Here is a 55785-nt window from a genome sequence, read left to right on the forward strand (position 1 = left end):
CTAAAATGAAAGAAACCAATGCGGTCTTGTTGATGGATAAATTTATCTACTACCTGAAGCAACACCGCTTATATACCCGCACACTTGGAATTATTTGAGTCTCTAAAAATGAGGGGATCTCTGAGGGCATAAACGTGTTAGAAGAGGCAGTGTATCGATGAGTCGATAAATGAAGGCCAGAGAACGATGCTCTGGCCTATCAGTTTTTCTACAGTACGAACGTGTGTAGGTGGGTTTTCTACATTAACCCCTCATAGTAACGAACTCTTCCGTGAAGGTCGGATGGGGAGTGGGAACGCAGTGGCCGGTTTGACCTCTATGCCCCAGCTCCCTCAACGCATGGTGACAAATTCTTCCGCGCTGGTGGGGTGGATGGCGACGCAGTTGTCAAAATCAGCCTTGGTGGCGCCCATCTTCATGGCGACGCCGAAGCCTTGCAGGATCTCGTCCATGGCAAAGCCGATGCCGTGCAGGCCGACCACCTTCTCCTCGGGGCCGACGCAGACCAGCTTCATCCGGGTGGGCTGGCGATGCTGGGTCAGGGCCGAGTACATGGCGGTGAACTGGCTGCGGTAGACCTTCACCTGCGCCTCGCCATATTCGGCGATGGCTTCGGGTTCGGTCAGGCCTATGGTGCCGATGGGGGGGTGGCTGAACACCACGGTCGGCACCAGATCGTAATCGAGGTGCGCGTCCGGCTGGTTGTTGAACAGTCGCTCCGAGAGGCGACGACCGGCGGCGACGGCCACCGGGGTGAGCTGGATGCGGCCGGTGTTGTCACCCACGGCATAGAGGTTGGCGATGGCGGTGTTCTGGAACTTGTCGGTCGGGATAAAGCCCTTCTCGTCCAGGGTGATGCCGGTGGCAGCCAGGTTGAGGCCGTCGGTGGCGGGGGCGCGGCCGATGGCCCAGATCAGGCAGTCCACCGTGAGGTGGCGGCCATCTTCCAGTTGCAGGGTCAGGCTGTCATCGGCGTTCTTGATGACGGCCTTGGGGATGGCGTGGTTGTGCAGCCTGGGCCCTTCGGCGGCCATGATCTCCACCAGGGTCTCCTGGATCATGGGGTCGAAGCTGCGCAGGGGCGCGTGCTTGCGCACCACCAGGTGGGTTTCCGAACCGAGGGCCTGCATCACACCGGCTATCTCGACCGCGATATAGCCGGCGCCGACCACGGCGACCCGTTTGGGCTGGCTCTCCAGCGCGAAGAAGCCGTCGGAGTCGATGCCGAATTCGGCCCCCGGGATGGCAGGCACCTCGGGGCGGCCTCCGGTGGCGATCAGTATGTGATCGGCGCTGTAGCGCTCGCCATTCACCTCGATGGTGTGGCTGTCGACAAAGCGGGCGAAGCCCCTGATGACAGTGATGCCGTTCTTGCCAAGCACGTTCTCGTAGGACTGGTGGATGCGGCCTATATAGGCCTGACGGGACTCCACCAGCCTGGCCCAGCTGAAGTGGTTGAGGGTGGTATCGAAGCCGTAGTCGGGTCCGTATTTGAGGGCATCGGCGATCTGGCCGGCATACCACATGGCCTTCTTGGGGACACAGCCGACGTTGACGCAGGTACCCCCCAGATTTTTGGCTTCAATCAGGGCTACTTTTTTGCCGTGCATGGCGGCGCGGTTGGCGGAGGCGATGCCGCCACTGCCGCCGCCGATGGCGATATAGTCGAAATGCTGTGCCATTGGGTTGGCTCTCCACGGGTTGAGGGTGCAATACCCGATGATGGGGACAAAAGGGCCGTCTCACAAGAGCCGGTGTCCGGCAGCGGGGTCATGGGCGCGCCCTGAACCGTGCGGGGAGGGGCCGATTCACCCCTCCTGCATGGGCACGCGGATGTGGAACTGGGCGCCATGGCCGGGTTCGCTGCTGCAGTGGATGCGTCCGCGCAGCAGCTGCACCACCAGGTTGTAGATGATGTGGGTGCCGAGCCCGCTGCCGCCGTGGCCCCGCTTGGAGGTGACGAAGGGATCGAAGATGCGCGGCAGTATGTGGGGGGGGATGCCTCGGCCATTGTCGGCATAGTCGATGACCAGATCCTCGCCCTGGTGTTCGACCCGGATGCTGATCTTCTTGGGTCTGTCCCACTCGTCGAAGCCGTGATGGATGGAGTTGAGGATCAGGTTGGAATAGATCTGGGTGAAGCTGCCCGGGAAGGAGAAGATACTGAGCTTGGGATCGCACTGGATATCCAGCTCGCACTGGGCCTTCTTGAGCTTGTGGCCGAGGGAGACCACCACCTGATGCAGGTTCTCGGCGACGTTGAAGCTGTAGCGAGCCTCGGAGGATTGATCGACCGCCACCTGCTTGAAGCTGGCGATAAGCTCGGATGCGCGGCGCAGGTTGCCCTGCAGCAGCTGCATGGACTCGTCGAGATTGACCGTGAATTCATTGAGATAGGAGCGGGAGAGCTGTTTGGCCTCCAGGTGCTGCTTGAAGTCGGCGACCTGCTCTTGCAGATAGGAGGAGGCGGTGACGCTGATGCCGATGGGGGTGTTGATCTCGTGGGCCACACCGGCGACCAGGGAACCGAGCGACGCCATCTTCTCCGACTCCACCAGGGTCTGCTGGGCCTGCTTCAGGTCGTGATAGGCCTTGCCCAGCTGATCGTTGGCCTCGCTCAGGCTGCGGGTGCGCTCCTGCACCTTGCCTTCGAGCTGCTCGTTGAATTCGGTGATCTCCCGCTCGATCCGCTTGAGGCGGGTGATGTCATAGCCAAAGCCAATCAGATACTTGAGGTCCTCCCCCTCGTAGAAGGGGGCGAAGGTCCACTGCAGGGTGAGCTCGCCGCCGTCCTGATCGAACATGGTCAGCTCTTCATCCTCGATCTTCTCCTGGCGCGCGATCCGGGCCTGAATGGGGTCGCGCTGCGCCTCCTCCACGAACAGGGTCAGCCAGTTGAGCCCCTGGATCTCCAGTTGGTGATAGCCGGTGAGCAGGACGGCGGCCGGGTTGACACTGGCGATGGTGAGGTCGGGCTCCAGGCAGCAGATGATCATGTTGGCCGAGTTGATCAGGGTGGCGGAGAAGTCGCGCTCCTGTTGCAGCTGCACCGCGGACTGATGGCGGGCCATGAGTTCGTCTTGCAGCCGGCTGCGCATCTCGTTGAGGGTGGCGACCAGGGTATCGAGCTCATCGGGTTTCCTGCGGGGCAGCGGGCGCCCCTCCAGGGTGAGGGGCACGTCCAGCCGCTCCAGATTGAACTGCTCCGCGTAGTGGGCGATGCGGTGCAGATGGCGCACCACCAGATAGTAAATGATGCAGAGTATGCAAAATGACACCACCAGGGTCTTGATGGTCTGGCTGATCAGGATGAGGACGGACTTCTCTATCAGGCGTTGATACACCTGCTCCAGCGACGCGGCCACGAACAGCTTGCCGACCGTCTCTCCCTGATAGCTCAGCATGAATTCGCGAGAGATGTCGTACCTGTCCCGCTCAATCCCCTGGGTCAGCAGCGGCACCTCGGCGCTACCCAGCAGCTCCTTGACCATGACGAACTGCATGTTGGGCAGATTCATGATGCCCTCAATCTGCACCTTGACCTGCTCCTCGTCCAGGTTCCACAGGCTGGCGGAGATGGGTTGCAGGAAGGAGGCTTCGATCTGGCCGATGCTGTCCTCGATGAGGGCCACATCCTTGCGATAGTCCCAGACCAGCTGCAATGCCGTGATGATGAGGGCCAGGGCCGTGCTGCAGATGAGAATGTAGGAGAGCAGGCGATAGGAGAGGCCGTTGAAGCCGATGGCCTTTGCGGTCCTGATGAAGAGTCCTGACATGGCGTCCTTGCGGTCTGGATAGGAAGGGCATCAGTTTAACCGCTTCACTCAGCGCTGTCGTGGGGGTTTGCCGCAAGCTGTGGCTGAGTCGAGGGTGTTGCAGGCAAAGGCTTGATTAATGCGCCCGGAGCCTACATCTTAGGTGGTCCAAGCAAAATGATAAGGCTTCTGGACAGCAGGGGCTGAGAAATGAGGTACGACAGGATGAATAACCCTTTGCTGACAATGGACTCCTTGCCGCTTTTCAGCCGCATTCAGCCTGAACATGTCCAGCCTGCCGTGGTGCAGGCGATCGCCGACAGCAAACAGAAGATCCAGGATGTGCTGGCCCAGAGCGGCCCCCACACCTGGGACAGCCTGATCGCCCCGCTGGAAGAGGTCAACGACAGGTTGGCCCGCATCTGGTCACCGGTCAGCCATCTCAACGCCGTGCAAAACAGCGAGGCGCTGCGCGCCGCCCATGACGCCTGCCTGCCGCTGCTGTCGGAATTCCAGACCTATGTCGGCCAGCATGAGGGCTTGTATGAAGCCTACTCTGAGCTGGCCCAGAGCGATGACTTCCCCCGCCTCGGCGGTGCCCAGCGCAAGGAGATAGAGAACACCCTGCGGGATTTCCGCCTGTCCGGCATCGGCCTGCCTGCGGAGCAGAAGCAGCGGTATGGCGAGATCCAGGCCCGCCTCTCCGAGCTGGCGTCCCGCTTCAGCAACAATGTGCTGGATGCGACCATGAGCTGGAGCAAGCTGGTGACCGACGAGGCCGAGCTGGCCGGTCTGCCCGCGAGTGCGAAGGCGGCCGCCCGTCAGCTGGCCGAACAGAAGGGCAAGGAGGGGTGGCTGTTCACCCTGGACATTCCCTCCTACCTGCCGGTGATGATGTATGCCGACAACCGGGCGCTGCGCGAGGAGCTCTACGGCGCCTACTGCACCCGTGCCTCGGATCAGGGCCCCAACGCCGGCAAGTGGGACAACTCCGCCATCATGACGGAACTGCTCACCCTGCGCCGCGAGCTGGCCCAGCTGCTGGGCTTTGCCAACTATGCAGAGCTCTCCCTGGCCACCAAGATGGCGGAGAAACCGCAGCAGGTGGTGGGCTTCCTCACCGACCTGGCCGAGCGCTCCCTGCCCCAGGGCAAGGCCGAGCTGGCGGAGATCCGCGCCTTCGCCGCCGAGCATTACGACCAGCGCGATCTGGCCGCCTGGGATCTCCCTTACTACGCCGAGAAGCTCAAGCAGCACAAGTTCTCCATCTCCGACGAGCAGCTGCGTCCCTACTTCCCGGCGGGCAAGGTGGTCAACGGCCTGTTCGAGGTGGTGCGTCGGGTGTTCGGCATGAAGGTGCGCGAGCGGTACGGCATCGAGACCTGGCACCCGGACGTGCGCTTCTTCGACATCTTCGATGGTGAAGACGAGCTGCGCGGCAGCTTCTATCTCGACCTCTATGCCCGCGAGCACAAGCAGGGCGGGGCCTGGATGGATGTCTGCCTCGGTCGTCGCTACCGCCAGGATGGCTCCTTGCAAAACCCGGTGGCCTATCTGACCTGCAACTTCAACGGCCCCGTGGATGGCAAGCCCGCCCTGTTCACCCACAACGAGGTGGTGACCCTGTTCCACGAGTTCGGCCACGGCATTCACCACATGCTGACCCAGATCGACGTCGCCGGCGTGGCCGGCATCAACGGCGTGGCCTGGGATGCGGTGGAGCTGCCGAGCCAGTTCCTGGAGAACTGGTGCTGGGAGTCCGAGGCGCTGGCCTTCATCTCCAGTCACCACGAGACGGGAGAGCCGCTGCCTGCGGATCTGCTGGAAAAGATGCTGACCGCCCGCAACTTCCAGGCGGCGATGCAGATGCTGCGTCAGCTGGAGTTCGCCCTGTTCGACTTCCGCCTGCACCAGGAGTTCGATCCGGCCAACCCCGGGCAGATCCCGGCCCTGCTGGCGGAGGTGCGCAGCCAGGTGGCCGTGTTGACGCCGCCGGCGTTCAACCGCTTCCAGCACAGCTTTACCCACATCTTCGCCGGTGGCTACGGGGCGGGCTACTACAGCTACAAGTGGGCCGAGGTGCTCTCCGCCGATGCCTTCTCCCGCTTCGAGGAGGAGGGGATCTTCAACCAGGCCACCGGCCAATCCTTCCTGAAGCACATTCTGGAGAAGGGCGGCTCGAAAGAACCCATGGAGCTGTTTCGTGCCTTCCGGGGCCGGGAACCCCAGGTGGACGCCCTGTTGCGCCACAGCGGGATCGCGGCCTGATGCGGTCGGCACCCCGGGTGCGAGAGGGTCAAGCAGGTACACTTTTGCGCCATAGCGGGATCTCTGCCTGATTTTTACGAGAAAAAGGGACCAATGGTCCCTTTTTTCACGTAATTTGAAGACCTTGCCTCGAGCTCATTTGCACTGTTCGGCTCGCTTGAGTAGAGTCGCAGTCCATACCCACAGGAGAGAATGCATCTTGCCATGAGGCGAGCAGTCACATCTGTCTATCGGATCATGTCAAACCTGTCCCACGCCAGTGGGCTGGGGTACTTTGACAGCTTCGTCACTGAGCTCGCGGCGGCGGTGCAGGCCGATGTGGTGCTGGTGGCAGGGCGAGATCCGAGCGGTGCCTCGTTCGAGCTGCACTCCGCCTTTCCGGCGACCCTGGGCATCCAGGGCTCCCGGGTCCCCATCGCCGCCACTCCGGGGGAGATAGTGCTGCAGCAGGGTGAGGCCTGGTTCTGCGATCGCCTGCCCCAGCTGTTTCCCCAGGCCCCCCTGTTCATCGCCCATCGGGTGCGCGGCTATGCCGGCATCGCCCTGCGGGATGCCCAGGGCCAGACCATCGGCATCTGCAGCCTCTGGTTTCGTCAGGGGATGGACAGCATGGACAGGGTGATGAGCGTGCTGCGCCTGCTGGCGCCGCTGGCGGGTCGCGAGCTGGCGCTGAGCCAGAGCCGGACTGCCGCCCCCGCCACGCTGCCCCTGCCCGCCATGGACAGCATGCTGGCCCACGCCCCGGTGGGCATCGGCAAGCTGGATCTGCAGGGGCGCCTGCTGTGGGCCAACCCGGCCATCGAGAAGATGCTGGGTTACCGCGAGGAGGAGCTGCTGCATAGAACGGCCGCCGAGTTGCATCATCCCAAGGATTGGCTGCGCAGCCTGGCCTGCTATGGCGAGCTGGTGCGCGGCGAGCGCAGCGTGGTGACCCTGGAGAAGCGCTATCGCCACAAGCTGGGCCATGAGCTGTGGGGCAGGGTGACGGTGACCCTGGTACGCAACGCGCGCCACGAGCCCGATCACCTGATGCTGCTGCTGGAGAACATAGACGATGCCCGGCGTCACGCCGAGCAGCTCAAGCTCTCCCACCGGGTCTATGACAACCTGTCGGAAGCCATCCTGGTGTGCGACGCCGACAGCCGCATCATCTCGGTCAACCCGGCCTTCGAGCGCATCACCGGCTACAGCAGCGAGGAGGCGTGCGGCCTGACCCCCAGCATCCTCAAGTCCGGCCTGCACGACAAGGCCTTCTATGCCGACATGTACCATACCCTCTCCCGGGTCGGCATCTGGCGTGGCGAGGTGTGGAACAAGCGCAAGAACGGCAAGCTCTACCCCCAGCAGCTGATGATCAGCGCCCTGCGCGAAGGGGGAAAAATCACCCAGTACATCGCCATCTCCAGCGATATCTCCCAGACCAAGCTCGCCGAGCAGAAGATCGCGACCCAGGCGAACTATGACAACCTCACCGGCCTGCCGAACCGCTGGCTGTTTGGCCGCAGCCTGACCCGCTTCTGCGAGCGGGGCGAGCGCTTCGCCCTCATGGTGCTCGACCTCAACAACTTCAAGGCGGTCAACAACAGCATGGATCACCATGTCGGCGATGCCCTGCTGCGAGAGGTGTCGGATCGATTGGTGAGCCGGGTGCGTACCGAGGATCTGGTGGCCCGCATCGGCGGCGACGAGTTCGCCTTCCTGGTGCCCGGCATCGTCAGCCGTCGTCAGGCGGAGGTATTTGCCAAGCAGGTGCAGGGCAGCTTCGCCCGTCCCTTCATGCTGGCCAATCAGCAGCTCTACATCACTGCCACGGTCGGCGTCACCCTCTGTCCCGCCGATGGCAGCGAGAGCGATGAACTGCTGCGCAATGCCGAGCAGGCGCTGTTTGCCGCCAAGCGGCTCGGCCGTCCCCTCGAGAGCTACTGCGCCTCCATGCGCGAAGAGGTGCGTCAGCGCCATCAGATGCAGCAGGATCTGGCGGAGGCGATCAAGCAGGAGCAGCTGACCATGGCCTATCAGCCCATCTGGGACAACCGCAGCGGCCGGGTCGCCAAGCTGGAGGCCCTGGTGCGCTGGTATCACCCCCACTGGGGTCAGGTCTCCCCGGCCGACTTCATTCCCCTGGCGGAGGAGGCGGGCCTGATCCAGAGCCTGGGGGCCTTGGTGCTGTGGCAGTCGTGCCGGGATCTCGCCCGCTTGCAACAAAACGGCTTCCCCGAGCTGCAGATGTCCATCAACCGCTCCACCCTGGAGTTCCAGACCATAGATCCCCAGGCCTCGGAGTGGCTGAGGGTGATAGAGCACTTCGGTCTGGAGCCGAGCGACATCATCATAGAGATCACCGAATCCCTGCTGATGGAGAGCAGCGACCAGCACAGGATCCGCATCGAATCCCTGCGTCAGGCGGGCTGCAAGCTGGCCATCGACGACTTCGGCACCGGCTATTCGGCGCTCACCTACCTGCGCACCTTCCCGGTGGATCTGGTGAAGATAGATCGCAGCTTCGTGCGCCATATCCCCTTCAACGAGCAGGACAGGCTGCTGCTGGACGGCATCATCAACATAGTGCACAACCTCGGCATGCAGGTGGTGATCGAGGGGGTGGAGACCCGGGAGCAGCTCAGCTTCCTCTGCCAGAAGGGGTGCGCCTTCACCCAGGGTTACCTGCTCAGCCGGCCGCTGGCCTTCGAGGATCTGGTGGCCTATCTGGAGGTCAACCGGGCAGGCATGAGCCTGCCCATCGTGAGCTGATCCCCAGCTTCTGTTATCATGGCCGCCCTGTTCGTTGCCGTGAGTCCACCCATGTTTCCTATTCAGGTGTCCTGTGAAGCCCCCGCCCGCGATGGCGAGCTCGACGCCCTGCGCCAGCGCCTCGCCGACGTGGCGTTTCCCGCCCCCTTTGCCCTGGTGCTGACCGAGACCAGGCTGGAGCTGCGCAAGCTGGATGAGGCCAAGCTGGGCGCCGTCTATGTCGATTTCGTGGAAGGGGCCGTGGCCCACAGGCGCAAGTTTGGCGGGGGCCGGGGTCAGTCCATCGCCAAGGCGGTCGGCCTCAAGGCCGGGGCCAATCCGACCGTGGTGGATGCCACCGCCGGGCTGGGGCGCGACGCCTTCGTGCTCGCCTCCCTGGGTTGCCGGGTGACCCTGATCGAGCGCAGCCCCGTGGTGGCGGCCCTGCTGGCGGATGGCCTGGCGCGTGCGGCCCAGGATCCCGACATAGGTCCCTGGGTGAGGGAGCGGATGCGGCTGATCCAGGGGCCCGCCACCGAGCAGCTGCTGGCCCTGGCCGAGCGGCCCGAGGTGGTGTACCTGGATCCCATGTTCCCCCACAAGCAGAAGTCGGCCCTGGTGAAGAAGGAGATGCGGGTGTTCCAGTCCCTGGTGGGGCCGGATCTCGATGCGGATAGCCTGTTGCCGGCGGCCCTGGAGATGGCGCAACGGCGGGTGGTGGTGAAGCGGCCAGCCTACGCGGGCTGGCTCAACGAGCACAAACCCAGCATGGCCATCGAGACCAAGAACAACCGCTTCGACGTCTATGTGATGGCGGCCCTGGCGGGGAGCTGAGCACGGCGGGCGCCGACGGCATGCAAAAAAGGAGGGCCAACATGATGTTGGCCCTCCTTTTTTTCGTGCGGCTCAGGGCGCGGCGGGGAAGTGTATCTGCCTTGCTTCCCCTTGCCAGACGAGGTCCAGGGCCGCCAGATCGGCGAGGCTGAGGCGCTCGCCGCTCGCCAGCAGCAGATACTCGACCCCCTCTCTGGCTTCTATGGTGCGGATCCTGTCATCCCACTGGTGCCCATCCCGGCGGGTGAGGGTGACCGCCAGTTGCCAGCGGGCGGCGATCTCGAGCCAGTCGTAGAGGTCACAGTTGATGGGTTGGTAATCCGTCATGGTCTGTTGGCTCGAGGGGGTTCAGGCTTCCAGCAGCCTAGTGGGCCAGCCCATCTTCTGCTGGCGCTCCACCTCGAGGCGCAGCTCGCTGGCCCTCAGGTAGTGCTCCTCCATCCATCCCCTGGGCAGGGTGAGGGTGAGGGCATCCTCGTCCGCCTGCAGGGTGAAGCCGGGCACTGTGCCCTGGGTGCGGCGCATGCAGAGGATCAGCGCGATGCGCAGGATGCGGGCCAGGCGGATCGCCTGGCGGGCGGTGACGGCGCCCTGCTTCTCCAGGGTTTCCAGCTTGAATTCGTCCCGCTGGTTGAACAGCAGGGCCGACAGCAGCTTCTTCTGCGCCGGGGTAAAGCCCGGCATGTCGATGTTGTCGATGATGTAGGCGGCGTGCTGCGGCGCCTTCTTGTACTCGATGCACAGCCCTATCTCGTGCAGCAGGGCGGCATAGCGCAGTATGGGGCGACCGTAACGCTTGGAGAGGCGCCAGGCCGGTTGCAGCTGATTGAAGGCCTCTATGGCCGTATCACGCACCCGCTCGGCATGTTCCTTGTCCAGCTGGTAGCGGCTGATCAGGCTGTCGGCGGTTCTGTCCCGGGCATCGCAGTCGTGATTGTTGCCGAGCAGGCCGTAGATGAGCCCTTCCCGCAGCGCCCCGCCCGCCAGGGTCATGCTCTCGACCCCCAGGGTCTCGAAGATGGCGATCAGGATGGCGAGGCCTGAGGGGAACACGGTGAGCCGCTCGGCCGCCAGTCCCTCCAGCTGCAGCCGATCCAGCCTGCCGCAGGCGATGGCCTGACCCATCAGCTCCTGCAACTTGGGCAGGGTGACTCGCTCGCTCTTCCCTTGCGCCAGCATGATCTCCTGCAGCGCCTGCACCGTGCCGGAGGCGCCGACACAGGTACGCCAGCCGAGGGCGCGATAATCCTCCGTCACCTTCTCCAGCACCGCCTTGGCGGCGGCAATGGCCTGCTGGAAACGGGCCTCGGAGAGCTCGCCGTCACCGAAGTGGTTGTTGAGCCAGGTGACGCAGCCCATGTGCAGGCTGTTGAGCAGTTTCGCTTCGCTGTGTTCGCCGATCACCAGCTCTGTGCTGGCGCCGCCGATGTCGATCACCAGGCGATTGCCTTCCCCGGCGGAGGTCCAGGAGACCCCCTCGTAGATGGTCTTGGCCTCTTCCTCGCCCGAGATGATTTCGATGTTGTGATTGAGGACCCGTTCGGCCTCGCTCAGGAACTCATCGACGTTGGTGGCCAGACGCAGGGTGGCGGTGCCCACCACCCGGATGTTATCGGCGGGGATGTCCTGCAACTGTTCGGCGAACAGCCGCAGGCAGTCCCAGCCCCGGGCCATGGCGGTCTGGCTCAGGCGAAATTCCGAATCCAGACCGGCGGCGAGGCGAACCTTGCGTTTGACCTTGGTGACGGTACGCAGAGCACCGGCGACCTCGCGCACCACCAGCATGTGAAAGCTGTTGGAGCCGAGGTCGATGGCGGCGTAGAGCGGCGAGTTGTGCATTTAGTTCTTGCGGGGCGGACGACGACGGTTGTTGCTGTTGCCACCACCTTGGCGATCCCGCATGTTGCGGTTCACCGGCTGACGGTTGCGATGGATGCGCTTGGGCGCCGTCACGTCATCGAGCAGGGCGTCTCTGTCGTACTTGCTGACCGGGATGGCGTGGTGGATGTACTCCTCGATGGCCGGCAGGTTGAAGGCATAGTCTTCACAGGCCAGGCTGATGGAGTGACCGCTCTTGCCGGCGCGGCCGGTACGACCGATGCGGTGTACATAGTCTTCGGCATCGTCGGGCAGGTCGTAGTTGAAGACGTGGGTCACGTCCGGGATATGCAGACCACGGGCGGCCACGTCGGTGGCGACCAGGATGTCGAGCTTGCCCTTGGTGAAGTCGTCCAGGATCTTCATCCGCTTCTTCTGGGGCACGTCACCGGTCAGCAGACCGGCGCGGTGGCCGTCATTTTCCAGCCAGGCCTGCACGTCTTCGCAGACATGCTTGGTGTTGGCGAAGACGATGGCTTTCTCCGGCCACTCCTCTTCCATCAGGGAGAGCAGCAGCAGCATCTTGTCTTCGTTGGAGGGATAGAACAGCTCCTCCTTGATGCGCACGCCCGTCATCTGCTCCGGCTCCACCTGCACATGTTCCGGGTGGTTCATGTGCTCGTAGGCCAGCTCCTGCACCCGCAGGGAGAGGGTGGCGGAGAACAGCATGTTCAGTCGCTCGGTGGCTTCCGGCATGCGGCGGAACAGGAAACGTATGTCCTTGATGAAGCCGAGATCGAACATGCGATCCGCTTCGTCCAGCACCACCACCTGGATGTTGCCCAGATCGATGACGTTGGACTTGAAATAGTCGATGATGCGGCCCGTGGTGCCGATCAGGATGTCGACACCCTGTTCCAGCACGGCCAGCTGCTTGTCATACCCTTCGCCACCGTAGGCGAGGCCGAGCTTGAGCCCGGTCGAGGCAGACATGGTGTCGGCGTCGTTGTAGATCTGGACCGCCAGTTCCCGGGTCGGTGCCATGATGATGGCGCGGGGCTGGTTGACCAGGCGTGGCTTGGTCAGGGGATGGGTCAGCAGATAGTTGAATGTCGCGGCCAGGAAGGCAATGGTCTTGCCGGTACCCGTCTGGGCCTGACCGGCGAGGTCATGGCCTTCAACCAGCAGGGGCAGAGACAGTGCCTGGATGGGCGTACAATAGTGAAATCCCTTTGCTTCCAGACCAGCCAGAACTTCGGGTTCGAGGCCCATTTGGGCGAATTTATCGGTCGTTAAGTGTGTTTTGCTCATGGCGGTAGGTTATCAGGTTAGGCTTGCAATAATAAACAGGATCATTTCAAATAGGGCAACTATTGCCTTTGTTGACGTCTCAATTAAGGGCTTATTGACTGACTGGAGTTGGAGATGAGTGACAAGATTGTTCAGCTGAGCGATGCCAGCTTCGAGGCAGATGTAATCAAAGCAAGCGGCCCCGTTCTGGTCGATTTTTGGGCAGAGTGGTGCGGTCCCTGCAAGATGATTGCCCCGATCCTGGATGAAATCTCTCAAGAATATGAAGGTCGCGTGACCGTGGCCAAACTGAACATCGACCACAATGCCGAGACCGCCCCCAAGTATGGCATCCGTGGTATTCCGACCCTGCTGCTGTTCAAGAACGGCGAAGTGGCAGCCACCAAGGTCGGCGCCCTGTCCAAGACTCAGCTCAAAGAGTTTCTGGACGGCAACCTGTAATTATCAAGTAAGGAGCGCATTGCAATAATGCGCTCCTTGTGTTTTATCACCTAGACGCTCACCCCGATTGGTGCTAATTTATCGCTCGTTTGCTAACCTTTTTGCCTGACGCTTTGCTCCACAACAGCCTGGCAAATTCAATTCTACTCGGCATCAATCCAGCAGACTGTCTCGTCCCCATTCAATCCTTGCTTACAGACTTTCACCACTATGAATCTGACTGAATTAAAGAACACTCCTGTGTCTGAGCTGGTCAAGCTCGGCGAAACCATGGGGTTGGAAAATCTGGCTCGGGCCCACAAGAAAGACATTATTTTCGCGATCCTCAAGGCGCATGCCAAGGGTGGCGAGGATATCTTTGGCGACGGTGTGCTGGAAATCCTGACCGATGGCTTCGGCTTCCTGCGTAGTGCAGATGGTTCCTACCTGGCCGGCCCGGATGACATCTATGTCTCCCCCAGCCAGATCCGCCGTTTCAACCTGCGCACCGGCGATACCATCTCCGGCAAGATCCGGCCGCCGAAAGAGGGCGAGCGCTACTTCGCCCTGCTCAAGGTCAACGACGTCAACTACGACCGTCCGGAAAACTCCCGCAACAAGATCCTGTTCGAAAACCTGACCCCCCTGCACGCCAACGAGCGTCTGCGCATGGAGCGTGGCAACGGTTCGACCGAAGACATCACGGCGCGCGTGCTGGATCTGGCGTCTCCCATCGGCAAGGGTCAGCGTGGTCTGATCGTCGCACCGCCCAAGGCCGGTAAGACCATGTTGCTGCAGAACATCGCCCAGAGCATTGCCTACAACCATCCGGATTGTGAGCTCATCGTGCTGCTGATCGACGAGCGTCCGGAAGAAGTGACCGAGATGCAGCGCATGGTGAGGGGGGAGGTGATCGCCTCCACCTTCGACGAGCCCGCCTCCCGTCACGTCCAGGTCGCCGAGATGGTGATCGAGAAGGCCAAGCGCCTGGTCGAGCACAAGAAGGACGTGGTGATCCTGCTGGACTCCATCACCCGTCTGGCCCGTGCCTACAACACCGTGATCCCGTCCTCCGGCAAGGTACTGACCGGTGGTGTGGATGCCAACGCCCTGCATAGGCCCAAGCGCTTCTTCGGCGCGGCCCGCAACGTCGAGGAAGGCGGCAGCCTGACCATCATCGCGACCGCGCTGGTCGATACCGGCTCCAAGATGGATGAAGTCATCTACGAAGAGTTCAAGGGGACCGGCAACATGGAACTGCACCTCTCGCGCAAGATTGCCGAGAAGCGCGTCTATCCGGCCATCGACATCACCCGTTCCGGCACCCGCAAGGAAGAGCTGCTGACCGCACCGGACGAGCTGCAGAAGATGTGGATCCTGCGCAAGATCATTCACCCCATGGGCGAGATCGACAGCATCGAGTTCCTCATCGACAAGCTGGCAGCTACCAAGACCAACGACGAGTTCTTCGACTCCATGCGTCGTCAGCAGAAATAAGTGCTGTCCGAGTCTTGTATAAACCGCGACCCCTGGTCGCGGTTTTTGTTTATCGGCGCCGATGGGCCCCGAACGGGAGCCGGACATGCCCGCCGACTGGCCTGCGCGGTGGAGATCTTGGCCAGAAGATGCCGCAATCCGTACGGGATCGCGGTTTTTGTTTGAGGATTTGCCTTAGTATGAGGCTTCGATGTCACATGGATGGAGACGTCATGAGAGGAGTGATGTGGTTACTGCTGGCCGGCCTGCTGGCGGGGGAGACCGCCCTGGCCGTCCCCCCGGCCAAGGCGCCGCCCATCAAGAGCGCCCTGGTGGCCGACGAAGGCGTCGGGGAGAGCAGGCATTACCTGCTCGCGCAGCTCAAGGCCGGCCGGTTCGACGCCGTGGATACCCTGCTCGCCTCCCTGAGCGTGGGGCAGCGGGAGTACCTGATCTATCAGCTGATGGCGGACCTGCGCCACATCCCGGCCACGGCGGCATTGCAGTCCTGGGTACAGACCCAGTCCGGCAAGGCGCCCCAATGGCTGGTGGAGGGGGAGGTGGATGGCTTCCTGATGCAGCTGCCCGCCTATGACTTTCCCGCCGAGGCGCGTCTGCTGCTGACCCACTGGCAGCAGCAGAACTGGCAGGCCCAGTATCGCCGGGAGCTGAGCCAGGGCCGTTTCGACTGGAAGCATGTCTATAACAGTCGCAACCCGGACCTGCCCCGGCAGCAGCAGGCCCTGCTGCAGGCGCTGGCCCAGCTGCCCACCAGCCTGCTGCACCAGCAGGCGCAAGTGCTGGGTCAGCTGAACATCTTCCTGCCGGACAACCGCCTGCTGACCCAGTTGCTGCTGCGAACCGGGGAGCCGGCGCTGTATCGCATGCTGTGGCGCCAACCGGTGGACGACGACAGCCTGAGGGCGCTCAAGGCGTTGCCTTCCCTGCTGAAGGGGGAGGCGGCAAGCGACCTGCTCATCGGTGCGACCAAGCACCCCAAGCTGAAACGGCCTGCCCTCAAGGCCCTGAGCCAGCTCTCCCCCCTGCCCGTCAAGGCCCAGGACTTCCTGCTGGCCGAGCTTGGCAACAGCCAGTACGGCAGCCTGGTCGCCAGCCTGCTGCTCGAGGTGGATGAGCCCAGGCTGCTGGTGCGCCTGGCCGACGAGTTGACGCGCATGGAGCGGCGCCCGAACATCTCCCTGCTGCTGGCACCCGATTCGGGTACAACCGGTGCCGCACCGGGGTTATAATGCCCCACCTCCTGAACACAGTCGGTACCCGCATGAAATACAAGGACTTGCGTGATTTTATCGCGCAGCTCGAGAAGAAAGGCCAGCTCAAGCGCATCAGCCAGGAGATCGATCCCTACCTGGAGATGACCGAGATCAGCGACCGCACCCTGCGCGCCGGTGGCCCGGCCCTGCTGTTCGAGAACCCCAAGGGTTACGCCATGCCCGTGCTGACCAACCTGTTCGGTACCCCGGATCGGGTCGCCATGGGCATGGGTCAGCAGGACGTGGGCGCCCTGCGCCAGGTTGGCACCTGGCTCTCCTACCTCAAGGAGCCCGAGCCCCCTCGGGGTCTCAAGGAGCTGATGGAGAAGCTGCCCATCTTCAAACAGGTGCTCAACATGCCGACCAAGCGGGTCTCGTCACCCCCTTGCCAGCAGGTGGTGATGAGCGGGGAGGAGGTGGATCTCGACCAGCTGCCGATCCAGCACTGCTGGCCCGGCGACGTGGCCCCCCTGGTTACCTGGGGTCTGACCATCACCCGCGGTCCCTACAAGAAGCGCCAGAACCTCGGCATCTACCGCCAGCAGAAGATCGGCAGGAACAAGCTGATCATGCGCTGGCTGGATCACAGGGGCGGGGCCATCGATTTTCGCGAGTGGCAGGAGGCCCACCCGGGTGAGCGTTTCCCCGTGGTGGTGGCGCTCGGCGCCGATCCGGCGACCATACTCGGTGCCGTGACCCCGGTGCCTGACTCGCTCTCCGAGTATGCCTTCGCTGGCCTGCTGCGGGGCAGCCGCACCGAAGTAGCCAAGGCACTGAGCTGCGATCTCGAGGTGCCCGCCAGCGCCGAGATCGTGCTGGAAGGCTATCTGGAGCCGGGAGAGATGGCGCCGGAAGGGCCCTATGGCGATCACACCGGCTACTACAACGAGGTGGACGAGTTCCCGGTCTTTACCATCACCCACATCAGCATGCGCCGCGATGCCATCTATCACAGTACCTACACGGGTCGCCCGCCCGATGAGCCGGCCGTGCTCGGCGTGGCGCTCAACGAGGTGTTCGTGCCCATACTGCAAAAGCAGTTTCCGGAGATAGTCGATTTCTATCTGCCGCCGGAGGGCTGCTCCTACCGGATGGCGGTGGTGACCATCAAGAAGCGCTATCCTGGGCACGCCAAGCGGGTGATGCTGGGGGTCTGGTCCTTCCTGCGCCAGTTCATGTACACCAAGTTCGTGATCGTCTGCGACGATGACATCGATGCCCGTAACTGGCAGGATGTGATCTGGGCCATCACCACCCGCATGGATCCCGCGCGGGACACCACCCTGATCGAACATACCCCAATCGACTATCTCGACTTCGCCTCGCCTGTGTCGGGGCTGGGCTCCAAGATGGGGATGGATGCCACCAACAAGTGGCCGGGGGAGAGCAACCGTGAGTGGGGCCAACCCATAGTCCAGGACGAGGCGGTCAAGCAGAAGATTGATGCCATCTGGGCTGAATTGAATATTCTCGACGCTGCGACCCCTGGGTCCCGGGTCTGAATCACTGAACGGAGCGGGCCGGTTGGCCCGTCGCAAGGACAAGAATGCAACGTATCAAGTGCCGCGTAGAGGAACTGCGCGAATATGTCGATACCATCTGGCACGTGGCCCTGACGCCGCTGCAAGAGGTGAATTTCAAGCCGGGCCAGTATCTGCTGGTGGTGATGAGCGATTCGGACAAGCGACCCTTCTCCATCGCCAACTCACCGACCCGCTCCGGGGTGCTGGAGCTGCAGATCGGCGCCACGCCGGAGAATGCCTACGCCGGCCAGGTGCTGGCCCGGATGCGAGAGCAGGGCGAGATCGAGGTGGAGCTGGCGGCGGGCAAGGCCTTCCTGCGTGACAGCTCCCCCCGGCCCCTGATCCTGATGGCGGGGGGCACAGGTTTCTCCTATGCCCGCTCCATCCTGGAGTATCTGGTGGCGACCGGCAGCAAGCGTCCCGTCTTCCTCTATTGGGGGGTGCGCCAGGCGCACTGGCTCTACGAGCAGGCCGAGATGGAGCGCTGGGCCGCCAGTTATGCGCCGCTCACCTTCATTCCCGTGGTGCAGGAACCGGAAGCGGACTGGACCGGCAAGACGGGGCTGGTGCACAAAGCCATCATGGATGACTTCGTCAGCCTGCACGACTACGACATCTATGTGGCGGGCCGCTTCGAGATGGCGGGGGCGGCGCGGGAAGAGTTCAAGCTGCTGGGCGCCGAGCCCGAGCGCATCTTCGGCGACGCCTACGAGTTCATCTGAGCGCCTGCCGCGACGTCGCGAGCTGATTGCGACGGCTCGCCAGGGGGCGCCAGCCCCCAGATGGGCGCAGAAACGACAAACCCCAGCCAGGCTGGGGTTTTTCATGTGCGGGGCGGGGCACTGTCCCGGACTTATTCCCCCTTGGGGCCGAGCTGCTGCTCGAGCTGCTCCAGCTTGGCTTCCAGTGCGGTCAGCTTCTCCCGGGTGCGCAGCAGCACCTTGGTCTGCACGTCGAACTCCTCGCGACTGACCAGATCCAGCTTGCCGAGCTGGGCCTGCAGCACCTGGCGGATCTTCTTCTCCACCTCTTCACCCATGGTACGAATGCCGGGGGGCAGGGCGTTGTGCACCTGTTTGGCAATATCTTCCAGTTTCTTCGGGTCGATCATCACGGCTTCTCCTCATCTGATGGCCGCCATTCTACCGGCTATTTGTCCCCGTTGCCGATGCCGGGGGGCGATTTTTGCGACCTCTCCCGCGGCTGAGGTCTGGTCGGGTCTGGTTCGTTGCCGGCAAATGGTAACCTATCGAGTCCTGCCAGAATGCAATTCCTTGACCTTGTACACAAAAAAAGCAGATCAGATGACTGACCAGATGAGTGATAATTGTTGCCTGCCTGTTAATATGCTGGTGGCGACGGTGAAGCGTCGACTCATATGGACAACAACTAATAAAGAGACATGGATATGAAAAAGAAGCTAGTTTATGTGGCCGTGCTCAGCGCCCTGCTGTCGGGTTGCGGTGGCAGTGACAGCAAGGATGACGACACCTCCAGCTATCTGGACTATCTGATCTCGGGCTCCAATGCCGTTCGTCCCAGCGCCCTGGCGGCGCGGGCCAGCGATGGCACCCTCAAGTTCTCCACCGAGACCAGCGATCTCTCCAACCCCGTCTCCGCCCTGTCCACCCTGGATGGCTGGTCCACCACCCAGGCCATCCAGATAGTGCCGGTCACCGGCTCGGGCACCCAGGTTCCGGCTCCCGCCGCCGCCGAGTTCGGTGCCTCCGTGGCCCCCCTCTATCTGCTGGAGCTGACCTTCGACAGCGAAAATCTGCGCCCGAGCGGCGTGAAGAAGGTGCTGGCCTACGGCAGCGACTACGTGGTCGCCAGTGCGGGGGGCAAGCTCAACCTGGTGCCGCTCAAGCCGCTCAATCCCTCCTCCTATTACATGATTGTCGCCACCGACAGCCTCAAGGACAGCGATGGCGAGGCATTGCAGGCCGGCAGCGATTACAGCAACTTCAAGGGCAACGCCGGCAGCAACACCCAGGAGCAGACCATCCATGGCCTGATCACCCTGCAGGAGGGCCTGTTCAAGGCCGCGACCGGGGTGAGCAGCGATCGCGTCATCTTCTCCGACTGGTTCGGCACCCAGTCCGGCGCCGACGTGCTGGTGGCGGTGAAAGGGGCCGCGGCCTCCATCCTCCAGAGCCCGACCCTGGATGCGGCCGCCCTGTGGCAGCAGGATGCCGCGGGCAATGACAGCCTGCCGCTGACCTATACCATGACGGGCCTCAATGGCGGGGTCGATTTCCTGACCCAGCTGGCGGGGGAGCCCTTCCTGCCGGACGAGCAGAAGTCCCTGCTCGACAGCACCATCACCAACAACCCCAAGCTGAACGGCATCGCTCAGATGACCAAGGTCTACACCGGGGCGGTCAAGCTGCCTTATTTCCTGGCGACCCCGGCCAGCGCCGGCTCCTGGGACGAGGCCAGGACCCAGTCCTGGCATGGCGCCATCCCCAGCCTCTATGCCATCGCCAATGCCCTGAAGGTGCAGGATGCCGAGGTGATCGGCGGCCTGGTGGGCGCCGGTGTGGATCCGGCCCTGCTGGGCGCGCTCATCGCCGATCCGACCCGTCAGGCCGAGCTGCTGGCGGAGGCCAGCAAGCTGATCGGGGTGACCCTCACCTCGGGCGGCAAGGCGCTGGATGCCGAGCGGAACATAGGCCGCTTCAACCCTCTGCCGGCCCTGACCGAGGTGCAGTCGGTGCCGATGCGCATCTTCTCCGCCGCGCCTCTCAGTGCCGTCACCGACGTCATCATCTATCAGCACGGCGTCACCTCGGTGAAGGAGAATGTCTACGCCATCGCCCTGAGCCAGATAGGTGCCGGCGCCCAGGCTTCCCCGGCCAGGAATGTGGCCGTGGTGGTGATCGATCACCCGCTGCACGGCGAGCGCGGCTATGCCCTGACCGGCAGCACGGACTCGGTCACCACGGATGAGAACCCGACCCCCTACCTGAACCTGAGCTACCTGACGGTGGCGCGGGACAACCTCAAGCAGAGCGTGGCCGACTTGCTGGGCCTGCGCCTGGCGGTGGGGCTGGCCAATGCCAAGGGGCTGGGAGTTCAGCTCGGCGGTGCCGGGCTCAAGGTCCACTTCCTCGGTCACTCTCTGGGGGCCATCTCGGGGGCCGATCTGCTCTCCGTCGCCAACCAGGATATCGGCAATGCCCAGGCGAATGCCCTGTTCAAGTTCGACACCGGCGGCCTGGCCATGCCGGGTGGCGGCATAGCCCCGCTGCTGCTGAACTCGCCCACCTTCGGCCCGTCCATCAAGATGGGCGTGCTGACCGCGGGCAGCCCGGCACTCAAGACGGGCTTCACCGCCTATGCTCCCAACTGCAAGACGGCGGTGCCGACCTGCTTCGTCAACGAGTTCCTGCCGAGCCTGGATGAGGCCAGCCAGGCGACGGCGGCCAGCACCCTGCAGAGCTACAGCTTCGCGGCCCAGTCGGTGCTGGATTCCGCCGACCCGGTCAACCTGGTTGCCGGCATCAAGGCGGACTTCCCGCTGTTTGCCACCGAAATCGTCGGCGATGGCGCCACCAGCCTGCCGGACCAGGTGATCCCGAACCGCATCGCCACCGCGCCGCTGGGGGGCACTGAGCCGCTGTTCAGCCTGATGGGCCTGCAAGCCTTGAGCGCCACCGGGGCGGCCAACCACCATGCCGCCCGCTTCGTGGCCGGGGGTCATGGCTCCTTGCTGGCGCCGGACGAGAACTTCGACCCGACCGGCGACGTTACTACCGAGATGCAGACCCAGTTCGCCAGCTTCTTCATGAGCGGCGGCGCTGCGGTCCAGGTCACGGATGCCACCTTGCTCGCGCAATAAGCCGCGCTAGCTGGCAGACGCAAAAACGCCGCCCCTTGGGGCGGCGTTTCTTATGGGGCTGGATATCACCCAGTTCAGCTTGTGGTCTGTCCAGCCAGCCTTGCAGCAAGCCCGCGAGATTGATCATGGTGGTTGCCGAGCGAATGGAACCTCTCAGACCGGTCTGTGGTGCCTGTCCAGCCAGCCTTGCAGCAGGCCGACCAGCAAGCCCATCAGACAGAGGAACCATGTTGGCCATCATGGTGGTTGCCGAGCAGGTTAAACCAGCAGGCAACAGCACCTCAGCCCGGCTTGTGGTGCCTGTCCAGCCAGCCTTGCAGCAGGCCGACCAGCAAGCCCATCAGATGGGCCATGTTGGCCATGCGGGTACCCAGCAGATCGAAGAACCCCAGCGCCAGCCAGAACAACATGAAGCCCATCAGGGCCGGGGGCAGGGTGAAGCCGGACGCTGGCTGCAGACGGCCTCGCACCCAGCAGTAGCCGAGCAGGGCATAGACCACCCCGGAGAGGCCGCCAAAGCGCGGGCCGCTCACCAGGAACTCGGCGATGTTGGGCAGGGCGGCGCCGACCAGCAGCAGGATCAGCAGCTTGCCGCTGCCCAGGCGCTGCTCTATCTGGCCGCCGAGATACCACCACCACAGCAGATTGAACACCAGGTGCAGCACGGAGAAGTGGATGAAGGCCGGGGTGACGTAGCGCCAGGCCTGCCAGTCGCCGAACTGGGCCAGGGTCGGGTGGAACGCCAGCAGATCGAAGATGGGCAGGCCTATGGCTTGCAGGGCGTAGATGGCGAGGCAGGCGACGATGACCAGCAGGGTGAGGGGCCCGGCATGGTGCAGGAAGTCGGTGACGGGATCCGCCATGCCCTTGCTGTAGTCGATGCGGGCGTCGGCCCGGCCCGACTGCCAGGAGGCCTCCAGGTAGCGGGGGTGATTGGGTTCGCTCAGGAAGCGTTTCACCTCCAGCTGGGCCTGGGCCAGGCGCTGCTCGTCGGCGAGCCAGACGCTGACCCCGAGCTCGGACTGGGTCAGCTCGCAGGCAATGCCCAGGGTGGTGAGATAGTCCACCAGGGCCTGGGCCATGCGGGCATCCCCCAGCACCAGCAGCTGGATCATGCCGGCGGGAGCGTCGCTCATTCCTCCCCCGCCTGGATGGGGAATGCCTTGCGCCAGGCTTCGAAGCCGCCATCCAGGCTGTAGACCTCGTCATAGCCCTGTTGCAGCAGGTACTGAGCCGCCCCCTGGCTGCTGTTGCCGTGATAGCAGATCACGATGACGGGGGTGTCGAAGTCCACCTCGTCCATGAAGCGCACCAGGGTGCCATTGGTGAGGTGGAAGGCGCCGACCGGGTGAGCCGCCTCGAAGGATTGAGGATCGCGAATATCCACCAGGCGAGCCTCGCCGGCGAGGAGTTTCTGGTGGGCATCATGGGCACTGATATGGGCAAACTGGTCCATTGACATGTCCTGCGAATAGGTGATTGACGGCCAGTTTACCGCAAGCGTGCGGTTGCGCTAAGCCCGCAATGTGTTCATTCCCTGAAGGGAAGAGATCGCAATTTCCTTCAATATTCCGGCCAGGCCGGCGGTTAGGGTGGAACCTCGATATCCGCAACGAGTGTCATCCATGGAACTGAGTCTGTTGTTATCCATGGCCGGGTTTGCCCTGGCCATGTCCATCTCCCCGGGACCGGTCAATCTGGTCGCCCTCAGCGCCGGGGCGCAGTACGGTTTTCGGGCCAGCCTGCGCCATGTGGTGGGGGCTACCCTGGGCTTCATCCTGTTGCTGCTGCTGATGGGGTTGGGGCTGGGTGGCGCCCTGTCCCGGTGGCCGATGGCGCTTGGCGCCATCCACTGGGGCGGCATCTTCTTTCTCTGCTACATGGCCTGGCTGCTGATACGGGACAAGGGGGAGATCGAGGCCGAGCGAGGCGCGCCCCCCGCCTTCTGGTACGGCGCCCTGATGCAGTGGCTCAATCCCAAGGCCTGGCTGGCCGCCAGCATGGGGATGGGAGCCTACGGGGTGGCGGGCGGGGTTGGGCAGGTGGCCCTGTTCACCAGTCTCTATCTGGTGATCTGCCTGGGCTCCATCGCCTGCTGGGCCTATGCCGGGAGTTTTCTGCAGCAGACCCTGCTCTGTGCGCGTCGGCTGCGCTGGTTCAATCGGGCCATGGCGCTCCTGCTGTTGCTCAGCGCCGCCTATCTGGTGCTGGAGTCCTGAGGGCGGCGCAGGGCGCGATACTGTCCCGGGGTGGCGGCGACCAGCCGCTTGAACTGGCGCTGGAAGTGGGCCTGATCCGAGAAACCCGTCGCCAGGGCCACCTCGGCCAGGGGCTGGCCGCGCGCCAGCAGGTCACGGGCATGGCCGATGCGCCGGTTGAGCAGGTAGGCGTGGGGGGTCATGCCGTAATGGCGGCTGAAGGCGCGCACGAAGTGGGAGGGGGTCAGCCCGGCCACGGTGCTCAGCCGCTCCAGGGTGAGGGGGGAGGCGCACTCATCCTTGATAAGCTCGGCGGCGCGTCTCAGGTGCGGGGGAGGGTGCTGGCCCCACTTGGCTGGGGTCAGCCTGGCCAGCAGCTGGTGGCTGAACTGGTGGCAGGCGACCTCCTTGGCGAGGGGGGCCTGCTCCTCGTCTTGCAGGGTGCGATAGAGGCGCTGCAAGGCGAGATACAGCAGGGGATCCCGGCTGGCTGTCATGTCGAAGGGGCGAAACTCACTTCCGAGCCCAGCCTCCTGCTGCTGGCGCTGCAACCAGAGATTGTCGATGTAGAACATCAGATAGGACCAGGGCTGGTCGGCGATGGGGTTGCAGGCGTGGACCTCTTCCGGGTTCATCAGCACCAGGCTGCCGCCGCCGACCTCCTGCCTGCTGCGCTGGTTGAGGTAGTGGCTGTGGCCGCCGGTGATGGCGCCGATGGAGAAGTGGGCGTGACTGTGCTTGTCGTAGCAGACGCGGCGGCCATCCTGCACCGCCCGCGCCTCGATGAAGGGCAGGGCAGGGTCACGCCAGAACAGGTGGCGATCCGGCGTGGTTCCGGCCCGGCTCATGGCTCGCTCCTCCGGGGAGATGTGACTCCCGGCGGCGATGGCGCCAGCAGGAGGCCGCCCCTGGCCTGGCGCATCTTGTCAGCCACCCAGATAGGCCTGACGCACGGCGGGGTTGGCCAGCAGGGCCGCCCCGGTATCTTGCAGCACCACATGGCCGTTCTCCAGCACATAGCCCCTGTCCGCCAGCTTGAGGGCCTGGTTGGCGTTCTGCTCCACCAGGAAGATGGTCATCCCCTTCTGGCGCAGCTGCTCTATGGTGTCGAAGATCTGCTGGATGATGATGGGGGCCAGCCCCAGGGAGGGTTCATCGAGCAGCAGCAGGCGCGGCTTGCTCATCAGGGCACGGCCGATGGCCAGCATCTGCTGCTCGCCGCCGGACATGGTGCCGGCCCGCTGCTCCAGCCGCTCGTGCAGGCGGGGAAACAGGGTGAACACCTGATCCAGCAGGCCGTGCTGCTCCGCCTTGTCGACGAAGAAGGCCCCCATCCTCAGGTTCTCCTCCACCGTGAGGCGGGCGAAGATGCGGCGCCCCTCCGGCACCACGGCGATGTCCTTGCGCATGATGCGGGCGGTGCTGAGGGAGTCGATTTGCTCCCCCTCGAACCAGATGCTGCCGCTGCTGGGTTTGGGTTCGCCGCACAGCGTCATCAGAAGGGTGGTCTTGCCGGCGCCGTTGGCGCCGATCAGGGTGACGATTTCCCCCTCTTTTACCTCGACGCTGACGTCATGGAGCGCCTGGATCTTGCCGTAGTGGGTCGATACGTTGCGAAGTTCTAACATCTCATGTTCCTTACGACTCGCCCAGATAGGCCTTGATCACGGCCGGGTTGTTGCGGATCTCATCTGGCTTGCCATGGGCCAGCGGCGTGCCCTGATTGACCACGAAGATGCGATCCGAGATCTCCATCACCAGCTTCATATCGTGCTCGATGAGCAGCACCGAGACCCCGAACTCGTCCCGCAGCCCGACGATGAGCGCGTTGAGATCGTCGGTCTCGTTGGGGTTGAGGCCGGCGGCCGGTTCATCCAGCATCAGCAGCTCGGGCCGGGTCGCCATGCAGCGGGCGATCTCGAGGCGGCGCTGCTGACCGTAGGCCAGGTTGCCGGCGGGGCGGTTGGCCAGATCCTTGAGCCCCACCTTCTCCAGCCAGTATGCCGCCTGCTCCAGCCCCTCCTGCTCGGCGCGGCGGAAGGCCGGCGTCTTGAACAGGCCGGCGAGGAAGCCGGTGTTGAGGTGCCTGTGCTGGGCCACCAGCAGGTTTTCCACCGCCGTCATCTCCTTGAACAGCCGCACGTGCTGGAAGGTGCGCACCACCCCTCTGCGGGCGATGAGGTGGCCGGGCAGCCCCTGGATCTCCTCGCCCTTGTAGCGGATGGTGCCGCCGCTCGGGCGGTAGAAGCCGGTCAGGCAGTTGAAGACGGTGGTCTTGCCCGCGCCGTTCGGCCCTATGATGGAGATCACCTCTCCCTTGTTCACATCCAGCTTGACGCCGTTGACCGCGAGCAGGCCGCCGAAACGCATCGACAGATCAGAGACTTCTAACAACGTCTGATTCATTTTTGCAGCTCCAAGTGTGGTCTGGTCATCGGCAGCAGTCCCTGGGGACGCCAGATCATCATGAACACCATCAGCAGGCCGAACATCAGCATGCGGTACTCGTTGAATTCACGGGCCAGCTCCGGCAGCACCGTCATCACGATGGCGGCCAGCACCACCCCGATCTGGGAGCCCATGCCCCCCAGCACCACGATGGCGAGCACGATGGCGGACTCGATGAAGACGAAGGATTCCGGGCTGATGAAGCCCTGGCGCGAGGCGAAGAAGCTGCCGGCAAAGCCTGCGAAGCAGGCGCCTATGGTGAAGGCGGTCAGCTTGATGATGGTGGGGTTGAGCCCGAGGGACTTGCAGGCGATCTCGTCCTCCCGCAGCGCTTCCCAGGCGCGGCCCAGCGGCATGCGCAGCAGGCGGTTGATGACGAACAGGGTGGCAATCACCAGCACCAGCGCCATCAGGTAGAGGAAGATCACCTTGTGGTTGGCGTTGTAGGCGATGCCGAAGAAGTCATGGAAGGTGCCAAAGCCCCCATCCTTGACGGTGCGGTTGAACTCCAGGCCCCCCAGGGTGGGCTTGGGAATGCCGGAGATGCCGTTCGGGCCACCGGTGAGAGAGGTGAGATTGTTGAGCAGAATGCGGATGATCTCGCCAAAGCCCAGGGTGACGATGGCCAGATAGTCCCCCCTCAGCCGCAGCACGGGGAAGCCGAGCAGGAAGCCGAACAGGGCGGCCATGCCACCTGCGATGGGCAGGCACTCCCAGAAGCTCAGGCCGAAATAGGTGTTGAGCAGGGCATAGCTGTAGGCGCCGACCGCGTAGAAGCCGACATAACCGAGATCCAGCAGGCCGGCGAGGCCGACCACCACGTTCAGCCCCAGTCCCAGCATGATGTAGATCAGGGTGAGGGTGGCGAGGTCCACGGCGCCCCGGGAGGCGACGAAGGGCCAGCTGACCGCCAGCAGCAGCACGATCAGGGCCGCGCTGTTGTAGAGGCGAGGCGCCTGCTCGGGACTTGGCAGCACCAGCTTGGCAAAGCCGCTGGTGGAGCCCTTGAACAGCCCCAGGATCTGGCTGCGCAGCAGCTGGAAGCAGAACACCAGGGCGGCGCCCCCCAGCAGCCAGGCCAGCGACACATCGAGGCGGCTCACCACCAGCAAGCGGGTGCCTTCGGTCTCGAGCTTGAAGCCCAGCAGCCAGAAGGAGAGCACCATCAGCACCAGGCTGGCGACACAGGCATGAATAAATTGGCGTTTCATCATACTTTCTCGACCTCCGGGCGGCCCAGGATGCTGCATGTGGACATGAACAGCGGCGCGAGAGCATGCGTAGATTGGATTTTCATACCTTCTCAACCTCCGGGCGACCGAGGATACCTGTCGGCATGAACAGCAACACGAAGATGAGCAGGGCGAAGGCCATCACATCCTTGTATTCGGTACTGAGATAACCGGCGGTGAGGGCTTCGACCACCCCCAGCAGCAGGCCGCCGAGCACGGCGCCCGGAATGCTGCCGATGCCGCCCAGGACGGCCGCGGTAAACGCCTTCAGCCCGGCCATGAAGCCCAGATAGGGGTTGATGACGCCGTAATACATGCCGAGCAGTACCCCAGCGACGGCGGCCAGGGTGGCCCCCAGCACGAAGGTGATGGAGATGACCACATGGGTGTCTATCCCCAGCAGGTTCGCCATCTTGATGTCTTCCGAACAGGCGCGGCAGGCACGCCCCATGCGGGAGCGATTGATGAACTGGGTCAGCGCCAGCATGGTGATGAAGGTGACCACGAAGATGACCAGCTGCATGTAGGAGAGGCTGGCCTGGAAGCCATCCTCGCCACCCAGGGTCCAGCCACCGCTGATCAGGGTCGGCATGGCGATGTCCCGCGAACCCTGCGCCATGCGCATCATGTTCTGCAGGAAGATCGACATGCCGATGGCGGAGATGAGGGGGATGAGACGGTTGCCGCCGCGCAAGGGGCGGTAGGCGACCCGCTCTATGGTCCAGCCATAGGTGCCGGTCACTATGATACTGATGAGGAAGGCGGCGCCCAGCAGGACGGTCGTGGCGTCTATGCCCATCATCATGAGGGCGGCCATGACCATGAAGGCGACATAGGAGCCAATCATGTAGACCTCGCCGTGGGCGAAGTTGATCATGCCGATGATGCCATAGACCATGGTGTAGCCGATGGCGATCAACGCATAGGTGCTACCTATGGTCAATCCGTTCAGCAACTGCTGAACAAAATAGAGTATATGTTCGGACATACTGCGTTCCCTGTACTTGCCCGCAAAGACGTGAGGGGGTGAGCATGCTCACCCCCTCCGGCAGATTTATTATTTGAGCTGGGTAGAGGTGCCGTCGGCGTGCCACTCGAACACACCGAACTCGAAGCCTTTCAAGTCGCCATTCGGCGCCCAGCTGAGGGGGCCCATGACGGTGTCTATGGTGCTGGCCTTGATGGCTTTTTCCACGGCCATCGGGTCTTCACCCGCCTGCGCGATACCGGCTGCCAGGGTCTGGACCGCGGCATAGGTGGTCCAGACGAAGGGACCGGAAGAGTCCTGACCCTTGGCCTTGAAGGCGGCGACGATGGGGGCGTTGGCCGGGACCAGGTCATATTTGTTCGGCAGGGTGACCAGCAGCCCCTCGGAACCCTGGCCACCGATGGCGGAGATATCCTTGTTGCCTACCCCTTCCGGCCCCATGAACTTGGCCTTGAGGCCCTTCTCGTTCGCCTGACGCAGGATCAGGCCCAGCTCGGGGTGATAGCCGCCGTAGTAGACGAAGTCGACGTTCTCTTTCTGCAACTTGGCGATCAGGGCGGAGAAGTCCTTGTCCCCGGCGGTGATGCCTTCAAACGCCACCACCTTGGTGCCGGCCTTGTCCAGGGCGGCTTTCACGCTGGAGGCGATGCCTTCGCCGTACTGCTTCTTGTCGTGGATGACGGCGACGCGCTGGGGCTTGACCTGCTCGATGATGTACTTGGCGGCGGTCGGGCCCTGGTCGCTGTCCAGACCTATGGTACGCAGGGTCAGCTGGTAGCCACGCTCGGTGATCTTGGGGTTGGTGGAGGCGGGGGTGACCATCAGCACCCCTTCATCTTCATAGATGTCGGAGGCGGGCAGGGTGTTGTCGGAGCAGAGGTGACCCACCACGAACTTGACGCCGTCGTTGATCACCTTGTTGGCGATGGCCACCGCCTGCTTGGGATCGCAGGCATCGTCATAGATGACGGCTTCGATCTGCTTGCCCTTGATGCCGCCGGCCTGGTTGATCATCTCGACCGCCATCTTGCCGCCGGTGAACTGCATGTCGCCATATTGAGCGACCGGCCCGGTGACGGGCCCGGCGATGCCAATCTTGATGGTGTCGGCGGCATGTGCCATGGAAACAGAACCAAACAGCGCCATAGAAACCGCTGCCCTGACCGCTACCTTGCTCCAGTTATTCATAGATTCGTCCCTTTAATCAGTGGATTGTTTCACTCCGGACAGACTTCCCGCTTGTCCGGCAATAGTTAAGGTTCTATCACTCCTGCCCCGGTAATAACAAGCTGTTAAAGATATGGCTGGGGGGGGACTTGCAGGGTGTTGAATGAAGCTAATCGCTATGTATAGACATTTAGCTGGTGTTTCCTGCTGAATTGACTCGGCAACATCAAGTTAACATTTGAATCTGTTTGATTTGATAGCGGAAAAAGCTGAGGAGTTTTTACTCTGATGCTGCTCCCATTTCGTTCAAAATCCGTTTGCGCAAATCAGGGGGAGCACCTAGATTAGCCGGCAGCGGTAATTGCTTGACAGTTCCCGTGAATTTCAAGCCTTTATTCGGGAAATCTGCTAAGGTTCCGCTTTTTCATATTCAGGAGACAGAGATGGCCACAATCAAAGATGTCGCCTCCAGGGCGGGCGTATCCATCTCCACCGTCTCACATGTACTCAATCACACCCGTCGGGTCAGCGAAGACGCGACCCAGAAAGTGCTTGAGGCGGTGGCAGAGCTCAACTACGCACCCAATTCGGTGGCACGCAGCCTCAAGATCAATTCGACCAAGACCATAGGCATGCTGGTGACCACCAGCGCCAACCCCTTCTTCGCGGAAGTGGTGCGCGGCGTCGAGGCTTACTGCTTCGAGCAGGGTTACAGCCTGATCCTGTGCAACACCGAGAACCAGCCTCCTCGCCAGCAGCACTACCTCAAGATGCTGATGGAGAAGCGGGTCGATGGCCTGCTGGTGCTGGGGACCGACATAGACACGCCGCTGCGTGACATGCTGCGCATTCACAAGAATGTGCCCCAGGTGGTGCTGGATTGGGGCACAGAGTGCGATTTTGCCAACGTCATCAATGACAACGCCCGCATCGGTGCCCGTATGGCGGTCAACCACCTGCTGGAGCAGGGGCACAGGGAGATCGTCTGCATCACGGGGCACATCGACAAGCCGACCACCCAGCAGCGCCTGGACGGGGTGCGCGATGCCCTGGCCGAGCAGGGCCTCACCCTGAAAGAGGAGCAGATCTTCGAAGGGGATTACGAGAGCCAGAGCGGGTTCGACCAGATGCAGCGCATCCTGGCCCTGACGCCGCGGCCGACCGCGGTGTTCGCCTTCGACGACCCCATGGCGATCGGCGCCATCTGCGCGGCCTGGGAGGCGGGGGTCAAGGTACCCGACGACATCTCCGTCATCGGCTATGACGACGTTGAGATGGCGCGCTTCTCCAGCCCGCCGCTCACCACCATTCGCCACCCCAAGGCCGAGCTCGGCCTGTTGGCGGTGCAGCAGCTGGTGAGCCGGATCCGCAACAAGGAGCTCGAAGTCGAGTCCATGACGGTGCAGCCGGAACTGATCGTGCGTCGCTCGGTCAAGCGTCTGGGCTGAGCCGGCAAGCGCCGGACATGAAAGCGGCCACCCCGGGGTGGCCGCTTTTTATTGGTCCGTCGCCGGACCCTGGATGTGGATGAAGAAGAGGCCCCTCGCGGGGCCTCTTGCGTCAGGGGATCAATGACCCGCCTTCGCCTTGGGAGGGATCGACTCGTCGAACTCCTTGAGCGGCTCATGCTCGGATGCCAGGAAGGTGTAGATGACCGGCAGCACGAACAGGGTGAACAGGGTGCCGATGGCCAGGCCCGCCACGATGACGATGCCGATGCTGAAGCGCTGGGCGGCGCCGGCGCCGGTCGCGTACATCAGCGGGATCAGGCCGGCTATCATGGCCGCCGTGGTCATCAGGATCGGACGCAGTCGTACCTTGGCCGCCTGCATCACGGCTTCCATCCGGTTCATGCCGTGCAGCAGCTGCTCCTCCTTGGCCACCTCGCAGATCAGGATGCCGTGCTTGGTGATCAAGCCGACGAGGGTGATCAGGCCCACCTGGGAGTAGATGTTCATGGTGGCCATGCCCCAGGCCAGGGCGATCAGGGCACCACTGATGGCCAGCGGCACCGACACCATGATCACCAGGGGGTCGCGCACGGATTCGAACTGGATGGCCAGCACCAGGAAGATGATGGCCAGGGCCAGGGCGAAGGTGGCGTAGAGCGCACTGCCCTCGGTGACGAACTGGCGTGCCTCGCCCATGAAGTCATAGCGATAGCCCTGGGGCAGCTTGTCGGCGGCGGCCGTCTCGAACCAGCCGATGGCATCCCCCATGGCCACGCCCGGGGTGGGTACGGCGCCAATGGTGGCCGAGTTGAGCTGGTTGAAGTGGGGCAGGGCGCGGGGCTCGCCAACCACCTCGATGGAGATCAGGCTGCCGAGGGGCACGGCACGGCCATCGGCGGCACGCACATAGTAACCCTTCATGGACTCAGGGTTGAGGCGGTACTTGCGCTCCACCTGGGGGATCACCTCGTAGGAGCGGCCATCCAGATCGATACGGTTGACGTAGCCATCCGCCATCATGGTGCCCATGGTGACGCCAATGTCCTGCATGGTGATGCCATAGGCACCGGCCTTGTCCTTGTCGATGCTGATCTTCATGGTGGCCGAGTCATAGTTCAGATCGAGATCCGAATAGACGAACTGGCCACTGGCCTGGGCCTCGGTCAGCATCTCGCTGGCCACGATGAAGAGGCTTTCGAAGCTGTTGGGGGTGGTGATGACGAACTGGATCGGCAAGCCACTGGAGGCACCTGGCAGTTCGGGGAACTGGAAGGTGGTGATGGACATGCCGGGGATGTGCTGCACCTGCTGACCAACCCTGTCGAGCACCTCTTTCTGGCTGGCTTCCCGTTCGCTCCAGGGCTTGAGGGAGGCGATGCCGAAGGCCTGGTTGGCGTTGAAGACACCGGAGAAGACTTGTGAATAGGCGATCTCCGGCTGGTCATCCAGGATCTTGTTCACGTCTTTCATGGTGTTTTCTATGTAGTCCAGGTTGGCGTTCGAGGGCGCCGTGCCCAGCACCGCCATGACCCCCTTGTCTTCGGACGGCGCCAGTTCGCTCGGGATGAACTTGAACAGCAGCGGCAGGCTGCCAAACACTATGACGGCGAACACGATGACCACGGGACGTTTGTGCATCACGGCGTGCAGCATACGATCGTAGCGATCCGTCATGCGCTCGAGCAGGTGGTGCACCGTGCTCTCGAACTTGCCCGGTTTGGCGTTGGCCTTGAGCATCACGGAGCACATCATGGGGGAGAGGGTCAGGGCTATGATGCCCGACACGAACACGGCCCCCGCCAGGGTCAGGGCGAACTCCTTGAACAGGGAGCCCGTGATGCCACCCATCAGGGCGATGGGGGCGTACACGGCCGCCAGGGTCAGGGTCATGGCGATGACGGGCACGGCTATCTCCCGGGTGCCTATGATGGCGGCCCGGAACGGTTCTTCACCCTCCTTGATGTGCCGGTCGACGTTCTCCAGCACCACGATGGCATCATCCACCACCAGACCGATGGCGAGCACCATGGCCAGCAGGGTCATGAGGTTGATGGAGAAACCGAACATGTCCATCACCATCACCACCCCGATCAGACTCAAGGGGATGGTGATGATGGGGATGATGACAGCACGGAACGAGCCCAGGAACAGGGTGATCACCACCAGTACGATGGCGGCCGCTTCCAGTATGGTCTTGATGACCTCGTTGATGGATTCGTTGATCGCCACGGTCGAGTCATAGAGGATGTTCAGCTCCATGGTGCTCGGCATGTTGCTCTTGAGGCTGGGCAGCAGCGCCAGCACGTCGTGGGCGATGTTGATCGGGTTGGCGGTCGGGGATGCGTTGATGGCCAGGACCACGGCTTCACGACCGTTGGCGGTGGCGCGATAGATGTCGTGGCTCTTCTCCAGACTCACCTTGGCGATGTCGGACAGGCGGATCACCTTGCCTTCCCGGGTCGAGACCACCAGACGCTTGAGCTCTTCGGTATTCGTGACCTGGGTCTTGGCGTCGCCGTTGAACAGCATGAAGTAGCCGGTGGACTGGCCGGTGGCCGACTGATAGTTGTTGCTGTTGAGCACCGTCATCACGTCGCTGGCGGTCAGATCGAATGCCGCCATCTTGGCCGGATCCAGCCAGACCCGCAGGGCGAACTCGGTTCCCCCGTACAGATCCACCTTGGAGACACCGCCCACGGTGAACAGCTGGGGCTTGATGACCCGCTCCAGGTAGTCGGTGATCTGGCTCGAGTTGAGCTCTGGGCTGGTGAAGCCGAGGTAGAGCACCGCGGTGGTGGAGCCGGTCGAGGAGGTGACGGACGGATCCTCAGACTCCTTGGGCAGCTGGGATCGCACCGAGTTGACCTTGGCCAGGATGTCGGACAGGGCGGCGTTGGGATCCGTGTTCAGCTTCATGTAGGCCGTCACGGTCGAGCTGCCAAGCTGACTGGAGGAGGTCATGAAGTCGATGTTGTCTGCCTGGGCTATCGCCTGTTCCAGCGGCTGGGTGATGAACCCCTGGATCAGATCAGAGCTGGCGCCATAGTAGCTGGTATTGACCGTGATGACGGTGTTGATGACCTCGGGATATTCCCGCACCTGCATCTTGAAGATGGCCTGGAAGCCGAGCAAGGCGATCAGGAAACTGATCGAGATCGCCAGCACGGGCCGTTTTATGAATATGTCAGTAAATCGCATTACGGATCTCCGCGCTTACAGCATCGGGGGTTGTGCCGGGGCGGCCAGGGCGTTGTTCTGCTCGACCTTGACCTTGGTGTCGTTACTCAGTCGCACCTGCCCGGACAGCACCACCTCATCGCCGGCCTTGAGGCCGCTCAGAATATGGGCGTCATTGCCGCGGCGCTCGCCAACCTTGACCACCACCTGAGTGGCACGCTTGACGCCGTCCTTCTCCTTGATGACATAGACGTTCTGGCCATACAGGGTGAAGGTGATGGCATTTTGCGGCAGCACTATCTGATCCTTGATGGTCGGCAGAATGATGCTGGCGCGGGCGAACATGCCGGAGCGCAGTTTGCCGCCGTTGTTCGGGATGTCGGCCTGCACCTGGATCAGACCGCTCTGGTAGTTGACGGCGGGCTCGATGGCGCTGATCTTGCCGTTGAACTCGGTCTGCGGATAGGCATCCACGCTGATCTTGATGGTCTGGCCCAGGCTTATCTTGGAGATATCGGTCTGGGGCACGGTGAAGCGCAGGCGCATCACGCTGATGTCTTCCAGGCGCACTATGTCGGTGCCCGGCTCCATGTACTGGCCGAGGAAGACATTGCGCAGGCCGACGACGCCGGCGAACGGCGCATGGACTTCCCGACGGGCTATGGTGGCCCTCAGGCTCTCGATGTCGGCCTCCAGGGAGCGGTAGCTCGCCTCGGCGTCGTCGAGCTGATCCCGGGAGATGGAGTTCTTCTGGTAGAGGTTCTGGTAGCGCTCGAACTTGGCCCGGGCGGCGGGCAATCTGGCGGTGGAGGAGCGCAGATTGGCCTTCTCGACGCTGGAGTCCAGTCCGATCAGCAGCTGGTCAGCCTTGACGGCCATCCCGGATTCGAAGGCGATCTGGTCTATGGTGCCCGCCAGCTCGGTCGACAGTGTGACCCCCTGGTTTGGCTCGATGAAGCCGATTGCCTCTATGGTCGGGGTCCAGTCCTGTGCCTGGGCGACCATGGCGGTTACCGGAAATTCAGGTTCGGGCCGGTTGGCCATGTACTCGGCGATCTTCTTCTGTTTGAACATGTTGAAGCCGATGACGCTGCCAAAGAGGGCGAACGCGATCAACAACATAATGACCATCCACTTTTTCATGAACAGATTCCTGGTAGAGAGGTTGAGGGTTGTAATATGGCTTGCCAGCTGGCGTGTATCACCGCCTCCCGCTGGCTGTCCGTCAGTTCCAGCTCATGCACCCAGCACTGTTGCATCAGCTGGGCTGCGCTATCCAGGCTGAGTGTTTGCAACACCCTGAGCGGCAGATCGATAAACAGTCCCGATGTCCGTCCCCGTTCATAGAAGCGATCCAGGGGTTCCCACAGCGCCAGTATCACGGGGTCCTTCTCCAGCTCGCAGGCCAGCGGCGAACTCTCATACTGCAGCTTGCAGGTGAGGGCATTGGGGTCGGAGGCAAAGATCTGATGAATATTGAGCCACAGTTGTCGATATTGCGTGAATGTTGTCTCTTCTATATCCACGTCACTCATGATCAGATCATGACATTGTTGGATGGTGTGCCGATAAAGCAGGCGGATCAGGTCTTCCTTATCGCTAAAATAGCGATAAATGGTTCCGGTCGCTACCCTTGCTTGCTTGGCGACCAGGGCAATAGAGAGTCCATGGAAGCCCTGTTCGGCGAGAATGTCGTGTGCCGCATCGAAGATGCGTTCTTTCTTGTCCATGGCTCTTGTGGTGATCGCATGAATGAACGTTCATTCATTCTAGAATCATGTGGAGGCAAGTCAAGGAAACAGAAGCAGCATAAACGAGCCATCTTGGTGCCGATCTGGGCCTAACACCGAGTTAGTGATGGAAAATGATGCCAAGTGACTGAAAAAGAAGCAGTTGAATCGATAGAATAAAAAAAGAGTAGACAAGTCGTCCCGGGTAATGAATAATCCGCCCCGTTCGACAGCGTAGCGCCCGTAGCTCAGCTGGATAGAGCGCTGCCCTCCGGAGGCAGAGGTCACAGGTTCGAATCCTGTCGGGCGCACCATCAAACGTGCGCCGAATAGCGGGCGTGTTGTGGAACGAAAAACAGCTGTGGTGGCTGTAGCTCAGTTGGTAGAGTCCCGGATTGTGATTCCGGTTGTCGTGGGTTCGAGCCCCATCAGCCACCCCATTCAAGCTGAAGAAGTGACAGTTGGTTAGGTACGCGAAGGTGGCGGAATTGGTAGACGCGCTAGCTTCAGGTGTTAGTGCCCCCCGGGTGTGAGGGTTCGAGTCCCTCTCTTCGCACCATACTGACTGAATGCGAGAGATGACCGGCAAGGTCATTTTTTGTTTTTGAATGCCAAATATCTCGGTGATTAGCGCAGCCCGGTAGCGCATCTGGTTTGGGACCAGAGGGTCAAAGGTTCGAATCCTTTATCACCGACCATCTTCAGAAAAACCCCGCTTCGGCGGGGTTTTTCGCATTCTGACGCCTGAGCTGCGCCGCAAGGCAACCCCCGATCCGGCCGGGGGCGCCTCTGTTGCGCTTATTCGGTCTGGGGGCAGGGGGAGAGCGAGAACAGCTGCTCCAGGTAGACGGCCACCCCGTCTTCATCCGAACTCAGGGTGCGCTCGTGGCGGGGCAGGGCCAGCTTGAGGCGATCGTGGGCATTGTCCATCACCACGCCACGGCCCACCATGTCCAGCATCTCGAAGTCGTTCATGCCATCGCCGAAGGCCACCGCCTGAGACATCTCCAGCCCATGCTGGGCCAAGACCGCCTGCACCGCATTGCCCTTGTGCACTCCGGCATGCATCACCTCGAGGCAGTCCGGCAGGGAGAAGGTGACATTGAGCCTGTCACCGTATTGGGCGTTGAGCCGGGCTTCAATGGGCAGCAGCTTCTCGTGCTCGCCTATGTAGAACACCTTGCTGATCCCTTCCTTCGATTGGGCCTGGAGATCGACCAGCCGATAGTTGAAGCCGGATTCGTCATGGAAGCTGAGCAGCCAGGGCAGCTCCTCCTCGACCAGCCACTCATCCCCCTGATAGATGTTGAGGTGGATGTCGGGGGCGCGGGGCAGGGCGATCAGTTCGGCGGCAACCTCCGCCGGCAGGGACTGGTTGAACACCAGCTTGTCCTGCTTGTCATGGACCATGGCACCGTTGGAGGTGATGAGGTAGATGTCCAGCCCGAGGGTATCGCGAATGGTGCGAACATCCACGTGATGGCGTCCGGTGGCCACCACGAACTTGATGCCCTTGGCCACCAGCCGGTGCAGGGTGTCGCGGGTGCGGGGGGAGATCTGGTGCTGCTTGTTGAGCAGGGTACCGTCGAGATCGGATACAACTACCTTGAACATCGTTACCTCGGTTTCACAGAAATGCCGGGGCAGTGTACTCCAGCCATTGGGCTCGCCCCATTTATTTAGGGTTACAAAAAATAACCAGCCCGGGCACCGCTGACGATGGGCCAACGGCGGCTAGAAGCGGCCGAAGAAGTCCAGGATGGCGGTGAGGGCGGGTTGGCGCTTGTCATCGGCCTCGATGAAGAGCTCATGCCAGGCGCCGTCGATGCGCAGGGGCTGGCCGCCCTCGCAGGGGGCGCGCTGGCAGAAGTCGGTCTGGGCCTGGTTGTCGACCACACTATCCTCCCCCGCCTGCAGTACCAACAGCGGCGTCTTGATGTTGCCCGCCTCCGCCAGGGCCCGCTCTGCCCCCGTCATCCCCTGGTGGATCCAGTGCGCCGTGGCGCCCCCCAGCTTGACCTGGGGTGTTTGCTCGTATTGCCGACGGAAGGCGGCGTAGCGTGCCTCGCTGTGGGTCAGTTCATTGCCCGCGAAACCCTGATCCTGATAGGCGCCCTGGCCGGGACCGTAGGGGGGCTCGCCCAGCCAGCCACCGACCCTGGCCATGGTGGCGGTGAGCCCCTTGGCAAGCCAGTGGGGCAGGCCGCCGAGGTGAATGCCCATCATGGGGGAGGAGAGGGCGGCGGCGCGGATGTCATCTGGCCAGCGTTCCAGATAGCGTGCCGAGATGGCTCCCCCCATGGAGTGAGCCAGCAGGAACAGCTTGGCGGGCTGGTCTGCCAGGATCACCTGGTCGTGAAACTGCTTCAGATCCGCCACATAGTCCTCGAAGTTGGCCACATAGCCCTTCTCTCTGTCTGCCAGCAGCCGATCCGACATCCCCTGGCCGCGATGGTCTATCAGGTAGAGGCTGTAGCCCTGACGCCACAGATCCCATGCCAGCTCCTGATACTTGAGATAGGTCTCGACCCGGCCGTTGACGATGAGGATGGCGCGGTCCACCTTGGCCTGGCGCAGGGCGGCGTAGCGGATGGTCACCCCATCCTTGCCTTCAAACTCTCCCTCAACGGCATGCTGGCGCCAGAAGTCGGGCAGGGTTTGCTGATGGAGGGCGGGGACCTCGGCTTCGGTGGCGAGCTGATAGGGATTGGTCACGGCAAGGGCTCCGGCAGAGAACAGGGTCAGGGCCAACAGGGGAAGAGAGAGGGATTTCATCAGGCACACTCCTGTTGCCAATGGTGATAAAGGGCGGCGATATCTCCCGAGCAGAGCAGCGCCATGCTGGCTTGCAAACGGGGCAGGGGCCAGTCCCACCACTGCATGGTTTGCAGTTGGGTTATCTGTTCATCGCTGAAGCGGCGCCGGATAGGTTGGGCCGGGTTGCCGCCCACTATGGTGTAAGGGGCCACATCTTTGGTCACCACGGCGCGGGTGGCAATGACAGCACCATCACCGATGGTGATGCCGGGCATGATCATCGCTTCCGAGCCTATCCAGACGTCGTTGCCAATCCGGGTGTCTCCCTTGCGCTGGAAGCCATCGTGTACGCCATCACCGAAGCGGGTGGCGTCGAAGGGGAAGGTAGAGGCCCAATCCAGCCGGTGGCCCTGATTGCCGGCCAGCATGAAGGTGGCACCCGAACCTATGGAGCAGAACTTGCCGATGATCAGGCGATCCACTTCGCCCCAGATGCCGCTCTCCCAAGTATCCCGGGTCGAGCCGTCGCCCAGCAGATAGCGTACGCAGTGATCCTCGAACGGTTTGCCATGGTAGTAGCCGGAATAGTAGCTGTAGTCGCCTGCCTCGATATTGGGGTTGCTGAGATGATCCCGTATGACCTGGGATTCCAGCCAGCTACCGAAGGGATTCTCCATCACTCCTCCTGCCACGCTTGATCTTCCTGTTGTGCGGCCCAGCCCTTGCGGGTCAGCTGCATCCGTTGCCACCAGGCCTCGTCCGCCAGGATCTCGCCGGCCGGACCCAGCTGGGGATATGGCATCTCTTTTTCCTTGCAGAGCTGGGCATAGACGGGGTAGCCCCCCTCGAACAGTATGCTGTTCTGCTCTTCCAGGTCGAGTGGGCAGCCCCGCCGATAGCAGCCGGCCAGCTCGCGCTGGCGCTGAGCCTCATACAGGATGGCGGCGGCGGCCACAGAGACGTTGAGGGACTGCACCATGCCCACCATGGGAATGACGATATGGTGATCGGCCAGGGCCAGCGCCTCTTCGCCGATGCCGTGCTTCTCCTGGCCCACCAGGATGGCGGTCGGCCTGGTGTAGTCGATGGAGCGAAAATCTACTGAATTTTCAGATAGATGTGTCGCCAGGATCTGCATGCCGGAGGCTTTCAGTTCGGCCACGGCACTGCCGATGTCCGGGTGCAGCTTGACGTCGACCCAGTTCTGGCTGCCGCGGGCCGTGCCCTTGCGCTTGTGGATCCAGGTCTTTGGCCAGACGGCGTGAACCCGGTGGATGCCGATGGCATCGGCGGTGCGGACGATGGCGGCCAGGTTATGCGGTTTATGCACCTCTTCCATGCAGACGGTGAGATCGAGCTGGCGCTGGGCCAGCATGTCGGAGATCCGTTTAAAGCGTTCAGGTGTCATATGGGTTTCTATGGCGTGGGGCTGGTGCACGCATCTCTTGCATGCAGACGGTGAGATCGAGCTGGCGCCGGGCCAGCATATCGGAGATCCATTTAAAGCGTTCAAGTGTCATATGGGGTTGCTATGGCGTGGGGCCATGATGGTCTCTTGAAAAGCAACAGGCGGCTTGCGCCGCTTGTGGGATCAGTTCTTCTGTCGGCTCACCCTGAGTACATTGGGCATGACCCGGATCTTGCGCATGATGTTGGCCAGATGGATGCGCCCCTTGGTGGTGATCAGCAGGGTGACCAGATAGACGCGGCCATCCTTCTCCTCGGTACTGATGCCGTGAATGTTGGCACCGGTGGCGGCGATCACGTTGGCCAGCTCCGCCAGGGCGCCCTGGTGGTTGACGATCTCGATATGGATGCCGGTCTTGAACTCCTGCTCCTGATCCGGATCCACTTCCCACTGCACCGGCAGGTATTTGTCCGGCTCGCGGCTGTAGCCCTTGATGTTGCGGCACGACTCCTGGTGGATCACCAGCCCCTTGCCCGGGCTGATGTGGGCGATGATGGCATCCCCCGGGATCGGGCGGCAGCAGTTGGCGAAGGTGACCAGCATGCCGTCGGCACCCTTGATCGGCATCTTCTTGCTGCTGCTCCTGGGTTGATCGTCCTGGGGCAGCTCATCGGCCTGCATGCGGCGGGCGACCATGACGCTCATGGCATTGCCCAGGCCGATATCGGCCAGCAGGCCATGCAGGTTCTCGTGCTTGGTATCGGTCAGCACCTGCTTGATACGGGCTTCCGGGATGTCCTCTATGTTCTTGGCGCCCAGGGCATGATTGAGCAGGCGACGGCCGAGCACCACGGACTCCTCGGTGCGCAGGTTCTTGAGGAATTGGCGGATCTTGGAGCGGGCCTTGGTGGTCACCACGAAGTTGAGCCAGGCCGCATTGGGGCGGGCCCCCGGCGCCGTGATGATCTCCACCGTCTGACCGGATTGCAGCTGGCTGCTGAGGGGATAGGGGTGGCGGTCGACCCTGGCACCGACGCAGGCATGGCCTATGTCCGTGTGGACCGTGTAGGCGAAATCCACCGGGGTGGCACCGGTGGGCAGTTCCATGATGCGCCCCTCCGGGGTGAACACGTAGATCTCGTCCGGGAACAGGTCTGTCTTGACCCCTTCGATGAACTCGAACGAGCTGCCGGCGCTCTGCTGCAGCTCAAGCAGGCTCTGCATCCAGCGCTGGGCGCGGATCTGGGCCGTGGTGCCCGAGCTGTCGCCATCCTGCTTGTAGGCCCAGTGGGCGGCAACCCCCTTGTCGGCCATCTGATCCATGTACTCGGTGCGGATCTGCACCTCGACCGGCACCCCGTGCGGCCCCACCAGGGAGGTGTGCAGGGATTGGTAGCCGTTGGTCTTGGGGATGGCGATGTAATCCTTGAAGCGGCCGGGACGGGGCTTGTAGAGGCTGTGCATCTGCCCCAGCACCCGGTAACAGGTGTCTATGTCCTTCACCTTGACGCGAAAGGCATAGATATCCATTACCTCATGAAATTGCAGCTCTTTTTTCTCCATCTTGTTGTAGATGGAGAACATGTTCTTCTCGCGACCGCTCACCTGGGCCTCGATGCCGGACTCCTGCAGCCTCCCCTGGATTTCGCTCTGGATCGATTCGATGATCTCGCGGCGATTGCCACGGGCACGGCGTACCGACTCCTTCAGCACCCGGGAGCGCATGGGGTAGAGCGCCTCGAAGCCGAGCTCTTCCAGCTCGTTCTTCATGGTATGGATGCCGAGGCGGTTGGCGATGGGGGCGAAGATCTCCAAGGTCTCGCGGGCGATGCGGCGGCGCTTGTCCGGGCGCAACGAGCCCAGGGTGCGCATGTTGTGGGTGCGGTCGGCCAGCTTGATCAGGATGACCCGGATGTCCTGGGTCATGGCCATCATCATCTTGCGGAAGTTCTCGACCTGGGCTTCCTTGCGGTCGCGAAACTTCAGCTTGTCGAGTTTGGAGACGCCGGAGACCAGCTCGGCCACCGCATCGCCAAACAGCTCTGCCAGCTCGGCCTTGGTGACCGGGGTGTCCTCGATGACATCGTGCAGCACGGCGGCCATCAGGGTCTCGTGGTCCAGACGCATGTCCCCCAGGATGCGGGCTACCGCGACCGGGTGGGTAATATAGGGTTCACCACTGGATCGCATCTGACCCTGGTGAGCATCGCGGGCTACCACATAGGCTTGCTTGAGTTTCTCAACCTGCTCTGCTGGCAGATAAGAACTAGCTACTTCTTTAAGATTTTCAAATAGATACAAGACATGCCCCGCTGCGGTAATTCAGCAATCCGTGATATTGAGGGTATAGCCCTGAGTTTGCGAGGTTTTCGAGCGGTTGTAAATGGGGGAGAACAGTCGGCACCCGGGCGGGTGCCGGCTTGGAGGACTTAACCGCGCCCTTCGGCGATAGCGGCAACGGCAGCCAGCTCGGCGGCTTCCTGCTCCTGCTGCTCGTAACGGTCCTGGGTGTCCATTACTTGATTGTTCACCAGACCCAGCTCGATCTCACGCAGGGCGATAACAGTCGGCTTGTCGTTCTCTTCGTCAACCAGGGGATCTTTACCTTGAACCGCGATCTGACGGGCGCGGCGCGCGGCGACCAGCACCAGGTCAAAACGGTTACCTACCTGTTTTACAGCATCTTCTACAGTAACGCGTGCCATGCAGGACTCCAGTGTTTAAAAATGACGCAAAAGTTTACTTGGTTTTAGCTTATTCCGCCAGTAGCTGTTGTAGCAAGTTTTGTTGTGCCTGCTGCTGGCGGCCCGTCGTCAACCTCTGGCTCTCTATGATGGCCTTGAGTTGGCACAGGGCCAGCTCGAACTCTTCGTTGATGATGACATAGTCATACTCGTCGTAGTGCACCATTTCGGCAACGGCTTTCGCCATGCGACCCCGGATCACCTCTTCGCTGTCCTGGCCGCGGCCGATCAGGCGGCGCTCCAGTTCGGGGCGGCTCGGCGGCAGTATGAAGATGGAGCGGGTCTCCATCTGCTCGCGGATCTGGCGGGCGCCTTGCCAGTCGATGTCGAGAAAGACATCGATGCCCTGGGCCAGGCAGGCCTCGATGGCGGCGCGGGAGGTGCCGTAGTAGTTGCCAAATACCTCTGCCCACTCCAGAAAATCGCCGCGTTCGATCAGCGCCTTGAACTCATCTACCGGCACGAAATGGTAGTGCACCCCGTTCTCTTCCCCCGGGCGCATGGCGCGGGTGGTGTGGGAGACGGAGAGTTGCATCCGGCCGGCGGCTTCCGGCTGGCTGAGCAGGGCACTGATCAGACTGGACTTACCCGCTCCGCTCGGGGAGGAGATGATGTAGAGGGTGCCTTGTTGCGCCATGTCCGTACCTTTAAGCGATGATAGTGTTCTGGTTGTAGCAGAGGCCGCCGTCTTGTGCCCGACAGGGCGACAGCCAAGCACAAAACGCGGAAAATTAAGCCACTGGGGCATATGAAGGCGGCAGATGGTAGCAGACGGCGGCAGATAAAAAAACGGCCGGAATCATATTCCAGCCGATCAAAGGATTCGTAGCTTGCTGTGGGAGTCGCCTCCACACGGCCGCCATTCTGGCGAGCAAGCCGCCGGCTGACCATCAGGTTATCTCTCGCTGATCACTCGGGATTTTCGATGGATCCTGCGCTTTGCTGCCAATATTCGTCGAATCGGGCGATCACCCGTGCTATCGGCAGCCTGGCCATGGCGTCCGGATCCTTGAGCCGGGTACGCCAGCTCAACTGATCGAGGGGCTTGCCGGTCTCGGCTTCAATGAGTTCCTGATAGACGCTGACGACTCGGTCCCGCGCCAGGTAGGGACCGGTGCGGGCCGGGTTGTGGTGGGCATAGAGGCCGATGACGGGGGTTCCGACCATGGTTGCCATGTGGGTGGGCCCCGTGTCTGGCGCCAGCACCAGGCTCGCCTCCTTGATCAGGGCCAGCAGCTGCTTGAGGCTGGTCTGTCCCACCAGGTCGGCCGGCTTGCTCTGGCTTAAGCGCCGGATCTCGGCGGCCAGATCCCGCTCCAGCTTGGCCGGTCCGCCGCACAGGTAGACCTGCATCCCCCTGGCCGCGGCATGGTCCGCCAGGGCGGCATAACCGGCCGCGGTCCAGTTCTTGAAGGGCTTGCTGGCGGCGGCGCAGATGAGCAGGGTGGGCTTGCCGTCAATCTGCTCTCTGGCCCAGGCCTGGTGCTCCGGGCTGATGGGCAGTTGCCAGTCCGGGGTCAGATCCTGGATGCCGAGCTCCCTGGCGAAGGCGAGGAAGCCGTCCAGCACATGGGGAGAGGCGGGAGAGGGCACCTGGTGATTGGTGAAAAGCCATTGGCCATCGTTGGCCCGCTCCCGGTCGAAGCCGAGCTTGACCCCGGCCCGGATGCCGAGGGTGGCGATGCTGGCCCGCAGGGCCGCCTGCAGATGGAGCAGGGCATCGAACCTGCGGCCCGCCAGCCGACGCCACAGATCGCGATAACCGCGCCAGCCCTGGCCCTTGTCGAAGGGGATCACCTCGACGCCGGGCAGATCGGCAAACAGCCCGGCCTCCAGCTTGCCGGTGACCCAGGTGATGCGAGTCTCTGGCCATGCCCGCTGAATGACGCGCACCAGGGCCAGCGCATGGCAACAATCCCCGATGGCGGAGAGCCGCAGGATGCAGATGGAAGAGGGTGGCGTTTGGAACGGCAGCATGATGTGGCGCAATGGATGGGAAATCGATGAATGGCATTATGCAAACTCCCTCGTGGATTGTAAAATTGCGGCCAATCACTGCCCGGAACCCGCCAGATGCAAATTCAAACCGACAAGAACCAGGTGTGCTGGTTTGCCGATGATCACTTCCACAACCCCTCGCCCAGGCTGTTCGATCCCGGCTGGTGGCAGGATCAGGGCAAGGTGGTGGGGTCCGCCATCGGTCGCGGTGTGACCTGGTTCGTGAAGGGGGAGTCGTGCCATCTGGTGTTGCGCCACTACTACCGTGGCGGCATGGTGGGCAAGGTGGTGCGGGATCGCTTCTGGTTCGAAGGGGTGGAGTCGAGCCGGGCCATGGCCGAGTACAGCCTGCTGGCCCAGCTGAGCGAACAGGGCTTGCCGGTACCGCGGCCGTTTGCGGCCCGCATGGTCAAGCAGGGCCCCTTCTATCGGGCCGACATCCTGATCGAGCGCATTCGCGGCGCCAAGGACCTGGTGGCCTTGCTCAAGCGAGGCCCCATCGCGGCCGACATCTGGCTGCGGGTCGGCCAGGCGATCCGCCAGTTGCACGATGCCGGCGTCTACCATGCGGATCTCAACAGCCACAACCTGTTGCTCGACAAGGATCAGAAGGTCTGGGTGATCGATTTCGACAAGGGGGAGATCCGCGCCCCGGGCAGCTGGCAGCAAGCCAATCTGGAGCGCCTGCTGCGCTCCTTCAACAAGGAGGCGCAGCTGCACACCAGTTTCCACTTCGTGCCCGAGAATTGGCAGACCCTGATGGAAGGCTACCGCGTGGCCTGATCCCGGCCCTGGCCATGACGTCCCGGTTTTTTGCCCGGACCCGGATTGCCGATCCCTTGCCTCGATGCTACTTATTGGGGTTCATGATAATTTTTACAGTTTCGAGGCGTTTGATGGATGTACTGAAGGCTCCGCTGGCGGATACAGTGACCCAATTGGATTGTTCCTTGATGGCGGATGTCATGGCCATCATGGATGCCGGCGTCTGGCGCTGGCCACTGCATCAGGCGATAGAGCGGGATCCTTCCTGCCTGGCGCTGCTCGGCCTCACCCCGGAGACCCTGGATGAGATGAGCTGGCTGGCCCGGGTTCACCCGGATGACATGGGGCGGGTAGCCGAGGCGTTCGCCGCCTGCCTGCATGGGCATGACTCGCTGCGGCTGGACTACCGCATCCTGCACCATGACGGCCACTACATCCGGCTCGACGAGCGGGCCAGGCGCATGGCGAACGGCGATCTGCTCGGCATGGTGCGCCGCTGTCGCCACGCCCAGGCGGCGGAGCCGCAGGGCACGGATCCACTGACCGGGCTCGAGAGCCGCAGCCACTTCGAGCAGCGGCTCGGTGAGCGGCTAAGCCAGGGCGGTGCCTTCAGCCTGCTGCAGCTGACCGTGGATCACAGGGCCAAGATATTACAGCTGTTTGGCGAGGCGGACTGCGACGCCATGCTGGCCAAGCTGGCGCGCATCGTGCGCCACGAGCTGCGCAAGGACGATCCCTTCGCCCGCTGGGATGATGACACCTTCATCCTGATGCTGCCCGGCATAGAGCGGCTGGATGCGCTGGAGATAGCCGAGCGGCTGCGCCTCGAGATTGCCGATGCCAGCCTGCTGCCGGAGCGCCCGGTCACCATCAGCATCGGCCTGGTGCAGCATCAACCGGGGGAGCAGATCGATCACCTGCTCGCCCGGCTCGCCTCCTGCCATGGTCAGGCCCGTCAGGAACACAACCAGGTCGTCGGCTGATCAGGCCCGGGCCAGTCGCCCTGGCTTGCATACCCAGAGGGAGGCCAGCATCAGCAGGCCGCCGACGGTGAGGCGCAGCAGATCCGTCTCCCGCCCCCACAGCATCAGGTTCACCAGCAGGCCCGCCGGGATCAGGGCGTTGTTCATGATGGCCAGCACGCCGCTGCTGACCAGGGTCGCCCCCTTGTTCCACAGGAAGTAACCCAGGCCGGACGCGCCGACCCCCAGCCACAGCAGTATGCCCCACTGCAAGCCGGTGCTGGGATATTGCGGCTTGCCGAGCAGCCACCAGGCGGGCAGGGCGATCAGCAGGGCCCCCAGATAGAAGCAGCCGAACACGGCATGCTGGGGCGGCTGTTCTTTCTCCCGTGCCAGCAGCACCTTGTAGCCCACCTGCCCCAGGGCGAAGCTGAGGTTGGCCCCCTGTACCACCAGGAATCCCAGCACATAGCTTTCGGTCAGGCCGTCGAAGCGGATGACGGCCGCCCCCAGCACCGCCAGCAGAGCCGCCCACAGATAGATGGGCTTGAAGCGCCGCTCCAGCAGATCGTGGAGCAGGGTGACATAGAGGGGGGTGAAGATGGTGAACACCAGCACCTCCGGCACCGTCAGCAGCAGGAAGGAGTGGTAGTAGAACAGATACATGATGCCGAGCTGGATGGCGCCGAGGGCCATCAGCTTGAGGGCCAGATCCGGGCGCAGCCAGCGTCGGCGCAGGAAGGGCAGAAACACCAGGCTGGCGAGGACGATGCGGGTCAGCACGGAGAAGTAGGCATCCACCTGACCGGCCAGATAGACCCCGATCAGGCTGAAGGAGAAGGACCAGAGCAGGGTAACCCCTATCAAGTAGTTCATGTGTTTGATTTATCGTCAGTTGTCAATTTGGAGGTGGCTATGATGGCCGAGTTGGAAGGCGCGATCCAGCGTTTATGGGAGCGGTTGCCACAGATCGGATCTTTCGCCTTCGAGGCGAGCAACGGGGCTGGCTCCGCGACCGACTGGTGCGGCCGTGGGGAGGGAGAGGTGCGGGTGACCGATCATCAGGGGGGCTGGCTGTTCGACGAGCAGGGCCGCTACACCACGCCCCATGGCAAGGTGCTGGCCATGCACAACCGCTTCTGGTGGCGGCACAGCGATAGGGGGATCCGTCTCGCCCATCTGCGTTATGGGCAGCCGGTCGAACTGTTCGAGCTGTTGCCGCAAGGGGAGGATCGCTGGCTGACCGCCGAGCCCCACCTCTGTGGCCAGGATCACTACAGCGCCGAGCTGATCCTGAGGGAGGACGGCTTTCTGCTCGCCTGGCAGATCCGGGGGCCGCGCAAGAACGAACGTCTGGGTTATCGCTATCGGGCCCGGTAACGGATCCCGGCTATAAAAAACCGGTGCAGGGCACCGGTTGCAACAGAGCGGGTTCGTCGATGGGCCCCACCGGCAGGAGAGGACTCTCCTGCCGGGCCGGGTGCCCGTCAGGCACGGAAGGCATACCCCAGCATGACCTGCAGCCTGCCGTCGAACAGCCAGGGCAGCAGCACCATCAGCAGGCCGAGCAGGCCCGCCACCCTGTGGCGGTACTGCCAGCCGGCGATCAGCACCAGGCCGCCACACAGGGAGGTCAGGATGCCTGACACAGGTTCTCCCGACGGCTGCGTCTCTGCTGGGCCCACTGGTTCATGGCGACCGAGCCCAGGATCAGGGCCAGCGCCACCCCGGTGGTGGAGTGGATCTGCTCGCCGAGGAAGAGGGCGCCCAGCACCACCCCGAACAGGGGCACCAGATAGTTGCTGAAGGAGGCGAAGGTGGGGCCCGCCTTCTGGATCAGCGCCATGTAGAGGAAATAGACCAGGCCGGTACAGAAGATGCCCAGCATGACCACGGCGCCGATGGCGCGCTGGCCCGGCAGGGTGAGTCGGTCGAAGTCGATCAGGAAGGGGGCGGCGATCAGCAGCTGGATGGCCGAGGAGATGAGGATGTTGCGCGCCACCACCACGGGGTGATCCTTGGCGAAGCGCTTGATCATCAGCAGGCCGATGGCGAAGCAGCTGGCACCGAACAGGATCGCCATGGCGCCCAGCAGGCCGGCATTCATGCCGCCGGCCAGCTCGGGCCAGAACAGCACCAGCACGCCGACGAAGCCGATGACCACGGAGAGCAGGCTGCTCTTGGTGATCTTCTCCCCCGAGATGAACAGCGGCGCCATCAGTATGGTGACGAAGGGGATACAGCCCATTACCACGGCGGCGATGGCGCTATCCACGTACTGTTGACCCCAGGCCACCATGATGAAGGGGATGGTGGCATCGAGCAGGGCGATCAGCATGTAGGTGCGCCAGGGGGTATGTTCGCTCTTGAGGCGCATGAACAGGCAGAGCAGACCCAGGGTCAGGCTGCCGCACAGGGCTCGTCCGGCGGCCACCAGTATGGGGGGCAGCTCGGCCACGGCCTGATGCATGAAGATGAACTGGGAACCCCACAGCAGGCCGATGGCCAGCAGCAACAGATAACTACGCATGTCTTGTCTCGTTGTCGGTGATGCAATCAATGAGCGCATTCTAGGGAGTCTGCTACTATGTCGAAAATGAATTGTTGGCATTAACCCATGGTGAATATCGATGGAACTCTCCCTCGCCCGCCTCGACCTCAACCTGCTCACCCTGTTCGATGTGCTGATGCAGGAACGCAACGTCACCCGCGCCGCCGAACGGCTGCACCTCTCCCAGTCCACCGTCAGCCATGCCCTGGGGCGCTTGCGTCAGGCGCTGGATGATCCCCTGTTCGTCATGAGCCGGCGGGAGATGATGCCGACCGAGCGGGCCAAGGCCCTGGCGGGTCCGGTGCGCCAGGCCCTGGCCATGCTGGAGCAGGGGCTGCGCCAGGCCAAGGGATTCGATCCCGCCAGCGCCCGCCGGGTGTTTCGCATGGCCCTGCCCGGCTCGGTGGAGCACGGCCTGGTGCCGGCCATGGTGGAGCGGCTCCATGAGCTGGCGCCCCATTGCCGCCTGGAGGTGTGCGAGCTGGCGGCCAGCGACTACGAGCGAGAACTGGAGAAGGGGGAGCTGGATCTGGTGGTCGGCTTCGCCGGGGCGGATCATCTCTCCCCCCGGCTGTGGCGCGAAGACTGGTTCAGCAACCCCCTGGTCTGCCTGTCGCCCCTCGGCAGCGCGTTGCCCGATACCCTGGGGCCGGCCGAGTTGATCGGCCGCCCCCATATTCACACCTCCAGCTGGGGCCACAGCCAGGCCATGGTGGATCTCTGGCTGGCCCGCTTCGGGGTGGAACGGGAGCTGGGGGTCAGATTGCCGAGCTTCATGGCGGTGCCCCAGCTGATGGCGACCGGCCGCTACCTGGTGGTGGTGCCCGAGATGATAGGGCGCCACTTCAGCCAGCACTATCCGCTGCGGCTGCACCAGCTCGATCCCGCCATTCCCATCGTCTACCTGATGGCGGGCCATCCCCTGAGCGCCCACGACGAGGCGATCCGCTGGCTCAAGGGCGAGCTCCATGCCCTGGCCCTGGCGCGCTACGGCCTGACGCCGCTCGGTCCGGCCTGAGCCGGATCAGGGGAAGTAGTTGAGCCCCATGGCGCCCTTCACCTCCGCCAGCACGGCGGCCGTGATGACGCGGGCCTGCTCTGTGCCCTGGCGCAGCAGCCGAAGCAGTTCGCCGCGATCGGCCATGGCTTGCTGCCTGCGGGCCCGCATCGGCGCGATCAGGCTCTGCAGGCAGTCGTTGAGCAGCTGCTTGCAGCGCATGTCGCCGAGGCCGCCGCGCCGGTAGTGGGCCTTCATCTCGGCCACCAGGGCCTTGTCCGGGTGGAAGGCGTCCAGATAGGCGAATACCGTATTTCCCTCCACCTGACCCGGATCGCTCACCCTGAGATGATGGGGGTCGGTATACATGGCGAACACCGCCTGCCGGATCGCCTCTTCCGACATGCCGAGCTCTATGGTATTGCCGAGGGACTTGGACATCTTGGCCTTGCCGTCGATGCCGGGCAGGCGGCCGGTGTCGCTCAGAATAGGCTGACACTCGGTCAGCACCTCTTTGCCCACCAGGGCATTGAAGCGGCGCACTATCTCGTTGGTCTGCTCCAGCATGGGCAGCTGATCCTCGCCCACCGGCACATGGGTGGCGCGAAAGGCGGTGATGTCGGCGGCCTGGCTGACGGGATAGATCAGAAAACCGGCCGGCAGGCTGCGCTCGAACCCTTTTTGCTGGATCTCCGCCTTGACCGTGGGGTTGCGCTCCAGCCGGGCGACGCTGACCAGATTGAGGTAATAGCCGGTGAGCTCAGGGAGGGCGGGCAGGGCGCTTTGCAGGCAGAAGGTGGTCTTGGCCGGGTCCAGGCCTGCGGCCAGATAGTCGGCCATCACCTCCAGCACGTTGCCGCTCACCCTGGCCGGGTCCTGGCCGTTGTCGGTCAGCGCCTGCAGATCGGCGATCATCACGAACTGACGGTAATGGTGCTGGGCGGCCACGCGCTGGCGCAGGGAACCGACGTAGTGGCCTATGTGCAGTTTGCCGGTGGGGCGGTCGCCGGTCAGTATGATGGGGTCTTGCATGTCACTCTCTCCAGTCGGGGTGAGCCGGGAGGCGACAAAGGGATAGAAACAATGACCGCCTCTCGGCGGTCACGGTGTTTTCTTTGGGAAAAGTAGAATAGAAACGCGGTGCCGCCTGTTTAGGAGCGGGACCACCAGTGCTTATGGTTGAATGCGGTCATGTTCATGGCATATCAAGCTACGCCTGTTTGCTCACTTCTGCAAGGGCACCACCAGCAGGTCGCAGGGCACGGTATTCATCAGCTGACGGGCGCTGGAGGTAAGCAGGCTCCAGAAGCTCTGGCGATGGCCGCACACCAGCAGGTCGATATCGTAATCGCGCACCGCCTGGTTGACCCGCTCGCTGAGATCGCCGCAGATCACCAGCTTCTTCTCGATGGGGTACTCCACCGGCGCCAGGAACGTTTCCAGCTTCTCTTTCGCCTCGGCGATGACCTGATCCTGCACGTTGTCGATGTCGATATCGATCATCTCGGTGTAGAGATCCTTGAGGTCGACGTCCACATGGATCACCGACAGCTTGGCGCCGTTGGAGATGGCCCTGTCCACCGCCTTCTCTATCACCTTGCGGTTGTCTTCCGACAGGTCGATCGCGACCAGCACATGTTTGTAATGGGTTCCGCTCATGGGATTCTCCTCACAGGTGTTCCCTTCACTATACCAATCTCTGTTGCAACTAAAATGTCAGTCTCGTCACAGCCTGGCGCGGCGATGGCATCCTGGCGTGCCAGCGGTGTGAGCCGGCACCCCTTGTGGACAGGATGTGGCGATAAAACGAGCAGAAACATGACGGGGGTCACTGTGCTCGCCTTGCCCGCCATCCGCGCTCGGCATAGGATGTGGCCGTGTCTCGCAACGAGCACCATAACAAGAAGCATCTGAATACCGCTTTGGGAGCCGATGGCTCCCTTTTGTTTTTCTGCCCCGTTTTCTCTGCCCAACCCCTCGCCACATCAAGGCCATCTTCGCCCCGGCTGGCTATGATCAAGCCTGTATCCGCAGGAGAAGTACCATGATCATCCACCCCCAGATCCAGGGCTGTGTCGCCCGCAATTGCCACCCCATCGGCTGTCGCGCCGCCGTGGAGCAACAGATAGCCGAGATCCGTGCCGCCGGCCCTTTCAGCGGGCCCAGGCGGGTGTTGATCCTGGGGGCCTCCTCCGGTTTTGGGCTGGCGTCGCGCATCGCCCTCACCTTCGGCGCCGGGGCGGACACCCTGGGCGTGTCGTTTGAGCGGGGTCCGTCCGATCAGGGCATCGGCAGCGCGGGTTGGTACAACAACATCTGGTTCAAGCAGGCCGCCGAGCGGGAGGGCTACCAGGCCATCAACCTGATCGGGGACGCCTTCTCCGATGCCATGCGCCAGCAGGCCATCGCCACCATACGCCAGCTGTGGGGAGAGGTGGACCTGGTCATCTACTCATTGGCCAGTGGTCAGCGGGTGCTGGCGGACGGGCGCCGGGTGCGCTCCGTGCTCAAGGCCACGGGGCAGCCTTTCACCGGCTGGGGGCTCAGCCTGGAGCACAATGCCCTGGTGGAGCAGACCCTGCCGCTGGCCAGCCCGGAGGAGATCCGCGATACCGTCACCGTGATGGGGGGCGAGGACTGGCAGCAATGGATGCAGGCCCTGCTGGCCGCTGACTGCCTGGCACCCGGGGTGCAGACGGTGGCCTACTCCTACATAGGCCCCGCCTCCACCTATCCCCTCTATAGAGACGGCACCATAGGCTACGCCAAGGAGCACCTGCACGGCACCGCCGAGGCGATCAACCTGCAGCTTGCACAGCTAAATGGGCACGCCTGGGTCAGCGTCTGCAAGGCGCTGGTGACCAAGGCGAGCGCCTATATTCCCGTGCTGCCCGTCTATCTGGGTCTGCTGATGGGGGTGATGAAGGAGCACGGGGTGCACGAGGGCTGCATCGAACAGATGCGCCGCCTGTTTGCCGACAAGATGTATGGGGCCGGGGGGGTGATCGCCGATGGCAACCGGCTGATCCGCATGGATGACCACGAACTGGATCCGGCCATTCAGGCCGCCGTCTCGGCGCTCTGGCCCAAGGTCACGCCCGAGAACTTCACCAGCATGGGGGACTTCGCCGGGCTGCGACGGGACTTCATGCAGCTCAACGGCTTCGAACTGCCCGGAGTGGATTATGAGGCGCCGGTCAACATAGCCGCTCTCGGCGAGCTGGAGCCTTAAGCCAGGCTGCGGATGGCCAGGATGCGGGGGGCGGCGGCCATCACCGTCTGGTTGCGCCCCTGGCGCTTGGCCTGATACATGGCCATGTCGGCCCTGTGAATGAGGGGGATCAGCGCCTCGGCCTCACTCTCCCGGCTGGCGATCCCCAGGCTGATGGTCATGGCCGCCTGGCCAGCTTGCTGCTCCGTGGCCACCCGCTTGCGCAGCGCTTCCGCCAGGTGCCAGCAGTCCGTGGCTGGCAGGGGGATGGCCACCAGAAACTCCTCGCCGCCCCAGCGACCGATCAACTCCCTGTCCGGCGCCCATTCCCCGAGCAGCGACCCCAGGCGGGCGGTGGCGGCATCCCCGGCGCTGTGGCCATGCTGGTCGTTGATCTGCTTGAAGTGATCGATGTCGATGATGATGAGGGAGAGGGGCCCGGGCCGCGACCAGATGCGCTGGATCCGCTCCAGCAGGGCGTGGCGGTTGGCGAGCCCGGTGAGCTGGTCGAAGGTGGCCAGCCGATAGAGGCGCCGTGAGCTGCGGTGCAGCCGGTAGGTGGTGATGCCGAGCAGCAGCAGGGCGCTGAGCAGCAGCATCACCAGGATCAGCTGATAGTTGCGGGTACTCTGCTGGTGGGCAAGCTGCTGGCGGCGCCGTTCGTTTTCCAGCACCAGTCTATGGTTGTCACCCTCGCTGCGGGCCAGATCCATCTGAGCCTGTAAGGCGGCCGTGTGTTCACTCAGGGTGCGATTGAAGCGGCGGCGATAGTCGGCCTGGTGCGCCTGCAGCGCCCGATAGGCGGCGGGGTAGTTTCCCTGCCTGGCCAGCAGATCGGCCCGCAGTCGCTGACCGGCGAGATCCAGTGCCTGGGCGTGGCCCAGCAGTGCCAGGGCCTGATCCTGCTCGCCCTGGCCTGTCAGCGCCTGGGCCCGGGTGGTGATCAGGTGTCGGGGGGGTGGGTAGCCGAGCTGCCGATAGAGGGCCTCGGCCTGATCCAGACTGCGCAGCGCCGCCGAGCCATTGCCCTCGGCATTGAGGGCCTGGGCGAGATAGCCCAGCAGGGTGGCGCGCCGTCCCGGGGAGAGGGCCGGGCTGGCCAGCTGGCCGTCGAGCAGCTGCCGCGCCTGGGCCGGGCGGGCCATGTCGATATAGAGTCGCGCCATGCCCGTCTTGATGAGCGCCTGGCTGCTGGGTTCATCCAGCCGCAGGCTGCGCTGCAGGGCGTCCAGATAGTGCTCCTCGGCCTGCTGGTGCAGCCCTATGTCGGCGTAGAGATCGCCGAGGGTGATGAGCAGCTGCACGCATTGCAGCTGGGCCAGCCTGCTCTGCTGGTTGAGCTGGCGCTGGAGCAGGAAGGCGCTTCTGAGCTCGGCGACCGCCGGTTGCAACTGGTCGGTGCGATAGTGCGCCAGGCCGTTCAGGGCATGCCACTGGGCGAGCTGCGCCTGATTGCCTTGCAGGGCGGGCTTGAGTCGGGCGAGCAGGGTGAGGGCCTGGTCCGGGGCCGAGGTGCCCAGGGCGAGGACCACCTGCTGCAGCTGAAAATCCCGCAGCCGGGTCGACTCCTGATGGGCGGCGGCCAAGGTTCTGGCTCTGGCGTTGTCGAGCTGGGCGCTGCGGTAATCCCCCAGGGCGGCCTTGGCCAGGGAGCGGGCATGGAACAGTTCCATGTCCTGGCCGGAGACGGCATTGAGCTGCATGAGATAGCTGGCCGGATCGCGCATCGCGCGCCACTCGGCATCCTGCAACAGGGGAACACTGGCTTGGGCCTGGGCCAACCAGCACAGGAGCAGCAGAAGATAGCGGTGCATCAGAGGGGGTCCCGGATCATGGGCGCCATCATAAGGGTTACGCATGAGTACGGCATGCGTCATCGTCTCGCCATACCCATATGGGGGGGCTGTTGGGCTGTGGATTGAAACAGCAGCAAATCCTGTGGCAAGAGGTTGATCCGGGAAGGCTTCGTCGCGACAATCGACGTCAAATCACAGTGGAGAATCAACATGTTGGCCCAAGCCATGATCGAGAAGCTGAACGAACAGATAAATCTGGAGTTCTATTCCTCCAACCTCTATCTGCAGATGAGCGCCTGGTGCGAGGACAAGGGCTTCGAGGGGGCCGCCACCTTCCTGCGCAAGCATGCGGTGGAGGAGCGCCAGCACATGGAGCGCCTGTTCACCTATGTGAGCGAGACCGGCGCCATGCCGATCCTGGGTGCCATCAGTGCCCCTCCCCACGAGTTCACCACCCTAGGGGACGTCTTTCGCACCACGTTGGAGCACGAGCACCACATCACCCAGTGCATCAACGGCCTGGCCCACGTCGCCTTCACCACCCAGGACTACTCCACTTTCAACTTCCTGCAGTGGTACGTGGCCGAGCAGCATGAGGAAGAGAAGCTGTTCAAGAGCATAGTGGACCGCCTCAACCTGGTGGGTGAGGACGGCAAGGGCCTCTATTTCATCGACAAGGAGCTGGCCGAGCTGGCCAAGGCGGCCCCCGCCAGCGTCATGGATGGCAGCGCCTGATAGTCATGGACACTTAGTGTTCAACCAGTACAATACGGCCCCCTTGTGGGCCGTTTTCTCTTGCTGCCGCCATGAACCCCTGATGTGGTTTAGGTTGCGGCCATGACGGCCCCTCGCAGCAGGGGCCGTTTTTCTTTTGATGGGTGCGTGATGATGAAGCAGGTGGATGTGGTGGTGATCGGGGCCGGGGCGGCTGGCTTGATGTGTGCGGCCCAGGCCG

49 protein-coding genes, 4 tRNA genes and 1 pseudogene (1 of these 54 only partly in view) are annotated in these 55785 nt (G+C 62.9%); 22 read left to right on the top strand and 32 right to left on the bottom strand.

Translation table 11 applies throughout. The features are described from left to right. Positions 1-332 precede the first annotated feature (332 nt). Both gorA and ACLHZ1_RS13700 read right to left on the bottom strand, forming a co-directional pair. Positions 333-1682, bottom strand: a complete 1350-nt coding sequence (gorA, locus tag ACLHZ1_RS13695; RefSeq protein WP_427262540.1) for a glutathione-disulfide reductase — start codon at positions 1680-1682, stop codon at positions 333-335. 126 nt (positions 1683-1808) lie between these two features. Next, a complete protein-coding gene (locus ACLHZ1_RS13700) occupies positions 1809-3776 on the bottom strand; it encodes an ATP-binding protein (protein WP_427262541.1) in 1968 nt (655 codons plus the stop codon). 204 nt (positions 3777-3980) lie between these two features. Between ACLHZ1_RS13700 and prlC the strand changes: the two genes are divergently transcribed. The 3 genes from prlC (at position 3981) to ACLHZ1_RS13715 (ending at position 9587) form a co-directional block, all read left to right on the top strand. Further along, on the top strand, positions 3981-6023 hold the full coding sequence (gene prlC, locus ACLHZ1_RS13705) for an oligopeptidase A (protein WP_427262542.1): 2043 nt from the start codon (positions 3981-3983) through the stop codon (positions 6021-6023). A gap of 204 nt (positions 6024-6227) precedes the next feature. After that, positions 6228-8774 carry a putative bifunctional diguanylate cyclase/phosphodiesterase gene (locus tag ACLHZ1_RS13710; protein ID WP_427262543.1) on the top strand — a complete coding sequence of 849 codons (2547 nt, stop codon included), beginning with the start codon at positions 6228-6230 and terminating at the stop codon, positions 8772-8774. Between the two features lie 51 nt (positions 8775-8825). Further along, positions 8826-9587: a class I SAM-dependent methyltransferase gene (locus tag ACLHZ1_RS13715; RefSeq protein ID WP_427262544.1), complete on the top strand. Its 762-nt coding sequence runs from the start codon at positions 8826-8828 to the stop codon at positions 9585-9587. A 72-nt stretch (positions 9588-9659) separates the two neighbouring features. Here ACLHZ1_RS13715 and ACLHZ1_RS13720 read toward each other — a convergent pair whose 3' ends face one another. Genes ACLHZ1_RS13720 through rhlB form a run of 3 tightly spaced genes read right to left on the bottom strand, consistent with a single transcriptional unit; the run spans position 9660 to position 12716 of the window. Then, positions 9660-9914 (bottom strand): Rho-binding antiterminator, encoded by a 255-nt coding sequence (locus tag ACLHZ1_RS13720; protein ID WP_427262545.1) that lies wholly within the window; start codon positions 9912-9914, stop codon positions 9660-9662. Between the two features lie 21 nt (positions 9915-9935). Beyond that, complete coding sequence (gene gppA, locus ACLHZ1_RS13725) at positions 9936-11426, bottom strand: guanosine-5'-triphosphate,3'-diphosphate diphosphatase (protein ID WP_427262546.1); 1491 nt, start codon at positions 11424-11426, stop codon at positions 9936-9938. Next, positions 11427-12716, bottom strand: coding sequence for an ATP-dependent RNA helicase RhlB (gene rhlB, locus ACLHZ1_RS13730; RefSeq protein ID WP_408795848.1), 1290 nt, complete (start codon positions 12714-12716; stop codon positions 11427-11429). It abuts the gene before it with no gap. A 114-nt stretch (positions 12717-12830) separates the two neighbouring features. Here rhlB and trxA point away from each other — a divergent pair, with 114 nt between their 5' ends. From trxA to fre, 5 genes are all read left to right on the top strand, one after another. Then, positions 12831-13157 (top strand): thioredoxin TrxA, encoded by a 327-nt coding sequence (gene trxA / locus ACLHZ1_RS13735; RefSeq protein ID WP_408795850.1) that lies wholly within the window; start codon positions 12831-12833, stop codon positions 13155-13157. 210 nt (positions 13158-13367) lie between these two features. Then, positions 13368-14633, top strand: coding sequence for a transcription termination factor Rho (gene rho, locus ACLHZ1_RS13740; protein ID WP_042000284.1), 1266 nt, complete (start codon positions 13368-13370; stop codon positions 14631-14633). Between the two features lie 212 nt (positions 14634-14845). Beyond that, entirely contained in the window at positions 14846-15862 is a 1017-nt protein-coding gene (locus ACLHZ1_RS13745) for a hypothetical protein (RefSeq protein WP_427262547.1), read from the top strand. A gap of 32 nt (positions 15863-15894) precedes the next feature. Continuing rightward, complete coding sequence (gene ubiD, locus ACLHZ1_RS13750) at positions 15895-17388, top strand: 4-hydroxy-3-polyprenylbenzoate decarboxylase (RefSeq protein WP_427262589.1); 1494 nt, start codon at positions 15895-15897, stop codon at positions 17386-17388. A gap of 44 nt (positions 17389-17432) precedes the next feature. After that, positions 17433-18131, top strand: a complete 699-nt coding sequence (gene fre / locus ACLHZ1_RS13755; RefSeq protein WP_408795853.1) for an NAD(P)H-flavin reductase — start codon at positions 17433-17435, stop codon at positions 18129-18131. 131 nt (positions 18132-18262) lie between these two features. Here the strand turns inward: fre and ubiK are convergent, their stop codons facing one another. After that, entirely contained in the window at positions 18263-18520 is a 258-nt protein-coding gene (gene ubiK / locus ACLHZ1_RS13760; RefSeq protein ID WP_042000276.1) for a ubiquinone biosynthesis accessory factor UbiK, read from the bottom strand. A 297-nt stretch (positions 18521-18817) separates the two neighbouring features. Between ubiK and ACLHZ1_RS13765 the strand changes: the two genes are divergently transcribed. Next, positions 18818-21250, top strand: a complete 2433-nt coding sequence (locus ACLHZ1_RS13765; RefSeq protein WP_427262548.1) for a VolA/Pla-1 family phospholipase — start codon at positions 18818-18820, stop codon at positions 21248-21250. Between the two features lie 281 nt (positions 21251-21531). Here the strand turns inward: ACLHZ1_RS13765 and glpG are convergent, their stop codons facing one another. Beyond that, a complete protein-coding gene (gene glpG, locus ACLHZ1_RS13770; RefSeq protein WP_427262590.1) occupies positions 21532-22365 on the bottom strand; it encodes a rhomboid family intramembrane serine protease GlpG in 834 nt (277 codons plus the stop codon). Between the two features lie 17 nt (positions 22366-22382). Continuing rightward, complete coding sequence (gene glpE, locus ACLHZ1_RS13775) at positions 22383-22706, bottom strand: thiosulfate sulfurtransferase GlpE (protein WP_427262549.1); 324 nt, start codon at positions 22704-22706, stop codon at positions 22383-22385. A gap of 169 nt (positions 22707-22875) precedes the next feature. Between glpE and ACLHZ1_RS13780 the strand changes: the two genes are divergently transcribed. After that, positions 22876-23469 (top strand): LysE family translocator, encoded by a 594-nt coding sequence (locus ACLHZ1_RS13780; RefSeq protein WP_427262550.1) that lies wholly within the window; start codon positions 22876-22878, stop codon positions 23467-23469. Here the strand turns inward: ACLHZ1_RS13780 and ACLHZ1_RS13785 are convergent. From ACLHZ1_RS13785 to ACLHZ1_RS13810, 6 genes are all read right to left on the bottom strand, one after another. Continuing rightward, positions 23448-24296, bottom strand: a complete 849-nt coding sequence (locus tag ACLHZ1_RS13785; protein WP_427262551.1) for a helix-turn-helix domain-containing protein — start codon at positions 24294-24296, stop codon at positions 23448-23450. The genes ACLHZ1_RS13780 and ACLHZ1_RS13785 overlap by 22 nt on opposite strands. A gap of 78 nt (positions 24297-24374) precedes the next feature. Continuing rightward, entirely contained in the window at positions 24375-25076 is a 702-nt protein-coding gene (locus tag ACLHZ1_RS13790) for an ABC transporter ATP-binding protein (RefSeq protein WP_408795861.1), read from the bottom strand. Positions 25077-25086: 10 nt separating this feature from the next. Next, the gene (livG, locus tag ACLHZ1_RS13795) at positions 25087-25854 is read right to left on the bottom strand and encodes a high-affinity branched-chain amino acid ABC transporter ATP-binding protein LivG (RefSeq protein WP_427262552.1); all 768 of its coding nucleotides are present in this window, start codon (positions 25852-25854) and stop codon (positions 25087-25089) included. Continuing rightward, complete coding sequence (locus ACLHZ1_RS13800) at positions 25851-27107, bottom strand: high-affinity branched-chain amino acid ABC transporter permease LivM (RefSeq protein WP_427262591.1); 1257 nt, start codon at positions 27105-27107, stop codon at positions 25851-25853. Before ACLHZ1_RS13800 ends, livG begins: the two co-directional genes overlap by 4 nt. An 82-nt stretch (positions 27108-27189) precedes the next feature. Continuing rightward, complete coding sequence (livH, locus tag ACLHZ1_RS13805) at positions 27190-28116, bottom strand: high-affinity branched-chain amino acid ABC transporter permease LivH (RefSeq protein ID WP_042000253.1); 927 nt, start codon at positions 28114-28116, stop codon at positions 27190-27192. A gap of 69 nt (positions 28117-28185) precedes the next feature. After that, complete coding sequence (locus ACLHZ1_RS13810; RefSeq protein ID WP_427262553.1) at positions 28186-29304, bottom strand: branched-chain amino acid ABC transporter substrate-binding protein; 1119 nt, start codon at positions 29302-29304, stop codon at positions 28186-28188. Positions 29305-29726: 422 nt separating this feature from the next. Here ACLHZ1_RS13810 and ACLHZ1_RS13815 point away from each other — a divergent pair, with 422 nt between their 5' ends. Continuing rightward, a complete protein-coding gene (locus tag ACLHZ1_RS13815; protein ID WP_427262554.1) occupies positions 29727-30731 on the top strand; it encodes a substrate-binding domain-containing protein in 1005 nt (334 codons plus the stop codon). Between the two features lie 120 nt (positions 30732-30851). Here ACLHZ1_RS13815 and ACLHZ1_RS13820 read toward each other — a convergent pair whose 3' ends face one another. Genes ACLHZ1_RS13820 through ACLHZ1_RS13830 form a run of 3 tightly spaced genes read right to left on the bottom strand, consistent with a single transcriptional unit; the run spans position 30852 to position 35641 of the window. After that, on the bottom strand, positions 30852-33932 hold the full coding sequence (locus ACLHZ1_RS13820; RefSeq protein ID WP_427262555.1) for a multidrug efflux RND transporter permease subunit: 3081 nt from the start codon (positions 33930-33932) through the stop codon (positions 30852-30854). Positions 33933-33947: 15 nt separating this feature from the next. After that, the gene (locus ACLHZ1_RS13825) at positions 33948-35054 is read right to left on the bottom strand and encodes an efflux RND transporter periplasmic adaptor subunit (protein ID WP_427262556.1); all 1107 of its coding nucleotides are present in this window, start codon (positions 35052-35054) and stop codon (positions 33948-33950) included. Continuing rightward, positions 35051-35641 (bottom strand): TetR/AcrR family transcriptional regulator, encoded by a 591-nt coding sequence (locus tag ACLHZ1_RS13830; protein WP_427262557.1) that lies wholly within the window; start codon positions 35639-35641, stop codon positions 35051-35053. Before ACLHZ1_RS13830 ends, ACLHZ1_RS13825 begins: the two co-directional genes overlap by 4 nt. 237 nt (positions 35642-35878) lie before the next feature. On the opposite strand from ACLHZ1_RS13830, the gene ACLHZ1_RS13835 reads away from it, so the two are divergent. From ACLHZ1_RS13835 to ACLHZ1_RS13850, 4 genes are all read left to right on the top strand, one after another. After that, positions 35879-35955 (top strand) — tRNA-Arg (locus ACLHZ1_RS13835). 50 nt (positions 35956-36005) lie between these two features. Then, positions 36006-36081: transfer RNA gene (locus ACLHZ1_RS13840), tRNA-His, on the top strand. Between the two features lie 33 nt (positions 36082-36114). Beyond that, a tRNA-Leu gene (locus ACLHZ1_RS13845) sits at positions 36115-36200 on the top strand. 62 nt (positions 36201-36262) lie between these two features. After that, a tRNA-Pro gene (locus tag ACLHZ1_RS13850) sits at positions 36263-36339 on the top strand. Between the two features lie 100 nt (positions 36340-36439). Here the strand turns inward: ACLHZ1_RS13850 and ACLHZ1_RS13855 are convergent. The 9 genes and pseudogenes from ACLHZ1_RS13855 to ACLHZ1_RS13895 form a co-directional block, all read right to left on the bottom strand. Then, positions 36440-37255, bottom strand: a complete 816-nt coding sequence (locus ACLHZ1_RS13855; RefSeq protein WP_427262558.1) for a Cof-type HAD-IIB family hydrolase — start codon at positions 37253-37255, stop codon at positions 36440-36442. 120 nt (positions 37256-37375) lie between these two features. Next, entirely contained in the window at positions 37376-38416 is a 1041-nt protein-coding gene (locus ACLHZ1_RS13860; RefSeq protein WP_427262559.1) for an alpha/beta fold hydrolase, read from the bottom strand. Further along, positions 38416-39075: a CatB-related O-acetyltransferase gene (locus ACLHZ1_RS13865; RefSeq protein WP_427262560.1), complete on the bottom strand. Its 660-nt coding sequence runs from the start codon at positions 39073-39075 to the stop codon at positions 38416-38418. Before ACLHZ1_RS13865 ends, ACLHZ1_RS13860 begins: the two co-directional genes overlap by 1 nt. After that, positions 39075-39806, bottom strand: coding sequence for a tRNA (guanosine(18)-2'-O)-methyltransferase TrmH (trmH, locus tag ACLHZ1_RS13870; RefSeq protein ID WP_427262561.1), 732 nt, complete (start codon positions 39804-39806; stop codon positions 39075-39077). The genes ACLHZ1_RS13865 and trmH overlap by 1 nt, the downstream gene beginning before the upstream one ends. 22 nt (positions 39807-39828) lie before the next feature. Beyond that, positions 39829-39918, bottom strand: a pseudogene (locus ACLHZ1_RS13875) (tRNA (guanosine(18)-2'-O)-methyltransferase TrmH); the annotation flags it as partial. Between the two features lie 71 nt (positions 39919-39989). Then, entirely contained in the window at positions 39990-42107 is a 2118-nt protein-coding gene (spoT, locus tag ACLHZ1_RS13880; protein ID WP_427262562.1) for a bifunctional GTP diphosphokinase/guanosine-3',5'-bis pyrophosphate 3'-pyrophosphohydrolase, read from the bottom strand. Between the two features lie 128 nt (positions 42108-42235). Beyond that, positions 42236-42511, bottom strand: a complete 276-nt coding sequence (gene rpoZ / locus ACLHZ1_RS13885; RefSeq protein ID WP_005307060.1) for a DNA-directed RNA polymerase subunit omega — start codon at positions 42509-42511, stop codon at positions 42236-42238. Positions 42512-42560: 49 nt separating this feature from the next. Further along, positions 42561-43187: a guanylate kinase gene (gene gmk / locus ACLHZ1_RS13890; protein WP_408775276.1), complete on the bottom strand. Its 627-nt coding sequence runs from the start codon at positions 43185-43187 to the stop codon at positions 42561-42563. A gap of 272 nt (positions 43188-43459) precedes the next feature. Next, the gene (locus tag ACLHZ1_RS13895) at positions 43460-44539 is read right to left on the bottom strand and encodes a glycosyltransferase family 9 protein (RefSeq protein WP_427262563.1); all 1080 of its coding nucleotides are present in this window, start codon (positions 44537-44539) and stop codon (positions 43460-43462) included. A gap of 84 nt (positions 44540-44623) precedes the next feature. On the opposite strand from ACLHZ1_RS13895, the gene ACLHZ1_RS13900 reads away from it, so the two are divergent. Continuing rightward, positions 44624-45331: a 3-deoxy-D-manno-octulosonic acid kinase gene (locus ACLHZ1_RS13900; protein WP_427262564.1), complete on the top strand. Its 708-nt coding sequence runs from the start codon at positions 44624-44626 to the stop codon at positions 45329-45331. A gap of 113 nt (positions 45332-45444) precedes the next feature. After that, entirely contained in the window at positions 45445-46296 is an 852-nt protein-coding gene (locus tag ACLHZ1_RS13905; protein ID WP_427262565.1) for a sensor domain-containing diguanylate cyclase, read from the top strand. On the opposite strand, the gene ACLHZ1_RS13910 is transcribed toward ACLHZ1_RS13905, so the two are convergent. Then, on the bottom strand, positions 46297-47151 hold the full coding sequence (locus ACLHZ1_RS13910; RefSeq protein WP_427262566.1) for a carboxylate/amino acid/amine transporter: 855 nt from the start codon (positions 47149-47151) through the stop codon (positions 46297-46299). Positions 47152-47190: 39 nt separating this feature from the next. On the opposite strand from ACLHZ1_RS13910, the gene ACLHZ1_RS13915 reads away from it, so the two are divergent. Then, a complete protein-coding gene (locus tag ACLHZ1_RS13915; RefSeq protein WP_427262567.1) occupies positions 47191-47655 on the top strand; it encodes a DUF6314 family protein in 465 nt (154 codons plus the stop codon). A 107-nt stretch (positions 47656-47762) separates the two neighbouring features. On the opposite strand, the gene ACLHZ1_RS13920 is transcribed toward ACLHZ1_RS13915, so the two are convergent. Both ACLHZ1_RS13920 and ACLHZ1_RS13925 read right to left on the bottom strand, forming a co-directional pair. Further along, positions 47763-47924 (bottom strand): hypothetical protein, encoded by a 162-nt coding sequence (locus tag ACLHZ1_RS13920; protein ID WP_427262568.1) that lies wholly within the window; start codon positions 47922-47924, stop codon positions 47763-47765. Beyond that, on the bottom strand, positions 47909-48805 hold the full coding sequence (locus ACLHZ1_RS13925) for a DMT family transporter (RefSeq protein ID WP_427262569.1): 897 nt from the start codon (positions 48803-48805) through the stop codon (positions 47909-47911). The genes ACLHZ1_RS13920 and ACLHZ1_RS13925 overlap by 16 nt, the downstream gene beginning before the upstream one ends. Positions 48806-48905: 100 nt before the next feature. Between ACLHZ1_RS13925 and ACLHZ1_RS13930 the strand changes: the two genes are divergently transcribed. Beyond that, entirely contained in the window at positions 48906-49844 is a 939-nt protein-coding gene (locus ACLHZ1_RS13930) for a LysR substrate-binding domain-containing protein (RefSeq protein ID WP_427262570.1), read from the top strand. Between the two features lie 6 nt (positions 49845-49850). Here ACLHZ1_RS13930 and trpS read toward each other — a convergent pair whose 3' ends face one another. Both trpS and ACLHZ1_RS13940 read right to left on the bottom strand, forming a co-directional pair. Further along, positions 49851-50855, bottom strand: a complete 1005-nt coding sequence (trpS, locus tag ACLHZ1_RS13935) for a tryptophan--tRNA ligase (RefSeq protein WP_427262571.1) — start codon at positions 50853-50855, stop codon at positions 49851-49853. A gap of 192 nt (positions 50856-51047) precedes the next feature. Further along, complete coding sequence (locus ACLHZ1_RS13940; protein WP_427262572.1) at positions 51048-51482, bottom strand: universal stress protein; 435 nt, start codon at positions 51480-51482, stop codon at positions 51048-51050. A gap of 385 nt (positions 51483-51867) precedes the next feature. On the opposite strand from ACLHZ1_RS13940, the gene fabV reads away from it, so the two are divergent. Further along, positions 51868-53055: an enoyl-ACP reductase FabV gene (gene fabV / locus ACLHZ1_RS13945; RefSeq protein WP_427262574.1), complete on the top strand. Its 1188-nt coding sequence runs from the start codon at positions 51868-51870 to the stop codon at positions 53053-53055. Here the strand turns inward: fabV and ACLHZ1_RS13950 are convergent. Next, entirely contained in the window at positions 53052-54848 is a 1797-nt protein-coding gene (locus tag ACLHZ1_RS13950; protein ID WP_427262575.1) for a diguanylate cyclase domain-containing protein, read from the bottom strand. The genes fabV and ACLHZ1_RS13950 overlap by 4 nt on opposite strands. 192 nt (positions 54849-55040) lie before the next feature. Between ACLHZ1_RS13950 and ftnA the strand changes: the two genes are divergently transcribed. Together ftnA and ACLHZ1_RS13960 are read left to right on the top strand one after the other, a co-directional pair. Beyond that, a complete protein-coding gene (gene ftnA / locus ACLHZ1_RS13955) occupies positions 55041-55565 on the top strand; it encodes a non-heme ferritin (protein WP_427262576.1) in 525 nt (174 codons plus the stop codon). Positions 55566-55718: 153 nt separating this feature from the next. Further along, positions 55719-55785, top strand: the start of a protein-coding gene (locus ACLHZ1_RS13960) for an NAD(P)/FAD-dependent oxidoreductase (RefSeq protein ID WP_427262592.1). 1118 nt of this gene lie beyond the right edge of the window; 67 of the gene's 1185 nt are visible here — the first part of the coding sequence; it begins with the start codon at positions 55719-55721; its stop codon lies beyond the right edge, outside the window.

The sequence above is a fragment of the Aeromonas sobria genome (assembly GCF_050266975.1).
Lineage (GTDB): Bacteria > Pseudomonadota > Gammaproteobacteria > Enterobacterales > Aeromonadaceae > Aeromonas > Aeromonas sobria_B.

What these genes read in the sequence shown, in the direction of transcription:
- gorA (WP_427262540.1), bottom strand. Translation starts at nt 1,682, where the DNA reads ATGGCACAGCATTTCGACTATATCGCCATCGGCGGCGGCAGTGGCGGC.
- ACLHZ1_RS13700 (WP_427262541.1), bottom strand. Translation starts at nt 3,776, where the DNA reads ATGTCAGGACTCTTCATCAGGACCGCAAAGGCCATCGGCTTCAACGGC.
- prlC (WP_427262542.1), top strand. Translation starts at nt 3,981, where the DNA reads ATGAATAACCCTTTGCTGACAATGGACTCCTTGCCGCTTTTCAGCCGC.
- ACLHZ1_RS13710 (WP_427262543.1), top strand. Translation starts at nt 6,228, where the DNA reads ATGAGGCGAGCAGTCACATCTGTCTATCGGATCATGTCAAACCTGTCC.
- ACLHZ1_RS13715 (WP_427262544.1), top strand. Translation starts at nt 8,826, where the DNA reads ATGTTTCCTATTCAGGTGTCCTGTGAAGCCCCCGCCCGCGATGGCGAG.
- ACLHZ1_RS13720 (WP_427262545.1), bottom strand. Translation starts at nt 9,914, where the DNA reads ATGACGGATTACCAACCCATCAACTGTGACCTCTACGACTGGCTCGAG.
- gppA (WP_427262546.1), bottom strand. Translation starts at nt 11,426, where the DNA reads ATGCACAACTCGCCGCTCTACGCCGCCATCGACCTCGGCTCCAACAGC.
- rhlB (WP_408795848.1), bottom strand. Translation starts at nt 12,716, where the DNA reads ATGAGCAAAACACACTTAACGACCGATAAATTCGCCCAAATGGGCCTC.
- trxA (WP_408795850.1), top strand. Translation starts at nt 12,831, where the DNA reads ATGAGTGACAAGATTGTTCAGCTGAGCGATGCCAGCTTCGAGGCAGAT.
- rho (WP_042000284.1), top strand. Translation starts at nt 13,368, where the DNA reads ATGAATCTGACTGAATTAAAGAACACTCCTGTGTCTGAGCTGGTCAAG.
- ACLHZ1_RS13745 (WP_427262547.1), top strand. Translation starts at nt 14,846, where the DNA reads ATGAGAGGAGTGATGTGGTTACTGCTGGCCGGCCTGCTGGCGGGGGAG.
- ubiD (WP_427262589.1), top strand. Translation starts at nt 15,895, where the DNA reads ATGAAATACAAGGACTTGCGTGATTTTATCGCGCAGCTCGAGAAGAAA.
- fre (WP_408795853.1), top strand. Translation starts at nt 17,433, where the DNA reads ATGCAACGTATCAAGTGCCGCGTAGAGGAACTGCGCGAATATGTCGAT.
- ubiK (WP_042000276.1), bottom strand. Translation starts at nt 18,520, where the DNA reads ATGATCGACCCGAAGAAACTGGAAGATATTGCCAAACAGGTGCACAAC.
- ACLHZ1_RS13765 (WP_427262548.1), top strand. Translation starts at nt 18,818, where the DNA reads ATGAAAAAGAAGCTAGTTTATGTGGCCGTGCTCAGCGCCCTGCTGTCG.
- glpG (WP_427262590.1), bottom strand. Translation starts at nt 22,365, where the DNA reads ATGATCCAGCTGCTGGTGCTGGGGGATGCCCGCATGGCCCAGGCCCTG.
- glpE (WP_427262549.1), bottom strand. Translation starts at nt 22,706, where the DNA reads ATGGACCAGTTTGCCCATATCAGTGCCCATGATGCCCACCAGAAACTC.
- ACLHZ1_RS13780 (WP_427262550.1), top strand. Translation starts at nt 22,876, where the DNA reads ATGGAACTGAGTCTGTTGTTATCCATGGCCGGGTTTGCCCTGGCCATG.
- ACLHZ1_RS13785 (WP_427262551.1), bottom strand. Translation starts at nt 24,296, where the DNA reads ATGAGCCGGGCCGGAACCACGCCGGATCGCCACCTGTTCTGGCGTGAC.
- ACLHZ1_RS13790 (WP_408795861.1), bottom strand. Translation starts at nt 25,076, where the DNA reads ATGTTAGAACTTCGCAACGTATCGACCCACTACGGCAAGATCCAGGCG.
- livG (WP_427262552.1), bottom strand. Translation starts at nt 25,854, where the DNA reads ATGAATCAGACGTTGTTAGAAGTCTCTGATCTGTCGATGCGTTTCGGC.
- ACLHZ1_RS13800 (WP_427262591.1), bottom strand. Translation starts at nt 27,107, where the DNA reads ATGAAACGCCAATTTATTCATGCCTGTGTCGCCAGCCTGGTGCTGATG.
- livH (WP_042000253.1), bottom strand. Translation starts at nt 28,116, where the DNA reads ATGTCCGAACATATACTCTATTTTGTTCAGCAGTTGCTGAACGGATTG.
- ACLHZ1_RS13810 (WP_427262553.1), bottom strand. Translation starts at nt 29,304, where the DNA reads ATGAATAACTGGAGCAAGGTAGCGGTCAGGGCAGCGGTTTCTATGGCG.
- ACLHZ1_RS13815 (WP_427262554.1), top strand. Translation starts at nt 29,727, where the DNA reads ATGGCCACAATCAAAGATGTCGCCTCCAGGGCGGGCGTATCCATCTCC.
- ACLHZ1_RS13820 (WP_427262555.1), bottom strand. Translation starts at nt 33,932, where the DNA reads ATGCGATTTACTGACATATTCATAAAACGGCCCGTGCTGGCGATCTCG.
- ACLHZ1_RS13825 (WP_427262556.1), bottom strand. Translation starts at nt 35,054, where the DNA reads ATGAAAAAGTGGATGGTCATTATGTTGTTGATCGCGTTCGCCCTCTTT.
- ACLHZ1_RS13830 (WP_427262557.1), bottom strand. Translation starts at nt 35,641, where the DNA reads ATGGACAAGAAAGAACGCATCTTCGATGCGGCACACGACATTCTCGCC.
- ACLHZ1_RS13855 (WP_427262558.1), bottom strand. Translation starts at nt 37,255, where the DNA reads ATGTTCAAGGTAGTTGTATCCGATCTCGACGGTACCCTGCTCAACAAG.
- ACLHZ1_RS13860 (WP_427262559.1), bottom strand. Translation starts at nt 38,416, where the DNA reads ATGAAATCCCTCTCTCTTCCCCTGTTGGCCCTGACCCTGTTCTCTGCC.
- ACLHZ1_RS13865 (WP_427262560.1), bottom strand. Translation starts at nt 39,075, where the DNA reads ATGGAGAATCCCTTCGGTAGCTGGCTGGAATCCCAGGTCATACGGGAT.
- trmH (WP_427262561.1), bottom strand. Translation starts at nt 39,806, where the DNA reads ATGACACCTGAACGCTTTAAACGGATCTCCGACATGCTGGCCCAGCGC.
- rpoZ (WP_005307060.1), bottom strand. Translation starts at nt 42,511, where the DNA reads ATGGCACGCGTTACTGTAGAAGATGCTGTAAAACAGGTAGGTAACCGT.
- gmk (WP_408775276.1), bottom strand. Translation starts at nt 43,187, where the DNA reads ATGGCGCAACAAGGCACCCTCTACATCATCTCCTCCCCGAGCGGAGCG.
- ACLHZ1_RS13900 (WP_427262564.1), top strand. Translation starts at nt 44,624, where the DNA reads ATGCAAATTCAAACCGACAAGAACCAGGTGTGCTGGTTTGCCGATGAT.
- ACLHZ1_RS13905 (WP_427262565.1), top strand. Translation starts at nt 45,445, where the DNA reads ATGGATGTACTGAAGGCTCCGCTGGCGGATACAGTGACCCAATTGGAT.
- ACLHZ1_RS13910 (WP_427262566.1), bottom strand. Translation starts at nt 47,151, where the DNA reads ATGAACTACTTGATAGGGGTTACCCTGCTCTGGTCCTTCTCCTTCAGC.
- ACLHZ1_RS13915 (WP_427262567.1), top strand. Translation starts at nt 47,191, where the DNA reads ATGATGGCCGAGTTGGAAGGCGCGATCCAGCGTTTATGGGAGCGGTTG.
- ACLHZ1_RS13925 (WP_427262569.1), bottom strand. Translation starts at nt 48,805, where the DNA reads ATGCGTAGTTATCTGTTGCTGCTGGCCATCGGCCTGCTGTGGGGTTCC.
- ACLHZ1_RS13930 (WP_427262570.1), top strand. Translation starts at nt 48,906, where the DNA reads ATGGAACTCTCCCTCGCCCGCCTCGACCTCAACCTGCTCACCCTGTTC.
- trpS (WP_427262571.1), bottom strand. Translation starts at nt 50,855, where the DNA reads ATGCAAGACCCCATCATACTGACCGGCGACCGCCCCACCGGCAAACTG.
- ACLHZ1_RS13940 (WP_427262572.1), bottom strand. Translation starts at nt 51,482, where the DNA reads ATGAGCGGAACCCATTACAAACATGTGCTGGTCGCGATCGACCTGTCG.
- fabV (WP_427262574.1), top strand. Translation starts at nt 51,868, where the DNA reads ATGATCATCCACCCCCAGATCCAGGGCTGTGTCGCCCGCAATTGCCAC.
- ACLHZ1_RS13950 (WP_427262575.1), bottom strand. Translation starts at nt 54,848, where the DNA reads ATGCACCGCTATCTTCTGCTGCTCCTGTGCTGGTTGGCCCAGGCCCAA.
- ftnA (WP_427262576.1), top strand. Translation starts at nt 55,041, where the DNA reads ATGTTGGCCCAAGCCATGATCGAGAAGCTGAACGAACAGATAAATCTG.